This is a genomic window from Pseudomonas frederiksbergensis (genome assembly GCF_003732665.1).
Classification (GTDB): Bacteria; Pseudomonadota; Gammaproteobacteria; order Pseudomonadales; family Pseudomonadaceae; genus Aquipseudomonas; species Aquipseudomonas frederiksbergensis_G.
Genome location: NZ_MOBP01000013.1, coordinates 113,207 through 170,877 on the forward strand (window position 1 = coordinate 113,207; position 57,671 = coordinate 170,877).

Below are 57,671 nucleotides of genomic sequence, written 5' to 3' on the forward strand. Positions count from 1 at the left end.
ATAGCCTGGCCCGTTGCCTGTTCACCAACCTTGGCCGGCCGTTGTCTCGGGAATATCTCTATGGACGCTTCTGGAGCCATGAAGAGATGGTGTCTTCACGGCCACTGGACACTCATATTTATCGACTGCGAAACAAGCTGGGGCTGACGGCGGATCGGGGTTGGCAGTTGTTGACGATTTACGGGTATGGGTATCGGTTGGAGAGTGTGGGGTCCACCTCCGAGTAAAGCGCCGCACTCCTGTAGGAGCTGCCGAAGGCTGCGATCTTTTGATTTTCTAGAAGCCATAAAAAAGGCCAACGCATGTGCGTTGGCCTTTTTCATTATGGCGTTACCGTTGGATCAGAAGTCCAGGTTGGAAACCGCCAGAGCATTGCTTTCGATGAAGTCACGGCGGGGTTCGACCGCATCACCCATCAGGGTGTTGAAGATCTGGTCCGCGCCAATGGCGTCTTCGATGGTCACTTTGAGCATCCGGCGCTGAGCTGGGTCCATGGTGGTCTCCCACAGCTGATCCGGGTTCATCTCGCCCAGACCTTTGTATCGCTGGATGGTGTGACGCTTGGTGCTTTCAGCCATCAGCCATTCAAGGGCTTCCTTGAATTCGGTGACCGGCTTCTTGCGCTCGCCGCGCTGGATGTACGCGCCGTCGTCGAGCAAGGTGCTCAGTTGAGCGCCCAGGGAAACAACGGTTTTGTAATCGTTGCTGCCGAAGAAGTCGCGGTTGAACGTGATGTAGTTCGACAGGCCGTGGGAGATCAGTTCGACCTCTGGCAGCCAGACGTTACGTTCACGGTCTTCACGCAGGCTGGCTTTGTAGACCAGGCCCGATTTCTCGACGGTACGCAGACGCACTTCGAACTGCGCCATCCAGTCCTGCATCGCTGCGTGATCGGACAGTTGCTCCATGCTGACCGCTGGCAGGTAGATGAAGTGCTCGGTCAGTTCCTGTGGGTACAGGCGCGACAGACGCTTGAGCGTCTTCATCACCAGGCGGAAGTCATTCACCAGACGCTCAAGGGCTTCACCGGAGATACCCGGCGCTTCTTCGTTCAGGTGCAGGCTCGCGTCTTCCAGGGCCGACTGCGTCATGTACTCTTCCATGGCGTCGTCGTCTTTGATGTATTGCTCTTGCTTGCCTTTCTTGACCTTGTACAGCGGCGGCTGGGCGATGTAGATGTAGCCGCGCTCGATCAGCTCCGGCAACTGACGGAAGAAGAAGGTCAGCAGCAGTGTGCGGATGTGCGAACCGTCGACGTCAGCATCGGTCATGATGATGATGTTGTGGTAGCGCAGCTTGTCGATGTTGTACTCGTCGCGGCCGATGCCGCAGCCCAGGGCGGTGATCAAGGTGCCCACTTCTTGCGAAGAGATCATCTTGTCGAAACGCGCTTTCTCGACGTTCAGGATCTTGCCCTTGAGCGGCAGGATGGCCTGGGTGCGACGGTTACGTCCCTGCTTGGCGGAACCGCCAGCAGAGTCACCTTCCACCAGGTACAGTTCGGACAGGGCAGGGTCTTTTTCCTGGCAGTCAGCCAGTTTGCCCGGCAAGCCGGCGATATCCAGCGCGCCTTTACGACGGGTCATCTCACGGGCTTTACGCGCCGCTTCACGAGCACGGGCAGCGTCGATCATCTTGCCGACGACCAGTTTTGCTTCGTTCGGGTTTTCCAGCAGGAAGTCGGAGAAGTACTTGCCCATTTCCTGTTCGACTGCGGTCTTCACTTCGGAAGAAACCAGCTTGTCTTTAGTCTGGGAGCTGAACTTCGGATCCGGTACTTTCACCGAAATGATCGCGGTCAGGCCTTCACGGGCATCATCACCGGTGGTGGCGACTTTGTGCTTCTTCGCCAGGCCTTCCGCTTCGATGTAGGTGTTGAGGTTACGCGTCAGTGCGGAACGGAAACCCACCAGGTGAGTACCGCCATCGCGCTGTGGAATGTTGTTGGTGAAGCACAACAGGTTCTCGTTGAAGCTGTCGTTCCACTGCAGGGCGATTTCCACGCCGATGCCGTCTTCACGCTGGATGTTGAAGTGGAACACCTGGTTGACCGGGGTCTTGTTGGTGTTCAGGTATTCAACGAATGCACGCAGGCCGCCTTCGTACTTGAACAGTTCTTCCTTACCGCTGCGCTCGTCCTTGAGGACGATGCCGACACCGGAGTTGAGGAAGGACAGTTCACGAATCCGCTTGGCCAGGATGTCCCAGCTGAAGTGGATGTTCTTGAAGGTCAGGTCGGAGGGCTTGAAGTGAATCTGGGTGCCGGTAGTTTCGCTCTCGCCGACGATTTTCATCGGCTCTTTCGGAACACCGTGGATGTAGGTCTGTTCCCAGATCTTGCCACTGCGGCGAACGGTCAGGACCAATTCTTCCGACAGGGCGTTCACCACCGACACGCCTACACCGTGCAGACCGCCGGATACTTTGTAGGAGTTGTCGTCGAACTTACCGCCGGCGTGCAGCACGGTCATGATGACCTCGGCTGCGGAAACGCCTTCTTCTTTATGCACGTCTACCGGGATGCCACGGCCGTTGTCGCGAACGGTGATGGATTCATCCGGGTGAATAATGATGCTGATGTCGTCACAGTGGCCAGCGAGCGCTTCATCGATGGAGTTGTCGACTACCTCGAAGACCATGTGGTGCAGACCGCTACCATCGTCGGTGTCACCAATGTACATACCGGGACGTTTGCGTACGGCATCCAGGCCTTTCAGCACTTTAATGCTCGTTGAGTCGTAGGTATTCGTATTTTCTTCGCTCAATGCCTTCACTCCCGATGGTCGTGGGTCTGGGTGATACGGCCCTGTTCCACGTGGAACAGAGCGACTGGCGTTTCCGTCTGCCAGCCTTCCCTCAATAATTCGTGATCTACACAGGTGATAAACACCTGGCAGCGTAAGTCTTCCAGCAAGCGGCAAAGCGCACGGCGGTGTTGCTCGTCCAGTTCGGACGGCAGGTCATCCACCAGATAAATACACTGGCCGCGTCGGGCCTGGCTAACCAAGTGCCCCTGGGCAATCCGCAATGCACAGACCACCAACTTCTGCTGACCCCGGGACAAGATGTCCGCGGCGTTATGTGCGCCCAATCGAAGACGCAAATCAGCGCGTTGTGGTCCGGCCTGGGTATGACCCATTTGCTGATCCCGTTGAAGGGACCCGGCGAGCACTGCACTCAGCTCACGGTCCTTATCCCAACCTCGGTAATAGCTGAGCGTTAAGCCCTCGAGCTCAACCAGCTCGCTCAAGGTCTGTTCAAAGACTGGTTTCAAAGCTTTGATGTAAGCGCGGCGGTATTCATCAATTTCTGTGCTGGCCTGGCACAGTTCCCTGTCCCAAACCGCCTGCGAAACGGCGTCAAGTGTACCATGCCGCAGCCAAGAGTTTCTCTGGCGCAGGGCCTTCTGCAAGCGCTGCCAGGTGGACATGAAACGCGGTTCCACGTGGAACACACCCCAGTCGAGAAACTGCCTCCGAATCTTCGGCGCCCCCTCCAACAGCCGGAAGCTGTCGGGGTTGATGAGCTGTAATGGCAGGATTTCCGCCAGTTGCGCCGCGCTGCGGGCGTTCTGACCGTCGATGCGGATCTGGAATTCACCTTGGCGGTCCCGAGATATCCCCAACGCGCTGTGCCCGCCCTCGGCCAATTCCACCTGACCAAACACCGTGCACGCCAATTGCTCGTACTGAATCACGGGTAAAAGACGGCTGCTACGAAACGAACGGGCAAGCCCCAGCAGATGAATGGCTTCCAGAACACTGGTTTTGCCGCTGCCGTTGGCGCCGTAAAGAATGTTGATTCGGGGAGAGGGGGAGAAGGTCACCGGGTGCAGATTGCGCACCGCGGTGACCGAGACGCGACTTAAGGACATCTAGCTTCTGCTGGGCATGATTACAGACGCATCGGCATGACAACATAAGCCGAGTCGTCGTTGTCGGATTCTTGCACCAGCGCACTGCTGTTGGAGTCGGACAGGATCAGGCGAACCTGCTCGGTGGTCATCACGCCCAGCACGTCGAGCAAGTAGCTCACGTTGAAGCCGATTTCCAGATTGCCGCCGTTGTACTCGACGCCGACTTCTTCTTCCGCTTCTTCCTGCTCCGGGTTGTTCGCCTGGATTTTCAACTGACCGTTGGCCAGTTGCAGACGGATACCACGGTACTTCTCGTTGGACAGAATCGCGGTACGGCTGAAGGCTTCACGCAGAGCCTGACGATCACCCAACACCAGCTTGTCGCCACCCTTCGGCAGAACACGCTCGTAATCCGGGAATTTGCCGTCGACCAGTTTCGAAGTGAAGGTGAACTCGCCAGTGGTCGCACGAATGTGGTGCTGACCCAGGACGATGCTGACCAGACCATCCGGCTCGGTCAGCAGGCGCGCCAACTCAAGGATACCCTTGCGCGGCACGATCACCTGGTGACGATCCGGCTGACCGATATCGGCCTTCATCGAGCACATGGCCAGACGGTGGCCATCGGTGGCCACGGCGCGGATGATGCCTTCGGAGACTTCCAGCAGCATGCCGTTGAGGTAATAACGCACGTCCTGCTGGGCCATGGCGAAGCTGGTGCGTTCGATCAAACGACGCAGTTTGCTTTGCTCCAGGCTGCAAGTCAGCGAACCCGGGCCTTCTTCCACCGTCGGGAAATCGTTGGCCGGCAGGGTCGACAGGGTGAAGCGGCTACGGCCAGCCTTCACCACGAGCTTCTGCTCATCGACCTTGATGTCGATCAGCGCGTCGTTCGGCAGGCTTTTGCAGATGTCCATCAGCTTGCGCGCAGGCACGGTGATAGAACCTGGATCAGCCGGCTCTTCGAGTTGCACACGACCGACCAGCTCGACTTCCAGGTCAGTACCGGTCAGCGACAGTTGCTGGCCTTCGACAACCAGCAGCACGTTGGAGAGCACCGGCAAGGTCTGTCGGCGCTCAACGACGCCTGCGACCAGTTGCAGGGGTTTCAACAGGGCTTCGCGTTGAATGGTGAAATGCATGGTCTAGTCCCTTGCCTTAATAAGCTGCGCTGGTGTTCATCAAGTGGTCAGTGTACGCAGCAGGTTCTTGTAGTCCTCGCGGATGTCCGCGTCGGATTCCTTAAGTTCGTTGATCTTGCGGCAGGCGTGCAAAACGGTCGTGTGGTCGCGGCCGCCAAACACATCGCCGATTTCCGGCAGGCTGTGGTTAGTCAACTCTTTGGAGAGGGCCATTGCAACCTGACGCGGACGTGCGACCGAACGTGAACGACGTTTGGACAGCAGGTCGGAGATCTTGATCTTGTAGTACTCGGCGACGGTGCGCTGAATGTTATCCACAGAGACCAGTTTGTCTTGCAGCGCCAACAAGTCCTTCAGGGATTCGCGGATCAACTCGATGGTGATGTCACGACCCATGAAGTGTGAGTGGGCGATCACGCGCTTCAGCGCGCCTTCCAGCTCACGGACGTTGGAGCGAATACGTTGGGCAATGAAGAACGCCGCATCGTGGGGCAGATCGACTTTGGCCTGGTCGGCCTTTTTCATCAGGATCGCCACGCGGGTTTCCAGCTCCGGCGGCTCGACGGCCACCGTCAGGCCCCAGCCGAAGCGAGACTTGAGGCGTTCTTCGAGGCCTTCGATTTCTTTCGGGTAGCGGTCACTGGTGAGAATGACCTGTTGGCCACCTTCAAGCAGGGCGTTGAAGGTGTGGAAAAACTCTTCCTGGGAACGTTCCTTGCGGGCGAAGAACTGAATGTCGTCGATCAGCAGGGCGTCCACCGAACGGTAGAAGCGCTTGAATTCATTGATGGCGTTCAGTTGCAGAGCCTTGACCATGTCGGCCACGAAACGCTCGGAATGCAGGTACACGACCTTGGCATTCGGGTTCTTCTTTAATAGATGGTTACCCACCGCGTGCATCAAGTGGGTTTTACCCAAGCCGACGCCACCATAAAGGAAGAGCGGGTTGTAACCGTGCTTGGGGTTGTCCGCCACTTGCCAGGCCGCAGCCCGGGCCAATTGGTTGGACTTACCTTCGACGAAGTTCTCGAAGGTGAAGGTGCGGTTCAGGTAGCTGGTGTGCTTGAGCGCGCCTTCAACCTGCACGGTGCGCTGTTCGGCGCGAACCGGGGCCTGTTGCGAACTGGCGCCGGCCATCGGGTCGAAGCTGTCGCGGGACGGCTCTTCACTGACTTCGGCTACTTTTTGCGTGGCCCGTTTGGTCTGGGTAGCAACCGGGGCAGGGGCCGGCGCGCTGACCGGTGCCTGGGCGGCTTGAGCCTGGGACGCGGCGGCTGCGAGCGGGGCATTGGGTGCCGCGCGGGGTGCCGAACTGCGTTTGCTGCCTATTAATAAGGAAAGCGCCGGCGCCATGCCATTGCCATGCTCATCCAGCAGTTCGAGGACGCGGCCCAGGTACTTTTCGTTGACCCAGTCGAGAACAAAACGATTCGGTGCGTAGACACGCAACTCGTCGCCTTCGGCTTCGACCTGTAGTGGACGGATCCAAGTGTTGAATTGTTGGGCAGGCAGCTCATCGCGCAAAAGCTCCACGCACTGCTGCCAAAGTTCCACTGACACGGATATCCCCTAAGTTGAAAGCCGGTGAGGCAAAAACAAGCGGCCATTGTAGCGGCCAGACGCCCACTTATCCACATGCAGGTTGCGCACAGGCCATGAATTATCAATGCGTTAACCACTGAAAAGGCGACCAACGGTATGTGCATAAGCTCTGTGGATAACCCCCCATGAGGGCACTGGACAAGTGGGGGGCAAACTCGGTGGATAACTGGCCTGTGGATAACTGGCCATTCCACACACAGCTTATCCGACAGCGCAGCACAGGCTGACCACCGTTTTCCACCGTAGTTGTCATTCTCTGTACATCACGGGTTAGAAGGGCTTAAGGCAGTTATCCACAGCAGATGGCGTCCCTAGCTTTTATAAGCTTTACAAAAAAGCTTTAAATAATTCCCTTCTTTATTTCTATATCTAGCGAACAGGGTCCAAGCGCGAAAACCCCTGGAGATCTATTTATAAGGAAACGTTGGTTGGAAATTGACCTAGAGGCTTGCTTTCTCTAGAATCCCCGGTCTCTTAAAACGGGGGCCATTCCGGCCCGTTGTGGACGAACCAGGTAACACGACAATGAAACGTACTTTCCAACCAAGCACTATCAAACGCGCTCGTACCCACGGTTTCCGTGCTCGCATGGCTACCAAGAACGGTCGTGCCGTCCTGTCGCGTCGTCGCGCCAAAGGTCGTGCGCGTCTGGCAGTTTGATAATCCGGCACTGGAGGTGAGTCAGGACTTCAGTCGGGAAAAGCGTTTGCTTACCCCCCGGCATTTCAAGGCAGTCTTTGACTCCCCTACCGGCAAGGTTCCGGGGAAAAATCTCCTGCTCCTTGCGCGCAACAACGATCTTGATCACCCCCGTCTCGGGCTGGTTATCGGGAAAAAGAGCGTAAAGCTCTCCGTCGAGCGCAATCGCCTCAAACGTCTGATGCGCGAATCGTTCCGTCTGCACCAGGATTCACTGGTCGGCTGGGACATTGTTATCGTCGCGCGCAAAGGTTTGGGGGACGTAGAAAACCCCGAATTGATTCAGCATTTCGGCAAACTCTGGAAGCGTCTGGCACGCAGCACGCCAGTACCAGCAGTCAAAACCGAAACTGTAGGGGTAGACAGTCCCGATGCGTAAACTGGCACTCGTTCCGATCCAGTTTTATCGCTATGCCATTAGTCCCCTGATGGCCAGTCACTGTCGTTTCTACCCCAGTTGTTCCTGCTACGCGTATGAAGCCATAGAAAATCATGGCCTTCTGCGCGGTGGCTGGCTGGCCTTTCGTCGTTTAGGTCGCTGTCATCCGTGGAATCCCGGTGGTTATGACCCGGTTCCACCTATCCCTACCTCCCGTTCTTCTTCGATGGCCGAGTAATCATGGATATCAAACGCACGATCCTGATCGTCGCCCTGGCAATCGTGTCCTACGTTATGGTCCTTAAATGGAACCAGGACTATGGCCAGGCTGCCCTGCCGACTCAGAATGTTGCTTCCAGTACTACCGCACCGGGCCTACCGGACACGGCGACTGGCAATAATGCTTCTGTCAGTGACGACATTCCACGCGCCGCAAGCGATACCAGTGCCACTGCACCTGCTGAAACACCAGTAGCTGTAAGCAAAGACCTCATCCAGATCAAAACGGATGTGCTCAACCTGGCAATCGACCCACAGGGTGGTGATGTTGCTCAGTTGACGTTGCCGCTGTATCCACGTCGCCAGGACCACCCGGAAATTCCATTCCAGTTGTTCGATAATGGCAACGAGCGGACGTATCTGGCCCAGAGCGGTTTGATCGGCACCGACGGTCCGGACGCAAGTCCAACCGGTCGCCCGGTTTACGCCTCGGAGAAGAAGATCTACCAGTTGGCTGACGGTCAGGACCAATTGGTCGTGGACCTGAAGTTCAGCAAGGACGGCGTCAACTACATCAAGCGTTTCACCGTGAAACGTGGCCTGTATGACGTAACCGTTTCCTACCTGATCGACAACGAAAGCGCCAAGCCTTGGTCCGGCGCGATGTTCGCGCAACTCAAGCGTGACGCCAGTTCCGATCCGTCTTCCAGCACCGCCACCGGCACCGCGACTTACTTGGGCGCAGCGCTGTGGACAAGTAACGAGCCGTACAAGAAAGTGTCGATGAAGGACATGGACAAGGCTCAGCTGAAAGAAACCGTTAACGGTGGTTGGGTTGCCTGGTTGCAACACTACTTCGTGACCGCGTGGATTCCGGCGAAGGGCGAAAACAATGTCGTCCAGACCCGTAAAGACAGCAAAGGCAACTACATCATCGGTTACACCGCTCCGGCAGTGACCGTTGCGCCAGGTGCCAAAGGTGAAGTCAGCGCTGTTCTGTACGCCGGCCCGAAAAGCCAGGCTGTGCTGAAAGAGTTGTCCCCAGGTCTGGAACTGACCGTCGACTACGGCATTCTGTGGTTCATTGCCCAGCCAATCTTCTGGCTGCTGCAACATATCCACGCCATCGTCGGTAACTGGGGCTGGTCGATCATCTTCCTGACCATGCTGATCAAAGGGCTTTTCTTCCCTCTGTCGGCAGCCAGCTACAAATCCATGGCGCGCATGCGTGCAGTGGCACCGAAACTGGCGCTGCTGAAAGAACAACATGGCGACGACCGGCAGAAAATGTCCCAAGCCATGATGGAGCTGTACAAGAAAGAGAAGATCAATCCACTGGGCGGTTGCTTGCCAATCCTGGTGCAGATGCCGGTTTTCCTTTCGTTGTACTGGGTTCTTCTGGAAAGCGTGGAAATGCGCCAAGCGCCGTTCATGCTGTGGATTACTGACCTGTCGATCAAGGATCCGTTCTTCATTCTGCCGATCATCATGGGTGCAACCATGTTTATCCAGCAGCGGTTGAACCCGACACCTCCGGATCCGATGCAGGCCAAGGTGATGAAGCTGATGCCAATCATCTTCACCTTCTTCTTCCTGTGGTTCCCGGCGGGTCTGGTGCTGTACTGGGTGGTCAACAACTGCCTGTCCATCAGCCAACAGTGGTACATCACTCGTAAGATCGAAGCTGCTACCAAAAAAGCCGCTGCGTAACTTACTCTGTGGATAACCACTCAAAACGCCCCCTAGTGGGGCGTTTTGCTATCTGTCACTTTTGTCTGGATACCGGTTTATGAGCGTTCCTCGTGAAACCATCGCCGCCGTCGCCACCGCTCAAGGTCGCGGCGGTGTGGGCATCGTCCGTATTTCCGGGCCGCTGGCGAGTGTGGCGGCCAAAGCCATCAGCGGTCGCGAACTGAAACCGCGTTACGCCCATTACGGCCCGTTCCTGAGTGAAACCGAAGAGGTACTGGACGAAGGCATCGCCTTGTATTTCCCCGGTCCGAACTCGTTCACCGGCGAAGATGTGCTGGAACTCCAGGGCCACGGCGGCCCGATCGTGCTGGATATGCTGCTCAAGCGCTGTCTGGAATTGGGTTGCCGCCTGGCCCGGCCGGGTGAATTCAGCGAACGCGCCTTCCTCAACGACAAACTCGACCTGGCCCAGGCCGAGGCGATTGCCGATTTGATCGAGGCCAGTTCTGCACAGGCTGCGCGAAATGCCCTGCGTTCCTTGCAAGGAGCATTTTCCCAGCGTGTGCATAACCTCACCGAACAATTGATCGGTTTGCGCATCTACGTTGAGGCGGCCATCGACTTCCCGGAAGAAGAAATCGACTTCCTCGCCGATGGCCACGTACTGAGCATGCTCGACAAGGTCCGTGACGAATTATCCACAGTGCTTCGCGAAGCCGGGCAGGGTGCCTTGCTGCGGGACGGGATGAATGTGGTGATTGCCGGTCGACCAAATGCCGGCAAATCCAGCTTGTTGAATGCCTTGGCTGGCCGCGAAGCAGCGATCGTTACCGAAATTGCCGGCACCACCCGGGATATTCTTCGCGAACATATCCACATCGACGGCATGCCGTTGCACGTGGTCGACACTGCTGGCCTGCGCGATACCGATGACCAGGTGGAAAAAATCGGCGTCGAGCGTGCGTTGAAAGCCATCGGCGAAGCGGATCGGGTGTTGCTGGTGGTCGATGCCACCGCGCCAGAGGCCCTGGACCCGTTTGCCCTGTGGCCGGAATTCCTGGAAACCCGGCCAGATCCGGCCAAAGTCACGCTGATCCGTAACAAGGCTGACCTGACGGGCGAACCGATTGCCCTGGAAGTCAGCGCCGATGGCCATGTCACCATCAGCCTGAGTGCCAAAGCTGCTGGCGAAGGTCTTGAATTGCTGCGTGAACACCTCAAGACCTGCATGGGCTACGAGCAGACCTCGGAGAGCAGCTTCAGCGCACGCCGGCGTCACCTGGAAGCCCTGCGACATGCCAGTGCATCCCTCGAGCACGGCCGCGCTCAGTTGACCCTGGCGGGTGCCGGCGAGTTGTTGGCAGAAGATCTGCGACAAGCCCAGCACTCTTTGGGCGAAATCACCGGTGCTTTCAGCTCCGATGACCTGTTGGGCCGGATTTTTTCCAGCTTCTGCATCGGTAAATAGTCCCTCCATTGTTCACAGACAGGCCATTCGCGCCTGTCTGCTCCCTCCTTATTCTGAAAACTTCCCCGAGTGCCGAGCAGATTCTTTCTGCTTGAACGGATTTCTCCTGCCCGGGAATCGTCCTTTCGACCCTTTTCTGTGGATTAAGCCCTGTGAATAACTGCCACTAAGGGCAGTTGATAACAGGGCCTGAAAACTGAAGATAAACCCATCTGTGGATAACCACCCCTTTCATCCACAGGCTTACACCGGTTATCCAAGGGCCTCCTTGGCACATGACCACAGGGTTTTGAACCTCTGTACATATTGAATATAAAGGCTTGTAGAGATCTATCCACAGAAATGGTGCTCAGTAGAAATAAACATAAAAACAAAGATTTAATAAATTTCTCTTTTTTTAATTTCTATAACCCCGACTTCTCCACAGCTGGTTAAATTTTGTGCAAAGGGTTCTTTAGGAAGGGCGAAGTCCCTATACTTGCCGACCAGGTCCAAAAACCTGAGATCAACCTATTCCGGATTACCTAACTGAAGCAGGCACGAGGTGCGTGGTGGATTTCCCTTCCCGTTTTGAAGTGATCGTCATCGGCGGCGGTCATGCCGGTACCGAGGCAGCACTGGCGTCAGCACGTATGGGGGCAAAAACCCTGTTGCTGACGCACAACGTGGAAACCCTCGGTGCCATGAGTTGCAACCCTGCCATTGGCGGGATCGGCAAAAGCCACCTGGTCAAGGAAATCGACGCCCTCGGCGGTGCGATGGCCATGGCTACCGATAAGGGTGGTATTCAGTTTCGCGTGTTGAACAACCGCAAAGGCCCGGCCGTGCGAGCGACTCGCGCTCAAGCCGACCGGGTTTTGTACAAGGCCGCTGTCCGCGAAGCCCTGGAAAACCAGCCGAACCTGTGGATATTTCAACAAGCCGCCGATGACCTGATCGTCGAACAGGAAACGGTGCGCGGTGTTGTCACGCAAATGGGTCTGCGTTTCCTCGCCGATTCCGTGGTGTTGACCACTGGCACGTTCCTCGGTGGACTTATCCACATCGGCATGCAGAATTATTCCGGCGGTCGCGCCGGTGATCCGCCATCGATTGCCCTGGCTCGCCGCTTGCGTGAATTGCCATTGCGCGTTGGTCGCTTGAAAACCGGTACACCGCCGCGTATCGACGGTCGTTCCGTGGATTTTTCGGTGATGACCGAGCAGGCAGGCGATACGCCGATCCCGGTCATGTCGTTCATGGGTTCCAAAGAGCAACACCCGAAACAGGTGAGCTGCTGGATTACCCACACCAACGCCCGCACCCACGAAATCATTGCCGCGAACCTCGACCGTTCGCCGATGTATTCAGATGCCGGGCTGATCGAAGGCATTGGCCCGCGTTATTGCCCGTCGATTGAAGACAAGATTCACCGCTTTGCCGACAAGGAAAGCCATCAGGTCTTCATCGAACCGGAAGGCTTGACCACCCACGAGCTTTACCCGAACGGGATATCCACAAGCTTGCCGTTCGACGTGCAGTTGCAGATCGTGCAATCGATCCGCGGCATGGAAAACGCGCACATCGTTCGCCCGGGCTACGCCATCGAATACGACTACTTCGACCCGCGTGACCTGAAGTACAGCCTGGAAACCAAAGTGATTGCCGGTCTGTTCTTCGCCGGGCAAATCAACGGCACCACCGGTTACGAAGAAGCCGGCGCCCAGGGTTTGCTGGCCGGGGCCAACGCCGCGTTGCGTGCACAGGGCAAAGACGCCTGGTGTCCGCGTCGCGACGAGGCGTATATCGGGGTGTTGGTCGATGACCTGATTACCCTGGGGACCCAGGAACCGTATCGGATGTTTACGTCCCGGGCCGAATACCGCCTGATCCTGCGCGAAGACAACGCCGACCTGCGCCTGACCGAAAAAGGTCGTGAGCTCGGTCTGGTGGATGACGCCCGTTGGGCGGCGTTCTGCAAGAAACGCGAAAGCATCGATCTGGAAGAGCAGCGCCTGAAAAGTACCTGGGTTCGCCCGGGCACCGAGCAGGGCGATGCGATCTCCGAAAAGTTCGGCACGCCACTGACCCACGAATACAACTTGCTCAACCTCTTGAGCCGTCCGGAAATCGACTACGCTGGTCTGATCGCCGTGACTGGCGGTGGTGCAGAAGATCCACAGGTCGCCGAGCAGGTCGAAATCAAGACCAAATACGCCGGCTACATCGATCGTCAGCAGGATGAAATCGTGCGTCTGCGGGCCAGCGAAGATACCAAGCTGCCTGTGGATATCGATTACACGAACATCTCCGGTCTCTCGAAAGAGATCCAGAGCAAGCTCGGTGCGACCCGTCCGGAAACCCTGGGCCAGGCGTCGCGTATCCCGGGCGTGACCCCGGCAGCCATTTCGCTGTTGATGATTCATTTGAAAAAACGCGGCGCGGGCCGTCAGTTGGAGCAAAGCGCTTGAGTTCGTTGGTCACCTCGCAACATGCAGAAGAGTTATCCACAGGTGCTCGCCAACTTGGTGTGACCCTGACAGAAACCCAGCACGCGTTGCTGCTGGGTTATCTGGCCCTGTTGATCAAATGGAACAAGGCCTACAACCTGACCGCCGTGCGCGATCCGGACGAAATGGTGTCCCGTCATTTGCTCGACAGCCTGAGCGTGATGTCGTTTGTGGAAAACGGTCGTTGGCTGGACGTGGGCAGCGGCGGCGGCATGCCGGGAATTCCGTTGGCCATCCTGTTTCCAGAGTTCCAAGTGACCTGCCTGGACAGCAACGGCAAGAAAACCCGCTTCCTGACTCAGGTCAAACTCGAACTCAAACTGGATAACCTGCAAGTTATCCACAGCCGCGTTGAAAGTTTCCAGCCAGAGCAGCCGTTCAACGGGATCATCTCCCGGGCGTTCAGCAGCATGGAAAATTTCAGCAACTGGACGCGCCACCTCGGCGACCGCGATACACGTTGGCTGGCAATGAAGGGCGTTCATCCCGCCGATGAGCTGGTAGCATTGCCGGCAGACTTCCACCTCGATAGCGAACACGCCCTGGCCGTACCCGGTTGCCAAGGCCAACGCCATCTGCTGATACTGCGCCGCACGGCATGATTGGGAACACAAGCAAGAATGGCTAAGGTATTCGCGATAGCGAACCAAAAGGGTGGTGTGGGCAAGACCACCACCTGCATCAACCTCGCAGCTTCCCTGGTCGCTACCAAGCGCCGGGTGCTGTTGATCGATCTCGATCCACAGGGCAACGCCACCATGGGTAGCGGTGTGGATAAACACGGCCTGGAAAACTCGGTCTACGACCTGTTGATCGGCGAATGCGACCTGGCCCAGGCCATGCACTTCTCCGAGCACGGTGGTTACCAGTTGTTGCCGGCCAACCGCGATCTGACGGCGGCCGAAGTGGTGCTGCTGGAAATGCAGATGAAGGAAAGTCGTCTGCGCAGCGCGTTGGCGCCGATCCGTGAAAACTACGATTACATTTTGATCGACTGCCCGCCGTCGCTGTCGATGCTGACCCTGAACGCATTGGTTGCCGCTGATGGGGTGATTATCCCCATGCAGTGCGAGTATTTTGCGCTCGAAGGTCTAAGTGACCTTGTGGATAACATCAAGCGCATCGCCGAACTGCTGAACCCGAACCTGAAAGTCGAAGGCCTGTTGCGGACCATGTACGACCCGCGCCTGAGCCTGATGAACGATGTTTCGGCCCAGCTCAAGGAACACTTCGGCGAGCAGCTCTACGACACCGTGATTCCGCGCAACATCCGCCTGGCCGAAGCGCCAAGCTATGGCATGCCGGCGCTGGCCTACGACAAAGCATCCCGTGGCGCCATCGCCTATCTGGCATTGGCGGGCGAGCTGGTTCGCCGTCAACGCAAAAACTCACGCACCGCCGCCGCTCAGGCAACTTAAGGAATCCCCATGGCCGTCAAGAAACGAGGTCTCGGACGTGGACTGGATGCACTGCTGAGTGGTCCGACTGTCAGCTCGCTCGAAGAGCAAGCGGTACAAGCCGATCAGCGTGAGCTGCAACACCTGCCCCTGGACCTGATCCAGCGTGGCAAGTATCAGCCGCGTCGCGACATGGACCCCCAGGCGCTGGAAGAACTGGCGCAGTCGATCAAGGCCCAGGGCGTGATGCAGCCGATCGTGGTGCGCCCGATTGGCAACGGTCGTTTCGAAATCATCGCCGGCGAACGTCGCTGGCGTGCCAGCCAGCAGGCTGGCCAGGAAACCATCCCGGCGATGGTTCGCGATGTTCCGGATGAAACCGCCATCGCTATGGCGCTGATCGAGAACATCCAGCGCGAAGACCTCAATCCAATCGAAGAAGCGGTTGCCCTGCAGCGTTTGCAGCAGGAATTCCAGCTGACCCAGCAACAAGTGGCCGAAGCGGTGGGTAAGTCCCGGGTAACCGTGGCGAACCTGCTACGCTTGATCGCGTTGCCGGAAGTCATCAAAACCATGCTGTCCCACGGCGACCTGGAAATGGGTCACGCACGTGCTTTACTGGGTTTGCCGGAGAATCAGCAGGTTGAAGGGGCGCGACATGTTGTCGCACGTGGGCTGACCGTGCGCCAAACTGAGGCACTGGTTCGCCAGTGGTTGAGTGGCAAACCGGAGCCTGTGGAAGCCGCGAAACCCGACCCGGACATCGCTCGACTCGAGCAGCGCCTGGCCGAGCGCCTAGGCTCTGCGGTGCAGATCCGCCACGGAAAGAAGGGCAAAGGGCAGTTGGTGATTGGCTACAACTCTCTCGACGAGCTTCAAGGCGTGCTTGCACACATCCGCTGAAACATTTCCTCATGTAGCGCGCAGTCGGAAATCACTACCTGACAGTTGAATAGGGGCTGAACCGCCCCTATACTCTGCGCGCATTTTGTCGGCACAAATTATGCCAAGTTATTGAATTCTGGCAGCCGACCATTGGGGAGTAAAAGTGATGGAAACACGCACGCCAAACCGCTTGCCGTTCCATCGCCTGGCAGTTTTTCCGGTGTTAATGGCTCAATTTATCGTTTTGCTCATTGCCGCTTTGGCGCTGTGGCAATGGTACGGAGTCGTTGCCGGGTACTCAGGACTTTGCGGAGGCCTGATAGCCTTGTTACCCAATGTTTATTTCGCTCACAGGGCATTTCGGTTTTCCGGCGCCCGAGCAGCTCAAGCCATCGTCCGGTCTTTTTATGCTGGCGAGGCGGGCAAATTAATTCTGACGGCAGTGCTCTTTGCATTGACGTTTGCAGGTGTGAAGCCATTGGCGCCGCTAGCTGTATTCGGCGTCTTCGTGTTGACCCAACTGGTCAGCTGGTTCGCGCCCCTGCTGATGAGAACAAGACTTTCGAGACCTTAGGGCGTTTGAGGCAACCATGGCAGAGACAACCGCTTCGGGCTATATCCAGCACCACTTGCAGAACCTGACTTTTGGTCAGCATCCTACCGGCGGCTGGGGCTTTGCCCACACCGCAGCAGAAGCCAAAGAAATGGGCTTCTGGGCTTTCCACGTCGATACACTCGGCTGGTCGGTCGCGTTGGGTCTGATCTTCGTTCTGATTTTCCGCATGGCGGCGAAGAAGGCGACTTCCGGTCAACCAGGTGCTTTGCAGAACTTCGTTGAAGTATTGGTCGAATTCGTCGATGGCAGCGTGAAAGACAGCTTCCATGGCCGTAGCCCGGTGATTGCACCGCTGGCACTGACCATCTTCGTCTGGGTCTTCCTGATGAACGCCGTCGACCTGATCCCGGTCGACTGGATTCCTCATTTGGCCATCCTGATCACTGGCGATGCGCACATTCCATTCCGTGCCGTATCGACCACTGACCCGAACGCTACCCTGGGCATGGCCCTGTCGGTGTTCGCATTGATCATTTTCTACAGCATCAAGGTCAAGGGCATCGGCGGCTTCATCGGCGAACTGACCCTGCACCCGTTCGGCAGCAAGAACATCTTCGTTCAAGCCCTGCTGATCCCGGTGAACTTCCTGCTGGAGTTCGTGACGCTGATCGCCAAGCCGATCTCCCTGGCTCTGCGTCTGTTCGGCAACATGTACGCCGGCGAGCTGGTCTTCATTCTGATTGCTGTGATGTTCGGCAGCGGTCTGCTCTGGCTTAGCGGCCTGGGCGTAGTTCTGCAGTGGGCGTGGGCTGTGTTCCACATCCTGATCATCACCCTGCAGGCGTTTATCTTCATGATGCTGACCATCGTTTACCTGTCGATGGCGCACGAAGAGAACCATTAAGACCAGTCTCGACTAGTCTGATGTCCCACCCGGTCAAACGGGTGGGTGCCCGAACAGGGCTTATGAAACGATTTGTTTTACCGCTTTAAAATCTAAAAAACCTAAACCATACGACGTAAAAGTCGGGAGGAAAGATGGAAACTGTAGTTGGTCTAACCGCTATCGCTGTTGCACTGTTGATCGGCCTGGGCGCACTGGGTACCGCAATTGGTTTCGGCCTGTTGGGCGGCAAGTTCCTGGAAGGCGCAGCGCGTCAGCCAGAAATGGTTCCAATGCTGCAAGTCAAAATGTTCATCGTTGCCGGTCTGCTCGACGCCGTAACCATGATCGGTGTTGGTATCGCTCTGTTCTTCACCTTCGCGAACCCATTCGTTGGTCAACTCGCTGGCTAATCACTCGAACCTTCGAGTGATTGGTTTGATGTGCAACGAACGAGCGAGGTGTTGGCGTGAACATTAATGCAACCCTGATTGGCCAGTCCGTTGCGTTCTTCATTTTTGTACTGTTTTGCATGAAGTTCGTGTGGCCTCCGGTCATCGCGGCTTTGCACGAACGTCAGAAGAAGATCGCGGATGGACTGGACGCTGCCGCCCGAGCAGCTCGCGACCTGGAGCTGGCCCAAGATAAAGCGGGTCAGCAACTGCGCGAAGCAAAAGCTCAGGCAGCCGAAATCATTGAGCAAGCCAAGAAACGCGGTAACCAGATTGTTGAAGAGGCCGTTGAAAAGGCCCGTATCGACGCTGACCGTGTGAAGGTCCAGGCTCAGGCCGAGATCGAGCAGGAACTGAACAGTGTCAAAGACGCGCTGCGTGCCCAACTGGGTGCACTGGCTGTCGGCGGCGCCGAGAAGATCCTGGGTGCCACAATCGATCAAAACGCGCACGCGGAGCTGGTAAACAAACTGGCTGCTGAAATTTAAGCGAGGGCGATCATGGCAGAATTGACCACGTTGGCCCGACCTTACGCTAAGGCAGCCTTCGAGCACGCCCAGGCCCACCAGCAACTGGCCTCTTGGTCAGCCATGCTCGGCCTGGCTGCAGCAGTGTCGCAAGACGACACCATGCAGCGCGTGCTCAAGGCCCCGCGACTGACGAGCGCAGACAAGGCCGCCACGTTTATTGACGTGTGCGGCGACAAGTTTGATGTGAAGGCACAGAATTTCATTCACGTCGTTGCCGAAAACGACCGTCTCCCGCTTTTGCCGGAGATATCCGCTCTGTTCGACCTGTACAAGGCCGAACAAGAGAAGTCGGTAGACGTTGAAGTGACCAGTGCTTTTGCATTGAACCAAGAACAGCAAGACAAACTCGCCAAGGTTCTCAGTGCACGACTCAACCGGGAAGTGCGCCTGCAAGTCGAGGAAGACAAATCCCTTATTGGGGGCATTGTCATCCGCGCCGGCGACCTGGTTATCGATGGCTCGGTTCGCGGAAAACTCGCAAGCCTTGCCGAAGCATTGAAATCTTGAGTTTGAAGGGGCAGCAGAGCAATGCAGCAACTCAATCCTTCCGAAATAAGTGAAATTATCAAGGGCCGCATCGACAAGCTCGATGTGACCTCCCAAGCCCGTAACGAAGGCACAGTCGTCAGCGTATCTGACGGTATCGTGCGGATTCACGGTCTGGCCGACGTTATGTACGGCGAGATGATCGAGTTTCCGGGCGGCGTCTTCGGCATGGCCCTCAACCTTGAGCAAGACTCTGTAGGCGCCGTTGTTTTGGGCTCCTACCAGTCTCTGGCTGAAGGCATGAGCGCCAAGTGCACTGGCCGCATCCTCGAAGTTCCGGTTGGTAAGGAACTGCTGGGTCGCGTAGTCGACGCACTGGGTAACCCAGTTGACGGCAAAGGTCCGCTGAACAACACCGAGACCGATGCGGTCGAGAAAGTTGCTCCAGGCGTGATCTGGCGTAAGTCGGTAGACCAGCCTGTACAGACTGGCTACAAGGCTGTCGATGCCATGATCCCTGTCGGCCGTGGCCAGCGTGAGCTGATCATCGGTGACCGTCAGATCGGTAAAACCGCTCTGGCGATCGACGCGATCATCAACCAGAAAAACAGCGGCATTTTCTGCGTCTACGTAGCAATCGGTCAGAAACAATCGACCATCGCCAACGTTGTTCGCAAGCTGGAAGAAAACGGCGCACTGGCTAACACCATCGTCGTGGCCGCGAGCGCTTCGGAATCTGCAGCACTGCAATTCCTGGCACCGTACTCCGGTTGCACCATGGGTGAATTCTTCCGCGACCGCGGTGAAGACGCGCTGATCGTTTATGACGATCTGTCCAAGCAAGCAGTGGCTTACCGCCAGATTTCCCTGCTGCTGCGCCGTCCACCAGGCCGTGAAGCTTACCCAGGCGACGTGTTCTATCTCCACTCCCGTCTGCTGGAGCGCGCATCCCGCGTTTCGGAAGAATACGTAGAGAAGTTCACCAACGGCGCAGTGACCGGCAAAACCGGTTCCCTGACCGCACTGCCGATCATTGAAACCCAGGCTGGCGACGTTTCCGCGTTCGTTCCGACCAACGTGATTTCCATCACCGACGGTCAGATCTTCCTGGAATCGGCCATGTTCAACTCCGGGATCCGTCCTGCTGTGAACGCCGGTGTTTCGGTATCCCGTGTGGGTGGTGCCGCTCAGACCAAGATCATCAAGAAGCTCTCCGGTGGTATCCGTACCGCTCTGGCTCAGTACCGTGAACTGGCGGCATTCGCCCAGTTCGCTTCTGACCTGGACGAAGCGACCCGTAAGCAACTTGAGCATGGTCAGCGCGTTACCGAGCTGATGAAGCAGAAGCAATACGCACCAATGTCGATCGCTGACATGGCGCTGTCGCTGTATGCCGCTGAGCGTGGGTTCCTGACTGACGTTGAAATCGCCAAGATCGGCAGCTTCGAACAAGCGCTGATTGCTTTCTTCAACCGCGATCACGCCGATTTGATGGCGAAGATCAACGTGAAGGGTGACTTCAATGACGAAATCGACGCTGGCATGAAAGCCGGTATCGAGAAGTTCAAGGCCACCCAAACCTGGTAAGCCGCAGCGGGAGCCGCAAGGCTCCCGCTTGCTAACCTGATAGGTGTTACATGGCAGGCGCAAAAGAGATTCGCAGTAAGATTGCGAGCATCAAAAGCACGCAAAAGATTACCAGCGCCATGGAAAAAGTGGCGGTCAGTAAAATGCGCAAGGCACAAATGCGCATGGCTGCTAGCCGTCCTTACGCGGAGCGCATCCGCCAGGTTATTGGTCATTTGGCCAACGCTAACCCGGAATATCGCCACCCGTTCATGCTCGACCGTGAAATCAAGCGCGTCGGTTATGTCGTGGTGAGCAGTGACCGTGGTCTGTGTGGTGGCTTGAACACCAACCTGTTCAAGGCCCTGGTCAAGGACATGGCGGTAAACCGTGAAAACGGCGTCGAGATCGATCTGTGTGTTGTTGGTAGCAAGGGTGCGGCTTTCTTCCGCAACTTCGGCGGTAACGTCGTAGCCGCTATCAGCCACCTGGGTGAAGAGCCGTCGATCAATGACCTGATCGGCAGCGTCAAGGTGATGCTGGATGCTTACCTGGACGGCCGTATCGACCGTCTGAGCGTTGTGTCCAACAAGTTCATCAACACCATGACGCAACAGCCTACCGTGGAGCAGTTGATTCCATTGGTGGCAACCCCGGATCAAGAACTCAAGCACCACTGGGACTATCTCTACGAACCGGACGCCAAAGAGCTGCTTGACGGCTTGATGGTTCGCTACGTGGAGTCGCAGGTCTACCAGGCGGTGGTCGAGAACAACGCGGCTGAACAAGCTGCGCGGATGATCGCGATGAAGAACGCTACCGACAACGCCGGTGATTTGATCAGCGATTTGCAGCTGGTCTACAACAAGGCGCGTCAGGCTGCGATCACCCAAGAGATCTCGGAAATCGTCGGCGGCGCTGCCGCGGTTTAACGGTTCAAATATTCAGAGGATCCAGCTATGAGTAGCGGACGTATCGTTCAAATCATCGGCGCCGTTATCGACGTGGAATTTCCACGCGACAGCGTACCGAGCATCTACAACGCTTTGAAAGTACAAAGCGATGCCGGCACCACTCTGGAAGTTCAGCAGCAGCTGGGCGACGGCGTGGTTCGTACCATTGCGATGGGTTCCACCGAGGGCTTGAAGCGCGGTCTGGAAGTCACCGACTCTGGCGCTGCCATCTCCGTACCAGTCGGTAAAGCGACCCTGGGCCGGATCATGGACGTCCTCGGTAACCCGATCGACGAAGCTGGCCCGATCGACACCGAAGAGCGCTGGGGCATTCACCGTCCTGCGCCAACCTTCGCTGAACAAGCGGGCGGCAACGACCTGCTGGAAACCGGCATCAAGGTTATCGACCTGGTTTGCCCGTTCGCCAAGGGCGGTAAAGTCGGTCTGTTCGGTGGTGCCGGTGTAGGCAAAACCGTAAACATGATGGAACTGATCCGTAACATCGCCATCGAGCACAGCGGTTATTCCGTGTTCGCCGGTGTGGGTGAGCGTACTCGTGAGGGTAACGACTTCTACCACGAGATGAAGGATTCCAACGTTCTGGACAAAGTGGCACTGGTTTACGGTCAGATGAACGAGCCGCCGGGTAACCGTCTGCGCGTAGCACTGACCGGCCTGACCATGGCCGAGAAGTTCCGTGACGAAGGTAACGACGTTCTGCTGTTCGTCGACAACATCTATCGTTACACCCTGGCCGGTACTGAAGTATCCGCACTGCTGGGCCGTATGCCTTCTGCAGTAGGTTACCAGCCTACCCTGGCCGAAGAGATGGGTACTCTGCAAGAGCGTATCACCTCGACCAAAAACGGTTCGATCACCTCGATCCAAGCGGTATACGTACCTGCGGATGACTTGACTGACCCGTCGCCAGCGACCACTTTCGCCCACTTGGACGCCACCGTCGTTCTGTCCCGTGACATCGCTTCCCTGGGTATCTACCCAGCGGTCGATCCACTCGACTCGACTTCGCGTCAGCTGGACCCGAACGTGATCGGCCAGGACCACTACGACACCGCTCGCGGTGTACAGTATGTTCTGCAGCGTTACAAAGAACTGAAGGACATCATTGCGATCCTGGGTATGGACGAGCTGTCGGAAGCCGACAAGCAGTTGGTAAACCGTGCTCGTAAGATCCAGCGCTTCTTGTCGCAGCCGTTCTTCGTGGCTGAAGTCTTCACCGGTGCTTCGGGTAAATACGTTTCCCTGAAAGACACCATTGCTGGCTTCAAAGGCATCCTCAACGGTGACTACGACCACCTGCCAGAACAAGCGTTCTACATGGTCGGCGGCATCGAAGAAGCGATCGAGAAAGCCAAGAAACTGTAATCCCGGCGCCCGGCAACGGGCGCTAATTTAGGTTGAGGCAATCAGATGGCTATGACAGTCCATTGCGATATCGTCAGCGCGGAAGGGGAAATCTTTTCCGGCCTGGTCGAGATGGTGATTGCGCACGGTGCACTGGGTGATCTTGGTATCGCCCTGGGTCACGCGCCGCTGATCACTAATCTGAAACCAGGTCCTATCCGCCTGATCAAGCAGGGCGGGGAAGAGGAGGTGTTTTACATCTCCGGTGGTTTCCTCGAGGTTCAGCCGAACATGGTGAAGGTTCTTGCCGACACCGTGCAACGTGCTGCCGACCTGGATGAAGCCTCCGCTCAGGAAGCCGTTAAGGCTGCCGAGAAGGCCTTGCATGAACGCGGCGCGGAATTCGATTACGGTTCTGCTGCTGCACGTCTGGCCGAGGCTGCAGCTCAGCTGCGCACCGTCCAGCAGATCCGCAAGAAGTTCGGCCACTAATCAGGCCGCCGCTTGTTGTGCGATTGATTAAAAAGGGTAGCCTCGGCTACCCTTTTTTCTTTTCCGATGTTCATAAACCGGTCGCAGTTGCTGACCACCCAGGATTGGTAGCCAGTCATGTCTCTTGAAATCGTTATCCTCGCTGCCGGCCAAGGCACTCGCATGCGTTCGGCGCTGCCCAAGGTTCTGCACCCGATTGCTGGTAACTCGATGCTGGGCCATGTTATCCACAGCGCCCGACAACTTGATCCACAGCGCATCCATGTGGTGATCGGCCATGGTGCCGACGCCGTGCGCGAACGCCTGGCGGCCGATGACCTGAATTTTGTCCTGCAGGACAAGCAATTGGGCACCGGCCACGCAGTGGCTCAAGCCGTACCTTTCATCACATCCGACTCTGTGTTGATTCTCTACGGTGACGTGCCGCTGATCGAAGTCGAGACCCTGCAACGCCTGCTCAAGCAAGTGGCGCCGCAGCAGTTGGGTTTGCTCACCGTTGAGCTGGATGACCCGACTGGTTACGGCCGCATCGTGCGTAACGCCGACGGCGAGGTCACGGCCATCGTCGAGCAGAAAGACGCCAGCGAAGCCGAACGCGCGATCACCGAAGGCAACACCGGGATTCTGGCGGTGCCGTTTGCACGCCTGGGCGACTGGATGAGCCGGCTCTCCAACAACAACGCCCAGGGCGAGTACTACCTGACCGACGTGATTGCGATGGCGGTCAGCGATGGTCTGGTGGTGGCCACCGAGCAGCCCCATGACGCGATGGAAGTGCAGGGAGCCAACGATCGCAAGCAACTCTCGGAGCTTGAGCGGCACTATCAATTGCGCGCCGGTCGGCGTTTGATGGCCCAGGGCGTGACCCTGCGTGATCCGGCCCGTTTCGATGTGCGCGGTGAGGTGACCGTCGGTCGCGATGTGCTGATCGACATTAACGTGATCCTCGAAGGCAAAGTCGTTATCGAAGACGACGTGGTGATCGGCCCGAACTGCGTGATCAAGGACAGCACCTTGCGCAAAGGCGTGGTGATCAAGGCCAACAGCCACATCGAAGGCGCGATTCTGGGCGAAGGCAGTGATGCCGGCCCGTTTGCCCGTTTGCGTCCGGGCACCGTGCTTGAGGCGCGTGCCCATGTGGGTAACTTTGTCGAACTGAAAAACGCGCACCTGGGCGAAGGCGCCAAGGCCGGTCACCTGACTTACCTGGGCGATGCCGAAATCGGCGCGCGGACCAACATTGGTGCCGGCACCATCACCTGCAACTATGACGGCGCGAACAAGTGGAAAACCGTGTTGGGTGAAGATGTGTTCATCGGTTCCAACAACTCGCTGGTGGCACCTGTGGATATCTCTTCCGGTGCAACCACGGCGGCCGGTTCGACCATTACTCAGAATGTGGATAACGCGCAATTGGCGGTAGGCCGGGCGCGGCAGAAGAACATCGACGGCTGGAAGCGGCCGGAGAAGATCAAGAAGAGCTGAGTTATCCACAGCTCATCAGATCAAGAGATCGCAGCCTGTGGCAGCGCCTATCGGGGAATGTAACTCCGGGTAGGAACTGGCGCAGGCTGCGATCTTTTTTATGGGTTATCCACAGGTGTTTTTGCATCAGGGCTGCCGGGCGGTGATTGCCAGTCGGCCCCCAGTGGTGTCACTGGCAATGAGCGCGAGGCTATTTTGTAGAGCATGCGCAGGCCCAGGTCCGAGCCCTGGGACAGTCGCGTCAGGCGCATAATCCACGCCACCTCGGCGTGCGACACCTTGACCGTCCTGGCGGGATTTTTATAGACGTGACGCAAGGTCAGCAACGCCAGGCCAATGGTCCACAGATTGAATCGCCGAATGCCCGAATGCCTGGCCGGGATGAGCAGGGCGTATTGCAGTGCCCGCTGCAAGTGGGAGTGGGCGGTGCCAATCAGTTCCGCAAGGGCCTGTGCATAGTTCGGGTCGTCTTGCCCGGCGTTTAGCTGAGCGAGTTGGACGCCATGTTTGGCGAGCAGGTCCCGCGGTAGCCAGCAAACACCGCGCAGTCGGTCGTCCCATTGATCCTTGACGATATTGGTCAACTGCAAACCGGTACTGAAGGAAACGGCCAGCCGATGCAGGTTCTCTCGCTGGGCTAACAGGGTGGGGTCAAAATCAATGAAAAGCTCCGTGAGCAACTTTCCCACGACGCCGGCGACGCAATAGCAGTAATGATCCAGCTCCTGGTGGGTGCCCAGCCCCTGCAAGCCGGCCTTCTCCTGGAACTGGCTCATTCCCCGGGTCATCGTGCTCAGGCACTGCAGGATGACCTCTCGCTGAGAGGGTTTGAGGGTGCGATGGACGGCCAGCACCTGCGGCAGGTGCCGAACCAGGTCGCGTTCAGCTTGAAGGGTCTGATCCGTCAACCAAAGGCTCAAGTCGTCACTGAAATCCTGAGCATCTGCGCGGCCAGATACAGCATCGAGGTAAGCGTTTTCGTAATAGCGTTTTTGACTGGCAGTAAGCCCCGGCTCATCTTCGATGGTGTCGGCTATCCGACAGAGCAAGTAGGCGTTGGTGACGGCTGGATAAAGCTCGGCAGGCAGTTGGGGGATGGTCAAGGCAAAGGTGCGCGACACTTGAGCGAGGATTAGATCCTGATAGCGGACAGGGTCGATGTGGAGACTGGAGTGTTCTTGTGACTTCCATTGTTCGAGCTTACAGCCGGGGTCGTTGAGGATGGTTTTGAACCAGGTAGTAAAAGCGTCGGGCTCGGCGTCGATCCATTGCAACAACTCCGATGTTTCAATCCATCGCCAGTGTGAGGCTTCGTCGGGGTTTACCTGGGGATCTCCGTCAAACCGGCCAATGTAAATATGATCGAATTCGTGCTCGATCAAATTGCCCGGGACCTGTGCCTTGTAAATAAGCGTCGTGACCTTCTCCAGCGGACAATCGAAGCCCATCTCTTCTTCGAGCCGACGGTGGGCAGCTTGCGCGGTACTTTCGCCGGGACGCGGGTGGCCACAACATGAATTGGTCCACAAGCCTGCCGAATGGTATTTGGTCTGCGCACGTTGTTGCAGCAGCAAGCGCTCGTGACGATCAAAGATGAAGAGAGAAAATGCGCGGTGCAGCAGCCCTTCACGGTGGACCGGTAACTTGAGTCCGGTGCCGATTTGCTGATCATTGTGATCCACCAGTATCAGTGATTCTTCCATGCTTCAAACCACCTCAGTCGCTGATACCCGTGCCCGGCTCAATGTGCAGTAGCGTGCCAGAGCCAGCATCGGAAAGTACAACCCATAGCCGTGATACTTCATATAAAGCACTCGAGGTACGCCGGTGCCGGTGGCATGGGGGTCAGTCCAGGTTCCGTCTTTTTTTTGCGACCGGAGCAAGTAGTCAATGCCTTTTGCCGTGACGGGATGCCCCACGGCACCGGCCGCCATTAACCCCAACAAGGCCCATGCCGTTTGCGAGGGGGTGCTAGCCGAAGGGCGGTGACGTGGGTATTCCAGGGAGTAGCCATGGGTATCTTCGCCCCAGCCCCCGTCCTCGTTTTGCTTCAGGATCAACCAGTGGCGAGCCTTTTGAACGGCTTCGCAAAAGGGGTCGTAACCCGTGGCGGCAAGCCCTTCCAGGGCGGACCAGGTGCCATAGATGAAGTTGATGCCCCAGCGACCATACCAACTGCCATCTGTTTCTTGCTCTGCCAACAGGTAACGCAGTGCATCGCCAGTAGCGCCCTCTGAGACCGGCGTTGCGCCCAATTGCCCGAGCATGGCCAGGCAACGGGCGCTGACATCGGCAGTGGGGTGATCAATCATCATGCCGTGTTCGGCGAAGGGAATGCTGTTGAGGTAATACTGGGTGTTGTCAGCCTCATAGGCGCCCCATCCCCCCTGACGACCTTGCATTCCCTGCACCCATTCCTGCGCCCTGGCAATCGACTCGCCGTAGTGAGCGCCGGGATGGACCTGCATTGCCCTGTGCATGACGGTCGCGACCAGAGCGGTGTCGTCGACATCGGGATGATTGGGCAACGCGTATTGAAAAGCCCAACCGCCAGGGCGCAGGTGAGGCCTGGCCACCGCCCAGCCTCCATACACATCGAGTATCTGCCGTTGTTTGAGCCAGTCGAGGCCGCGCAGCGCCGCCTCCAACCCTTGCGGATGACCGGATTCCAGCAATGCCCGGCAGACCCATGCCGTGTCCCAAATGGGCGACACGCAAGGTTGGCAGTAAGCCTGGCGCTCTGACACCACCAGCAGTTTTTCGCAGGCGCTGCGCGCTGTTTGCATCGCGAAATGGTCACGGGGATAACCCAGGGCCTGAAGCACGACCAAGCTGATCGCGATGGTTGGCAATGCCGCGCCGTAGCCATCTTCGCCATTGAGCTGTCCGGTGACGTACGCCTCCGCTGTCTCCAGCGCTTTTTTGCGTCGACCTTTGGGACGCCACGGATCGATGCGGTGCAAAAAACGATCAATCGCGGAAAAACAGGCAAACCAGGCCCGGTTTTGGTGGGGCGCCGCGGGCAAGGGTGTGGTTTCGTCTGCCGGGTGGATAAACAGTTCGGTGATGCCGACGTCCAGGGGGTTATGCGCCGTGGGCCGCAAGACCTGCAACACGGAAAAAGCCACCGTGAACAGGCGAGGAATGCAAAAAATCTTCGACAGATGAAACGGAAACCAGCGTGGCAGCAAAATCACTTCCACGGGAATCAGGGGCAATACACGCCATGGAATGACGTTGTACAAGGCCAGCCAGATGCGGGTTACCACGTTGCAGTTCGCGGCCCCGCCGTGCTGGCGAATAAGCGTGCAAGCACGTTGCAAGTGCGGCTCGTCCTGCGCATCGCCGAGCAGTTTGAGCGCAAAGTAGGTTTTGACACTGACGTTGAGGTTAAAACTGCCCCCTTGCAGTAACGGCCATCCGCCTTGTGGCTGTTGCTGCGCTCGCAGATAACGCGCGAGCCTGTCCTGCAAGGATTGCTGAAGCGGTTCTCCGAGAAAATGCATCAGCAACACATATTCGGCGGTCATCCCTGCATCGGCTTCGAATTCGAATACCCAATGGCCGTCGGGTTGCTGTTTATCCAGCAGGGCGCTCAAGGCGTTGTTCAGTCCGTGCTTAACGCGAGTGTTCATTGAGGGAAGGCTCTGTGTCATGGCGGTGCCCATGTCTACAGAGATTAAAAACGTCATTGCCCGGGCGTTGTAACTGTCAGAAATAACAGTTGCGATGAGTGGTCATCATAAAAGTCACCCCTCGATGCCCCAAAGCCCCCCTTGACGAAGTTTCGCCGATAGGGTTTGATTGCTTTCGTTATCTTTCGAATCGAAACTTACCAGCTCATGTCGAAGCGCAATACACCACAACGCCGCCACAACATCCTCGCCTTGCTCAATGAGCAGGGTGAAGTCAGTGTGGATGAGTTGGCCAAACGTTTTGAAACCTCGGAAGTTACGATTCGCAAGGACTTGGCGGCCCTTGAGAGCAATGGCCTGCTGCTGCGCCGTTACGGTGGCGCGATCACCATGCCTCAGGAACTGGTCGCTGACCTCGGCCAGCCGGTTTCCAAATACAAGCAAGCCATTGCCCGCGCCGCCGTCTCGCGGATTCGAGAGCACGCACGGATCATCATCGACAGCGGCAGCACCACCGCCGCCATGATCCCGGAACTGGGCCAGCAGCCCGGCCTGGTGGTGATGACCAATTCCTTGAACGTGGCCAGTGCCTTGAGCGATTTGGAGCACGAACCGGTGCTGTTGATGACCGGCGGCACGTGGGACCCTCATTCAGAGTCCTTCCAGGGGCAGGTCGCCGAGCAGGTACTACGCTCTTACGACTTCGACCAGTTGTTCATCGGTGCCGATGGCATCGATCTGATCCGCGGCACCACGACCTTCAACGAACTGCTGGGGTTGAGCCGCGTGATGGCTGAAGTCGCCCGGGAAGTCGTCGTCATGGTCGAGGCCGACAAGATCGGCCGCAAGATTCCCAACCTGGAACTGCCCTGGAGCAGCGTCCATACCCTTATTACCGATGATCGCCTGCCGCTGGAGGCACGGGATCAGATTCAGGCTCGCGGTATCAATTTGATCCTCGCGGCTGTCAGTCAGGAGAAATAGCATGTGTGGAATTGTCGGCGCCGTCGCAGAACGTAACATCACCGCCATCCTGCTCGAAGGGCTGAAGCGCCTGGAATACCGTGGCTATGACAGCGCCGGTGTGGCGGTTTTCACCAATGACGGGATCCTCGATCGCGTCCGCCGTCCGGGCAAAGTCAGCGAGCTGGATCAAGCCCTGGCCGCCACGCCGCTGATCGGTCGCCTGGGCATCGCCCATACCCGTTGGGCCACCCACGGCGCGCCTTGTGAACGCAATGCCCACCCGCATTTCTCCGGGCAGAACCTGGCTGTCGTGCACAACGGCATCATCGAAAACCACGAAGCCCTGCGCGAACAGTTGAAGGCCCAGGGTTACGTGTTCACCTCGGACACCGACACCGAAGTCATTGCCCACCTGCTGGCACATAAACTCAAGGACCTGCACGACCTGACCGTGGCCCTCAAAGCCACCGTTAAAGAGTTGCACGGTGCCTATGGCTTGGCGGTTATTAGCGCCGATCAACCGGATCGACTGGTCGCGGCCCGCAGCGGCAGCCCGCTGGTGATTGGCCTGGGTCTGGGGGAAAACTTCCTCGCCTCCGACCAGTTGGCCCTGCGCCAGGTCACCGACCGCTTCATGTACCTGGAAGAAGGCGATATCGCCGAGATTCGCCGCGACAGCGTGCAAATCTGGGACATCGACGGCAAAGCCGTTGAACGCGAAGCGGTGCAGTACGGCGACAACGCCGAATCCGCCGAAAAGGGCGAGTACCGTCACTTCATGCTCAAGGAAATCCACGAGCAACCCACGGTGGTGCAACGCACCCTGGAAGGGCGTCTGAGCCAGCAACAAGTCCTGGTGCAAGCCTTCGGTCCCGAGGCGCCCGAGCTGTTCGCCAAGGTGCGCAATGTGCAGATCGTTGCCTGCGGCACCAGCTACCACGCCGGTATGGTTGCCCGTTACTGGCTCGAAGAACTGGCCGGCATCCCGTGCCAGGTCGAAGTCGCCAGCGAATTCCGCTACCGCAAAGTCGTGGTGCAACCCGACACCCTGTTTGTCACCATCTCCCAGTCCGGCGAAACCGCCGACACCCTGGCCGCCCTGCGCAACGCCAAGGAACTGGGTTTCCTCGCCAGCCTGGCGATCTGCAACGTTGGCATCAGCTCCCTGGTGCGTGAATCCGACCTGACCCTGCTGACCCAGGCCGGTCGTGAAATCGGCGTGGCCTCGACCAAAGCCTTCACCACCCAATTGGTGGGCCTGCTGCTGCTGACTCTGTCCCTCGGCCAAGTGCGCGGTACGTTGGCCCCGGGCGTCGAAGCGACGCTGGTCGAAGAACTGCGTCGCCTGCCGACCCGTCTGGGCGAAGCCCTGGCGATGGACAGCACCGTGGAAAAAATCGCCGAGCTGTTCGCCGACAAGAACCACACTTTGTTCCTCGGTCGCGGCGCGCAGTACCCAGTGGCAATGGAAGGCGCTCTGAAACTCAAAGAGATCTCCTACATCCACGCCGAAGCCTACCCGGCCGGCGAGCTGAAACACGGCCCGTTGGCGCTTGTGGATAACGACATGCCGGTGGTCACCGTGGCGCCGAACAACGAACTGCTGGAGAAGTTGAAATCCAACCTTCAGGAAGTCCGCGCCCGTGGCGGCGAGCTGATCGTCTTCGCCGACGAAAAGGCTGGCATGAGCAATGGCGAAGGCACCCACGTCGTCCAGATGCCGCACATCCACGACATCCTGTCGCCGATCCTCTACACCATCCCGCTGCAACTGCTGTCGTACTACGTGGCGGTATTGAAAGGCACCGACGTCGACCAGCCGCGCAACCTGGCGAAGTCGGTGACTGTGGAATAAGTTATCCACAGCAGGCGTAAACAAAAAGACCGCAGCTCAGGCTGCGGTCTTTTTTTGTCCGGGATTCGGGCTAGTTCACGTCCACCAATACCGAACCAAATGAAAGAAGATCGGCGCCGCAAAGCACACCGAATCCAGTCGATCCAGCATCCCGCCATGACCTTCGATCATGTGCCCCCAGTCCTTCACGCCACGATCGCGCTTGATCGCCGACATCACGATGCCGCCGGCAAAGCCCAGCAGGTTGATCAGCAGCGCGATCAGGAATGACTGCCATGGGTTGAACGGTGTGGTCCACCACAACGCCGCGCCAATCAGCGACGACAGCAGCACGCCACCGACGAAGCCTTCGACGGTTTTCGAGGGCGACAGGTTGGGGGCGATTTTGTGTTTGCCGAACAGCTTGCCGCACACGTACTGCAACACGTCCGAGAGTTGCACCACGATCACCAGATAGGCGATCAGCAGCAGGTTGCGGCCTTCATAGCCGACGATATCCAGGGTCAGCAGGGCGGGTACGAACGATACGCAGAACACCGCAATCATCAGGCCCCACTGCACTTTCGACGCCCGTTCGAGGAAGTGCGTGCTGTCGCCACCGAGGGACGCGAGGATTGGCAGCAGCAGGAACACGTACACCGGGATAAAGATCGAAAATAGCCCATACCAATCGAAATAGATCAGCAGGTATTGCAGCGGCAGCGCCAGGTAAAACGCCGCCACCAGCGCCGGGTAGTCGCTGCGCCGGGTGGGCGTAAGCGTGAGGAATTCCCGTAGCGCGTAGAAAGACACCGCGTAGAACAGCAGGATCACCGCGCCGGTGCCGAGCCAGAAAGCGATGCCGATCACCACCACCATCACCCACCAGGCATTGATGCGGGCATTGAGGTTATCCACAACCGGGTTCGGCGAACCACGGGTGCGCAGTTTGAGAATCAGGCCAATCAGCGAAGCCAGAACCAGGATCAGGCCGATCCCGCCGAACAGCATCAGGGTTTGTCGATCCATGTCAGGAATGCTCCGGGGCGAGGGCCAGCAGCGCCTCGCGGCTGCGTGTCAGGAAGTGTTCTTTGCTCTCGTCGTCTTCCAATTGCAGCGGTGCGCCGAAACTGGTGGTGCACAGCAACGGCAGCGGCAGCACCCGACCTTTGGGCATGACCCGGTTGAGGTTAGCGATCCACACCGGAATCACTTGGGCCTGTGGGTAACTTTTTGCCAAGTGGTAGAGACCGCTTTTGAATGGCAGCAGTCCGTCTTCAAGATTGCGCGTGCCCTCGGGGAAGATGATCAGGGAATCGCCTCTCTCCAAAGCATCGAGCATCGGCTGCAAGGGGTTATCCACAGGGTCCTTGCGTTCACGGTCGATCAGCACGCCATTGAACACGCGGCTGATGATGTAGCGGCGCACGGCACTTTTATTCCAGTAGTCGCTGCCGGCCACCGGGCGCGTGAGTTTGCGCAGGGCCGGCGGCAGCGAAGCCCAAAGCAGCACGAAATCGCCGTGGCTGCTGTGGTTGGCGAAATAAATGCGCTGCACCGGTTCCGGCGCGCAACCCATCCACAGGCTACGGGCGCCGGTGACGGTGCGGGCCATGGAGGTAATGAGCGTGGCGACCACAGGTTCGAACATAAACGATTTCCTTATCCGGCGAGGGGAAGCCAAGGGCTGGCCAGGATGACGACAAAGGTGGGCAGCACCTGGGCAGCGACCAGGACAGCCTGTTTGCGCAACAGGTTAAGCGCTCCGCGCTGACGCTCGCTCCAGGGCCGGCCGGCGCGGTTGGCCGGTTGCAGGCCGAGGCTTTGCAGGGCTTGATCGAGATCGACAGTGCGGTGCGGCACGGCGTCAGCGTCTTGGGCGACGGCGTCAAACAAGTCCGCGTCGAACGCGACGCGCAGGGCCCAGTATTTTTGCAGCAGACCCAGGACGATCAACCAACCGCTAAGCAGCAGGCCCAGCGCCACCGGGGTGATCAACAGCAGTTGCAGCAAACCGAACACTACACCCAGCAAGGTCATCCCTGTGGATAACTGATCGAGGGCGCGGCCCCGGCGCAACAGGCTGGCGACCACGTGCAATTCCATATCAACCGGCATAGGCATGCTCCAGGGCTTGGCGATGGGCCGGGTGCAACACCACGTGCGGGCGTGCGGCTTTGATCATCGCCACGGCGGCATCGACCGTGTTCGCTCGGCCGCTGCGCAGCAACCACGCCGCCACCGCCGTGGCGCTGCGCGAATAACCCAGCGCACAGCAGACCAACAGCGGACCTTGCTGGCGCAGTTGCTCAATCGCCAGGGCTGCGGCGAGACATTGTTCGGTGCTCGGCGCGGTCAGGTCCAGGACCGGAATGCTTTGATAGGCGCGACCCCGTGGGTTGAGCGGCAGCTCGGCGCAAAGATCGACCACCGCTTTGAACGGCGCCAACTGATCAGCACCCGGCAGTCGGCCGAGCCAAACGTTATCCACAACCTGATCAGGCTGTGGATGCTTGCGAGTCCACAGCCGTGAATTGATCCACGCCGCCGCCGCGTAAGGCGCAAACAACCAGCGTGCGGCCGGGCTCAAACGGCCGTCGGCGCGTTTCTGAAACCCGGCGGCGTCGAGGGCTGCGTAATTCAGCGCCACCAACAGCAACGCCACGGCGGGCCAGATCAGCCACAACCCTCCACCGCCCAAACCGAACGCCGCAATGGCGAGGACCGCCGCGCCAAGTCCATAGCGCAGGGCCAGGCGCCAGCGTTTCGGATCCTTGGCCAAGCGCAAACTGCCCAAGGGGCTGGGACGATCCACTGGCCACAGCCACACACACAGCCAACCGGCGAGGGCGCCTGTGGGTAAGTCGATAAAGTGATGTTGATAAGTGGTCAGCACCGAAATCCCGATCAAGGCAAACCAGCCATGCACCAACCAGCGCCACACGCCTTGGGAGTGCCGTTGGTACATGACCCACAAAATCACCAGCAGCGCGATGTGCAGCGACGGCGCCTGGTTGAACGGCTTGTCGAACCCGGCCAGCACCGCGAACAGCCAGCCGAATACGCCGTCAAGCTCGGGCCGTTCAAAGGTGAAGCGCAGCGGCCACAGCAGGAAGCAACTGACCGAGATCACTTGCGCGCTCAACAGGCGCAAGGCGTGGCGTTTGAGTTCGTGGCGGCTGTTGGGCAGCAGCAGGGAAAAGCCGTACAGCAGGTCAATCGTCCAGTAGGGGACGATGGTCCACGCCCAGAATGGCATGGCACTTTCCCAACCGAACACGAACGTGCCGACATCGCTGCGCTGATTGGTCACCCAGGTGGCAAAGCCGTAGCTGGCGAAAAACAGCGGCGCGAGCACCAGCAGCCAGAGCACCGCCGGTTTTAGCAGCCCTGCTTCTCTAGGCGTGCCCTGCATCATTGCACCCGTTGCGCGAGGGATACGGTGAAGATCCCCCATTCATCCACACGCTGGGTGATCTTGCGGAAACCCGCTGCTTCCACCAGTTGATCCATTTCCGCCTGGCTGCGCCGACGCATCACCCAGGCCTGGCCCTGGCGGTGACTGGTGAGGGCGCGGGCAATCAGTTCCAGTTGCGGGTGCCACGGCTGGCCGGTGTAGACCAGATAACCACCGGGCTCCACCGCTTCGGCCAGACCGGCCAGCGAACCGCCGACCATCGTGTTGTCGGCGAACAATTCGTACAGCCCGGACACCACTGCCAGGGTTGGTTTTGGGTCCAGCGCGGCGAGGTCGGCGCGGTCAAACGCGTCACCCTTCACGAATTGCGCGATGTCGCCCAGGCCTTTATCGCGGATCAATGCGCCACCGTCGCGCACGTTGATGTCGCTGTAGTCGCGCAGCAGGATCGATTCCGGCAACGGGCTCACGCCCTGCAACGCTTCGAGAATGTAGCGGCCATGACCGGCGGCGATGTCGACGATGCGCACCGGGCGACCTTCGTCGCGCAGCTTGGTCATGGTCAGGCGCAGCAGTTCTTCGACGTTGAGTTTGCGCTGGCGAATGCCGCGCCAGCCGATGGAGTTCAGGTAATTCTGGTCAATCATCCGCCCGAGCCCGCCCTTGCCGGTGGGCTGGTTGCGGTACACGTAGTCGAGGGTGCTGCCGGAGTCGAAACCGGTGTCGAAGCCGAGTTTCACGCCCTCGGACAGTTTGCTGCCCAAACGCATGCTGGCGCGGGTCATGCGCCAGTACAGGTCACGCAGCGAGTTGTGTGGCAGCGGCGCGGCGAGGGATTCGGATTCGGCGCAGGTCAGGCCGATCTTGTCGGCGTCGAGCAGCGAGGCGCGGTCCAGCGGGTAGTCGAAGTTTTGCAGGATAAAACGCTTGGCGCTGGCCACGGCCACGGCGCGATCACGTTCGCCGAGGGTGTCGTGGAAGAAGCCCGGAAGGATGTGTTTCTCTTTTTTCAGGCTGCCCAGGCGTTCGAAAAACTGTTCCTGAGGTTTGCGGTGCACCACAAAGTCCGAGCCGGAAATCAGCAACTGGGTCGGCACCTGGATTGCCTGGGCATCGGCCACCACGCGGTCGGCGGCTTCGTACAAGCCGAGCAACACATTTACCGAAATCGCCTTGGTGATCAGCGGATCGCTGTCGTAGGATGCCACGCGTTCCGGGTCGTGGCTGAGGAACCTGGCCTTGACGTAGCTGTTGACGAAAAAGTTGCCGCGAAACTTGCGCATCAACCCCAGGCCGGGGCGGGCGAACGGCACGTAGAGCTTGACCTTGAACGCTGGCGAGGCGAGCACCAGGGCGCGGATGCGCGGCGCGTAGTCATGGACCCAGGTCGAGACGATCACGGCGCCGACGCTCTGGGCGATCACCGCCATGTTTTCTTCGTCGATCTGGTGGACGGTGTTCAGGTGATCGCAGAACGTCTGCACATCGCGCACGCTGGTGGCGAAACTCGGGCTGTCGCCCCGAGCACCGGGCGACTGGCCATGGCCCCGGGCATCCCAGGCAAAGAAGTCGAAACCCGGCAGATCCAGTTCATCCACCAGGTGGGCGATGCGCCCGGAGTGTTCATGGCCGCGATGAAACAGCAGCACAGCCTTGCGCGACTCGCCCGGATGGGCGGCGGTGGCCGGCCAGTGACGGTAGAACAGCTCGACGCCGTCGTGGGTGGTGAAGGTCTGATTCTGGGTTTCGCGCATTGCATGCTCCATATGCTGGGGTAGGGCCTTAGGCCGAGGGTGCGTTTTCCTGCACTTCTTTGAGGCCCTGACGGACCCGGTTGACCAAGGTGTAAGCCAGCAGGACGGCGATCACCCCAAACACAACGTTAATCCACACCGCGCTGATCCAGCCAATGGCGATGCCGGTGGCCAAAACACCGAGTACAAATGCACGATCACTTTTGCCCATCGGCCCGTCATACCGGCGCGATGCACCGACCATCGGCCCAAGCACGCCACTGTACTCGCTGAACAGCGCCAGCAGCGTGACCAACAGCACAATCAACACGCTCACGTCGGGAATCAGCGCAAACGGCAGGATCAGCGCACAGTCGGCGACGATATCGCACAGTTCATTGAGGTAGGCGCCCAGGCGCGATTGCTGGCCGAATTCCCGGGCGAGCATGCCGTCGATGGCGTTCAGCGCCATGCGCAGGATCATCCACAGCGGAATCAATACAAACACCCAAAGATGCTGGGCGAAACAGGCAATCGCAACGCCCACCACCAGCGAAATCACCCCGGCCAGCACGGTGATTTGGTTGGCGGTGGTGCCGTTATCGAACAATCGCTGCACCAACGGACGCAACAGGTTCTGGAACGCCGGTTTAAGCTGGTAAATGGAGGGCATCGGGGGGATGGTCTCGGCAATTGAACGGGTGAACGTTCAGGGTTATACGTCACAATAATCAGAATGCCAGTAAAACCCATCTTCCAGCGAAATCCAGGTCCGATCGGACATTGTTGGCTCGCGATTGTTGTGCTCAGGAGTTCACCGATGGACCGCTTTCAGGAAATGCAGGTGTTCGCCGCCGTCGCCCAGGACCAAGGCTTCTCGGCGGCGGCGCGCCGTTTGGGAATGTCGGCGGCCAGCGTCACCCGCGCAGTGGCGGCGCTGGAGCAACGCATCGGCACGCCGTTGCTGACGCGCACCACCCGCAGCGTGCATCTGAGCGAGGCGGGCCAGCGTTACCTGGAGGACTGCCGCAGAATCCTCGTCGAGGTGCAGGAAGCCGAGGATTCCGCCGCCGGCAGCCACACCCAGCCCCGTGGGCAATTGACGGTCACGGCGCCGGTCTTGTTCGGTGAGCTGTTTGTCACGCCGTTGATGGTCAATTACCTCAATCAGTTCCCTGACGTCACGATCAACGGCTTGCTGGTGGATCGCGTGGTGAGCATGGTCGAGGAGGGCATCGATGTCGCTGTGCGCATCGGCGAGTTGCCCGACAGCAACCAGCACGCGATTCGGGTCGGCGAGGTGCGACGGGTGATCTGCGCATCGCCGGGCTATCTCGACACCCATGGCCGGCCCCGGCACCCGCAAGATTTGACCGGCGCGCCGGTGGTGGCCACGTCCTCCATCGGGCAACTCAGGAGTTGGCCGTTCCTGGATAAAGGCCAGCCCCTCAGCGTGCGTCCGGAGCCACGGCTGGTGGTCACCGCCAATCAGGCAGCGATCACTGCGGCAAGTCTGGGGTTGGGCCTGACGCGGGTGCTTTCCTATCAAGTGGCGAGCAAAGTCGCGAGCGGTGAGCTGGAAATCGTGTTGGCGGAGTTCGAGTTGCCGCCGCTGCCGATCCACATCGTGTACCAGGGCGGGCGCAAGGCCCCGGCGCGGATTCGCAGTTTTGTGGATTTTGCGGTGCAGGCGCTGCGTGATCACCCGGCCTTAAGGTAAGGCGCAAAACCTGTAGGAGCGAAGCTTGCTCGCGAAAGCGATTGATCATTCAACATCGCTGTTGGCTGACCTACCGCATTCGCGAGCAAGCTTTGCTCCTACAGGGGAAAGCGTGTTGGTTTATTGCGCTGAGTGAAACAATGGATTGCATCTGCTGGTAATTCTGTTGTTTTGGCAATAGGTAGATGATGCGTGCCATCGGTGCTGATCATTTCCTGATCGGCGCCACCACCCAGCGGAGCCGCTCATGCACGCCATCAAACTCTACAACTTTCCCCGCTCCGGCCATGCTCACCGTGCCGAGTTGATGCTGTCCCTGCTGCAACTGCCGACCGAGCTGATCCTCGTCGATCTGGCCAACGGCGCGCACAAGCAGCCGGAGTTCTTGGCACTCAACCCCTTTGGCCAGGTGCCGGTGCTGGATGATCAAGGCGTGGTGCTGGCCGATTCCAACGCGATCCTGATGTACCTGGCGCAGAAATATGGCAATGGCCGCTGGTTGCCGACCGACCCGGTCGGTGCCGCCAAGGTGCAGCGCTGGTTGTCGGTGGCGGCGGGGCAAATTGCCTTTGGCCCGGCCCGGGCGCGGCTGATTACGGTGTTTGGCGCGTCTTATAACGCTGAGGAAGTGATCGCTCGCTCCCACGACCTGCTCAAAGTGATGGATCAGGAACTGGCCCACTCCGAGTACTTGGTGGGCAATGAGCCGACCATCGCCGACGTTGCGGCCTACAGCTACATCGCCCATGCGCCGGAAGGCAACGTGTCCCTGGCCGATTACGCCAACGTGCGTGCCTGGCTGGCGCGGATCGAAGCCTTGCCCGGGTTTGTCGGCATGCCGCGCACCGCCGTCGGCCTGCAACAAAGCGCCTGACACTCTTGAGCTGTTCACACTGCGCCCGGGCGCAGGGGAGAAGCCGTTATGGAACATTCACCGTGGCACGCTGGCGAGAAACAGTTGCAGGAGCATGTGGGTGTTGCCGAGCGAATGGAAACCCTGGGCCGCCGGGTGATTCGCAGCGAAATGCCGGACCAGCATCGCCAGTTCTATCAGCAACTGCCGTTCATGCTGTACGGCGCGGTCGATGCCGATGGTCATCCCTGGGCGAGCATTCTCGAAGGGCCACCGGGCTTCGCGCACTCTCCTGACCCTGCCGGGTTGCAGTTCGAACGCTTGCCGGCCGCTGACGACCCGGCGCAATTGCACGCCGGGGACGCCATTGGGTTGCTGGGCATCGAGTTGCACACCCGGCGCCGCAACCGGCTCAACGGCCGGGTGGGCGCCATGACGGCCAACGGCTTCGGCGTCTCGGTGGAACAGTCGTACGGTAACTGCCCGCAATACATTCAATTGCGGCAGTTTCGGTCGGTGCCGCTGGCGGACCCATCGACCCGCATCGCGCAACACCTCGACGGGCTGGATGACGCCGCCCGGGCGATGATCGCCCAGGCCGATACCTTGTTCGTTGCCAGCTATGTGGACGTCGATGACCGTCGTTCGGTGGACGTTTCCCATCGTGGCGGCCAGCCCGGTTTTGTTCGTGTCGAGGGCAATCGCCTGACTATCCCGGACTTTGCCGGCAATCTGTTTTTCAACACCCTGGGCAACCTGCTGGTCAATCCCAGGGCCGGGTTGCTGTTTATCGATTTCAATTCTGGCGACCTGCTGCACCTCAGCGGTCGTGCTGAAGTCATCCTCGACGGCCCGCAAATCGAGGCCTTCCAGGGTGCCGAGCGCTTGTGGACGCTGGAGGTGGAACGTGTCGTGCGACGCCCGGCGGCGTTGGCCCTGCGCTGGCGTTTCGATGGGATGTCGCCCAACAGTTTGATGACCGGCACTTGGGAGCAAGCCGCCGCGCGTCTGCAAGCCCAGGCCTTGGGCGATGCCTGGCGGCCGCTGCGGGTGGCGCGCATCGAAGCGGAGAGCCAGAACATCCGCTCGATCTATCTGGAGCCCGCCGACGGTGCCGGGTTGCCGGTGTTCCAGGCCGGGCAGCATTTACCGCTGCGCTTCAAGATTGGCGATGACGTGCATATCCGCACCTACAGCCTGTCGAGTGCGCCGTCCGATGATTTTTTCCGCATCAGCGTGAAGCGCGACGGCTTGGTGTCTTCCCACCTGCATGAACAAATCCGCGTCGGCGATGTGCTGGAAGCCCGGGCGCCCCAAGGGCACTTCACCGTGGCGCCCCATGAGCGTCGGCCATTAGTGTTGTTGGCCGCTGGGGTCGGCATTACGCCGCTGCTGTCGATGGTGCGCGAGGTGGTTTATCAGGGCTGGCGCACCCGACGCATCCGGCCGACCTGGCTCTTCCAGAGTTCGCGCAGCTTGGCGGATCAACCGTTCCGCGCCGAACTGGATCGTTTACTGGAAGGCGCCGGCGACACGGTGCGTGTGGTGCGCCTGCTCAGCCAACCGGAAGCCGAGGCGCGGGAGGGCGAGGATTTTGACCTCACTGGACGCATCGATATGGCGTTGCTGCACGGCATGCTGGAGGTCGAGGATTTCGACGAAGTGGATTTTGTCCTGTGCGGACCGGGCGCCTTTACCCAAGGCATGTACGACAGCCTGCGGGAACTGGATATCCACGATTCAAGGATTCACGCCGAGACCTTTGGCCCCTCGACCTTGCGTCGGCGGTTGGACCCGGATGCCATCGTCATCGAACAACCGCCAGCCGCGACGACGTCGGTGCCGGTGGTGTTCCAGCGTTCGGCCAAAGAGGCGCGCTGGCAACCGGACGGTGGCAGCTTGCTGGAGTTGGCGGAAAGTCGTGGCTTGCGCCCGGAATTCAGTTGCCGTGGTGGGTCGTGCGGGACCTGCAAGACCCGGTTGATCAGCGGCCAGGTGAATTATCCACAGCCTCCCGCCGAGGTGCCGGATGAGGGGCAGGTGCTGATTTGTTGTGCGATTCCGGCCAGGAGTTTGGAGCCGTTGGTATTGGATTTGTAATCAGCGTTTTTGCGTCAACCAGTGCGGGGCTTGAGAAACCGCGTATTAAGGGTAATTTGCATGTCGCCTCTGTGTCTCCACCAGCATTGGCTGAAGATTGCGCAGAGTGCGTTCGGTCATTTGCTCGCTGGCTTCACGCCAGTTGATCCAGTGCCAATCCGCGACGTCACGGGCAGCCGGGAATTGGCCGCTGCTTTCGAGACGGGCCACCAGGTCCGCCAGGCTTTGCGGCTCGGCCAGATCGAAGTAGGCCATGAACTCCCCGCCGATTTCGCGGAAGACTGGAATATCGCTGCCCATCGCCGGTAAGCCGCGCTGCATGGCTTCCACCAATGGGAGGCCAAAGCCTTCGACCCAGGACGGAAACACCAGTGAACTGGCGTGGGAGTAGGCGTATTCGAGGCTGGTGTCGCTCAAGTCGTTGAACATGAACAGCCGTTTGTTCAGCTGTGGATGGTTGCGCACCCGGCTGAGCAGTGCATCGCACTTCCAGCCGATGTGCCCGGCGATGCACAAGCGGGCATTTGAACCTGATGCCCAAGCGAGATCGAAGGCGTCAAGCAGGAAGGCGTGGTTCTTGCGCGGTTCGATGGTGCTGACCATCAGGAACACCGGATCCGCCGTTTCGAACATTCGACTCAGGCGCGGCTCGACAATGGCGTTGGCTTCACGCAGGTCCAGTTCGGAGCCAAGGTGAAAATAGTCGAACCACAGTTCATTGGCTTTGCCGGGCCCCACCCGGCGCTGCAATTCCTTACGAACCTGGTCGCACACCGTGGCGGAAATGGCCACGTAACCGTCGGCGGTCCGGCTGATCCAGTCGAACCACTCTTTGAAAACCTGCACCGGTCGCGCGTCGTAAAACTGCGGGTGAGTCAGCGGAATCAAGTCGTAGATCACCGACACGATACCGACGCCATCGCGCTTGAGTTGTTCGGCCCACGGGAAGAAGTCGGGGTGCCAGGAAGAATCCAGCAGCACCAGTTGATCCCCCGGCTGATGCTGCAGCGGCGCGCAGCGCTTGGGCAGTTGATACTGGTTGACCCGGTCGATCAGCCGCAGCGGCACGCTGAAACAGGCCAGTGCTGTCAGGCGGTAAGCCACGTACAGCAGGCGTCGTGCAAATTTTGAGGTGCAGCGTTTGTCGAGACGCTGGTGCAGTTGCCAGAAGTGATGGGCGACGTGTTCCAACCGGCCGGCGAACGTCATCATCCAATCGAAAAACGGTATGTTCAAAGCACCAAGCTTGAGCACCCGATAGAGTTTGCCCTTGAGCATCACAACCGGAATGCACTCCACGCCGTTCATGCTTTTGGGCAGTTGATTGACGACGTTGCGCACCACACGCTGAATACCCGAATTGACCTTGGGGTGCTGGAATACGTGGGTGCACTCTACCAATAGACGGATCATAGCGAGCATTCCGGAGCAGTCGAACCGGTGCGCATGGTCATGCGGCAGTCTTTGATATGTTGTTCTGCGAGTCCAGTCAGACCCTTTACGAACAGACGCTTTTTCAAACAGCGGCCCCTTGGTTATACATTTCGTCCATCCCCCTACAGGCTTTGCGGAGATGTCTGACGGACCGGTTGGATTCAGGTGCGTAAGACAGGCGAAATGATTTGTTGTAGTTGTTTGGTAGCCAATTTGTGCCAATTGCTCGGCAATTTCAACAGGTCCAACCGTGACCGGTCAGTTCTCATTCAGCGTAGCTTGATTTTTCTCGCTGGGCGGTTCACGAATCCTCAACGGATGTGTTTAGAATGCACCTCGTCACGATTACTCAAGGTTCGGCCGGGTTGTTTTGAAACCTCCCGAAGCTGACCATTAAAACAAGAACGTAGACGGGCAAGAAGACGATGGGCGAGGGCCGGTAAAACCGACTTGATCCGTCGCTTTGCCGTCATAGAGTGAGGCTGCCGGGATGGCAGTTTCATCGTGGAATGCCATGAATTTCATTCTTTACTCGGACGTCAACGACAGCTCCATCAGCCAGAGTCTGGGCCGTCCCGAATACAGCTACTACTTCGTGCTCAAGGCGTATCGCCCGGTGCTCGAAAGCCTTGGGCGGGTGCATGTGGTGTCTTGCGTCGCAGAGGTCGATCCCCTCTATCGACAATTGCTCGCCGCTGGCGAAGACAGCCTGTTCCTGTCCTTCACGCCACCACAGAAAACCCCGAATGACCTGGACTGCCCGACGATCTGCGTGGTGGCCTGGGAGTTCGATTCGATTCCGGACGAAGAGTGGGACAACGACCCGCGCCAGGACTGGACGCAGATGCTTGCACGCCAGGGGCGGGTGATCACGCTCTCCAGTCACACCGCCCGGGCGATTCGCCGGGCAATGGGTGCAGACTTCCCGGTGTTGGTATTGCCGACACCCTTATGGGAAAACTTCGCAGCCATACGCAGTCACCACACCAGCGCGCCGGTCAACCCGGGTTCAACCTTGGCGATCAAAGGTTGCATCTTTGATAGCCGCACTCTCGGGCTGTCTGCCGATGCACTTCTTCCGCAGCCGCCGACCGCCGAGGAACTGGCGGCACTGGAGGCCCTGCGGCCGCCACCGCTGACGCTCAAGCGCCGCTTTGTCATCGCCCGCCATTTTCTGCGGCTGTGGGCGCTGGACTTGGGCAAGATGCAGCCGGAGCCTGTGCATCGCACGTACTTTCTCAAGCAGTGGTATTGGGAGGGGATTCGCGATCTGTTTTCGGACCCGATTCATGAACGATTGGCCAATGCCTTGCCAGCGATCGCTGGCCCGCAGCCGATTGTGGTGCCCGATCCCGTTCCGCTGGATCTGCCCGACACCAGTGGCCAGGTCGAAATCGGGGTGGATGGCGTGGTCTACGTCAGCGTGTTCAACCCTCGCGACGGTCGAAAAAACTGGCATCAACTGATCACCGCGTTCTGCTGGGCATTCCGTGAAACCGACGATGCCACATTGGTGCTGAAGATTACCCAAAGCGACCTGTCGTCCTATTACACCGAGCTGATGACCTTGCTCGCGCAGTTATCGCCATTCGCCTGTCGGGTGGTGGTGATGCACGGCTATCTGGACGATCCGCAATACGCCCGGCTCTACGAAGCCGCCAGTTTCTACGTCAATGCATCACGCTGCGAGGGCCTGTGCCTGCCGCTGATGGAGTTCATGGCCAGCGGCAAACCGGTGATCGCCCCGGACCACACCGCGATGGAGGACTACATCGATGAGGACGTGGCGTTTGTGGTCAAGTCCAGCGAAGAACTGACCATCTGGCCCCAGGACACTCGCATCATTTACCGCACCCTGCGCTATCGCCCGGACTGGGGGTCGCTGAAAACCGCCTACGAAAACAGCTACCGGATGGCCAAGGAACAACCCCAGGATTACCAGCGCATGTCCCGGGCCGCGATCGAGCGCATGCACGATTACTGCGGGTTCACCCCGGTGCAGCAGCGCCTGGCGGATTTCTTCGGGCTAGCGCCACAGGCTGCGATGCCGGCGACCGAGATGGATAACGCCTCATGCTGATCATCATTCATTCGGAAACCAACCAGCACACCATCACCCAGAACCTTGGCCGTTCGGAGTACAGCTATTACTTCGTGCTCAAGGAATACCGGCCCGTGCTGGAACGATTGGGGCAGGTCATCGAAGTCAGCGATCCGCAAGCCGAAGTCGATGCCCTGTATTTCGACTGCTTGGCTCGTGGCGAAGACTGCGTATTCCTGTCGTTCTCACCGCCCCATCGCACGCCGGTGCACCTGGCCTGTCCGACCCTGGCGGTGTTCGCCTGGGAGTTCAGCACCATTCCCAACGAACCGTTCGCCGGCGAGCCGCGCAATGACTGGCGCACCGTGTTGCGGGCTTCAGGCGCGGCCATCACGCACTCCAGCTATACGGTCAACGCCGTGCGCGAGGCGATGGGCGCGGATTATCCGATCGTCGCCGTGCCCGCGCCGGTGTGGGACCGTTTTGCTGCCCGTGGCGCGCAGTTGCAGCGCCAGCCACTGGCCAATCAGGTGACGTTGAAGATCAAGGGCTTGGTGGCGGACAGTCGCCAACTCGATCTGCAAGCGTTTGGCCCGGCGCATTTGCGCACGGGGGAGGGCATCGATTTCGAAGCGCCGGCCAGTGAGCATGAATTGGTCCTCGACGGCGTGATCTACACCTCGGTGTTCAACCCCAGCGACGGGCGCAAGAACTGGGAAGACATGCTCAGTGCCTTCTGCGTGACGTTCCGCGACGCGCCGGACGCGACCCTGGTGCTAAAACTGACCCACCACGATGCCGAAGAAGCCCTGGCCGACATCCTTCATCACTTGTACAAAAATCAGTCCTACCGCTGCCGGATCGTGCTGATCTATGGCTACCTGGCGGATGCGGATTACGAGCGTCTGGTCGAAGCCACCAGCTATGTGGTCAACACCGCGTATGGCGAAGGCCAGTGCCTACCGCTGATGGAGTTCATGTCCTGCGGCAAACCGGCGGTAGCGCCGCGCACCACGGCGATGCTCGATTACCTGAATGCCGACAACGCCTTCATCATCGACACCACCGACGAGCTGACAGCCTGGCCCCACGACCCGCGTCGGGCGTTCCGCACGTTGCGCTACATCACCAATTGGGCTTCGTTGTGCACGGCGTACCGGGCCAGCTATGAGGTGGCCAAGGGTGATCCCGAGCGTTATTCGAGGATGTCCGCCCACGCGGTGGCCAGCCTCAAGAACTTCTGCAGCCAGGCCACCGCCGAACAACGGCTGAAGGTGTTTTTTGCCGACCTGATCGAAACCCGCGCTGTATCTGCCTTGGAAACCCCCGAGACATGACCAGCAAACGGATCATGGACATCGAGCTGTTGCGCGGCATTGCGGTGCTCGGCGTGTTGTTTCATCACCTGACGGGCAGCCTGTTCACCGACCCGGTGCCGTTGCTGGAAAAAATCCATGGCTGGGGCCAACCCTGGTGGGGCGTCGATCTGTTTTTCGCCATCTCTGGTTTCGTCATCGCCCGCAGCCTGATCCCCGCCTTGCAGGGTTGCAGCACGCGTCAGGAATACTGGCAGCAGACGCGCAACTTCTGGCTGCGCCGGGCCTTTCGCTTGTTGCCGTCGGCGTGGCTGTGGCTGGCACTGATGCTGCTGGCCTGTGTGTTGATCAACCGCTCCGGGGCGTTCGGCAGCTTGCACGCCAACCTTCAGGCAACCCTGGCCGGGGTCGCGCAGTTTGCCAACTTCCGCTTCGCCGACAGCTTCTATCGCTACGAGTACGGCACCAGTTTTGTGTACTGGAGCTTGTCGCTGGAGGAGCAGTTCTACCTGTTGTTCCCGCTGCTGATCCTGATCTGTCGCAAGCACCTGGTCTGGGCCTTGCTGGCGCTGGTCGCGGTGCAGTTGTTTACCCTGCGCACGCCGCTGCTGATGGTGGTGCGCACCGACGCCCTGGCCCTCGGTATCCTCTTGGCGATGTGGAGTGCGCGGCCAGGTTATATGCGCTGGGAGCCGACCTTCCTGCGCCGACCCTGGGCTGGCGTGTCGGTGCTGCTGGTCGTGGCGCTGGCGATGAGTGTGATTGCCACCGATCGCTTCACCTTCACCAACTACCGCATCGGTGCGATTGCCGTGCTCAGCGCGGTGCTGGTCTGGGTCGCGTCCTACAACCGTGACTACTTGATGCCGCGGGGTCTGCTGAAAAATCTGATGGTGTGGATTGGCAGTCGCTCTTACGGGATTTACCTGATCCACATTCCCGCCTATGCACTGGTGCGTGAAGTGATCTTCCGTTTGCAGGGCGCCGGTCTGCCGAGCCCGGCGGGCCATCCGATTCTGACCATCCTTATCGCCGGCGGGCTGATCGCCCTGTTGAGCGAGCTCAATTACCGCTTCGTCGAAATGCCCATGCGCAATCGCGGCGCCGCGTTGGTGCAACGCCTGGGCACGTCCCGAACCGCCGTCTCATCTCCTGGAGCCACCTCATGCTGAGCCTTTTGAAGAAACTCACGGCGGGCACACCCGCGCCCGCGCAGCCTGTAGCAGCGGTGGTGGATAAGGTCGACCCGTACATGCTCGGCCTGCACGATGCGATGCTCAGCGGCTGGTTCAATCAGGAAACCGGCGAGCTGTTCACCGGTTTCCCGGTGACCGCCGAGGACACCTTGCTCGACGTCGGCTGCGGTGATGGCGGCAACGTGCATTTCTGCGGGATGCGCGGGGCGAAGATCATCATTGCCGACATCGATGCGGCCAAGGTTGAGGCGACTCGCCAGCGTCTGGGCGACACCCCGGCCCGGGACGTTGAATGCCACGTCACCGACTGCAATCCGCTGCCGATTGCCGATGCCACCGCCACCCGCGTGGTCTCCACCGAAGTCATCGAGCACGTCGACGACCCGGCGCAATTCCTTGCCGAGCTGGTGCGAGTCGGCAAACCGGGGGCGCTGTACCTGCTCAGCGTGCCGCACCCCAGCTCCGAAGACCTGCAAAAAGACATCGCCGCGCCGGAGTACTTCCAGAAGCCCAACCACATTCGCATCATCAGCGAAGAGCAGTTCAAGGCCATGGTCAGCGACGCCGGCCTGGAAGTCCTGAGCCACAGCCAGTACGGGTTCTACTGGTCGATGTGGATGCTGTTGTTCTGGGAAGCCAAGGTCGATTTCAGCCAGCCTGATCACCCATTGCTCAATCATTGGGCCGATACCTGGCAAGCGATCCTCGATTCGCCACGGGGCGCGCAGATCAAGCAGGCGCTGGATGCAGTGGTGGCGAAGAGTCAGGTGATCATCGCCCGCAAGCCCTAATGAAGATCAACTGTGGGAGCGGGCTTGCTCGCGAATGCGCAGTGTCAGCCACATAAATGTTGAATGGCACACCGCTTTCGCGAGCAAGCCCGCTCCCACAGGGGTTTTGTGTACCCTGTCGGCCTGTGTTTGTAGGGATCAGGGATTTCATGCCGTTTTTCGTTCGTCTCTCGGTTCTGCTGACTGCGCTGTTGTTGCTCAACGGCTGCGAACAGCCCAACGCTCTGCCACTCGATCAACAACTCTACATCTGGCAACGCCAATGGACCCCGGCCCACGAAGCCGCGTTGCGGGACAGCCGCACCGATTTCTCGACCTTGCGGGTGCTGGCGTTGCAGGCGTTTCCCCAGGAAGGCTGGCGTCGGGCGCGGGTTGACGCGGGGTTGCTCAAGCAGGATGGGCGGCCGCTGATTGCGGTGATTCGCCTGGACGGCCAGCTCAAGGCGCTGGATCAGGACGAGGTCATTGCGCAGACCCAGCAAGTGCTCGGCGATTGGCAAGCCCAAGGCCTGACCCTGGCCGGGGTGGAAATCGACCACGATGCCGGCAACGCCCGGCTGCCAGCCTATCGGGCTTTTCTCACGCAACTGCGCGCCGCGCTGCCGGCGTCTTTACCCCTGAGCATCACCGCGCTTCCGGCCTGGCTCGACAGCCCCGAGTTGCCAGGGTTGTTGGCGACCGTCGACAGCAGCGTCTTGCAGGTGCACGCGGTCAGTGATCCACGGCGAGGCTTGTTCGATCCGGACCAGGCCAGGCAATGGGCCAAGGCCTGGAGTCGGATCACGAGCAAACCCTTCTACCTGGCACTGCCGGCCTATGGCGTGGCGTTGTTGCCGGACGCCGATGGCGCGCCGGTGGTGGAAAGCGAAGTGCCCCTCGAGCGCGGTGGCAAACGTCGGGAATTGCTGGCCGATCCACAGCAATTGAGCGCGCTCGGCAACGAGTTGCGCAAGCATCCGCCGGCCCATCTGGCGGGGCTGATCTGGTTCCGCCTGCCGCTGGCCGGTGACCGCCGAGCCTGGAGCCTGACCACCCTGGGCGCCGTGGCCCGCGGTGATGTCCTCGACAGTCGCCTGCACCTGCAACTCTCCGAACAAAATGGCCTCTATGACATTGCCATCACCAATCAGGGCAATCTCGACAGCGCCTGGCCCGAGCGCCTGACGCTGGCGGTGCAAGGCTGTGACGGCGCCGATGCCCTGGCCGGTTATGCGTTGCAACAAAGCCCGGATCTGCTTACCTTCACCCGCCTGCGCGACGGCCGAATGCCGGCCGGCGGACAGCGCGCCATCGGTTGGGCACGTTGCACACATATTGATCAAGGAGGTTCGCATGTTGACCCGTAACTGGCCCCGCCATCTGCTTTGCCTGAGCCTCAGCTTGCCGCTGGGTTCGGCGCTGGCCTGCGGGCCGGACTTTCCCATGCGCCTGCTGGATAACCGTGGCCAGTCACTGTCGGAGCTGCCGGAAGGCAACTTCGCCTTCGAGATCAATCGTCTTGGGCATGCCATCGCCGGGCTGAAAAATGTCACCGCCGCCACCAACAACCCGGATTACGGTTACGGCGATGCGCCGAGCTACACCGATCAACGAGACCAGGCTGAACAGGCCGGTTTGACCCCGGAGCAGCAAGCGCTGGTGAAGCAACTGCGTACGTTGACAGACGCCCATGAGGTGGAAAGCCAAGGCGCGAGTTTGCCGATGGATGTGCGCCTGTACCTGGCGGGCGCCGTGGCCTTCAATGCCGGCGAGCATGGGTTGGCCGCCGAGTACTTCCAGAAAGTGCTGGCGCTGCCGGCCGATCAACGTGCATTGCGCAGCACGTGGGCGGCTTACTCTTTGGGCCGGGCGCTGTTCGCCATGAGCGACGAGGCGGGCGCCGGGCCTGATCTGTTGGCGCAATCGCAAAAGGCGTTCGAGCAGACCCGTCAGTTGAGCATCGATGGTTTCAGCGATCCGCTGGAACTGGGGGTTGCCAGCCTCGGCGAAGAAGCCCGAGTGGTGCTCACGGCGGGCGACTGGAACCGCGCCATCGAACTCTATGCCACACAAAATATCCACGGTTCGGCGGTGGGGTACTCCTCGCTCAAGCAATTGATGGGCGAACTCAGTGCTTTGCCTGACGATCAACTGGCCGAATTGCTCAAAGGCAAAACCGTGCAGCAATTGGTTACAGCCTCATTGGTCAGTCGGGTTGGCTGGTCATTTGGTGATCAACCGCCGAGCGAGAAGAAACTGATCCAATTGCTGCAAAACAGCACTCGCGGCAGCCTCGACAATGCTGATCGACTGGCGGCGATGAATTATCAGCAGGGCGATTACGTCAGCGCCAAAGCCTTTGTCGAGCACGCGGGGGACGGCGGCCTGGCCTGGTGGGTGCGGGCCAAACTGGCGCTGCGCGAGGGTGATAAAACCGCTGCCGCTGCGGCCTATGCGAAAGCCGCCCAGGCATTCCCGCAGGATGAGTCTTGGGGCGGACGACGCACCGCGGACTGGGATTTTGAAAGCGTCCAGCCCAAGTGCCGGGTCGAAGGTGAAAGCGCGATTCTCGCGCTGGAGCGCGGGGATTACCTGCAAGCCTTCGATCAGCTTTATCGCAGCAAAGGTGTGTATTGGCTCGACGCCGCTACGGTCGCCGAGCGGGTGCTGACCGTCGATGAGCTCAAGCATTACGTCGACACCCAAGTGCCGGCACCGCCGCCGCTGACCCAGCAGGAACGGGACAACTATGTGCCGTTGCCGGTGGCGGCGAGTTTGCGCAATTTGCTCGGGCGGCGGTTGTTGCGGGAAGAGCGTTACGACGAGGCGCCGGGGTATTTCGATAACGTCGACTTACAGAACAAGGCCAAGAACTATACGCACTTCCGTCATGAGGCCGACGCGGCGTGGTGGCCCACCACCCGCGCCGCTGCGTTGTTCAATGCCGCGAGCTTCGCTCGGCTCTGGGGGATGGAGATCCTGGGCTATGAGATGGCCCCGGATTACGCCACGTTCGGCGGTAACTACAGCTTGGAAACCCCCGAGCTGAAAGTCGGCCCCTTGGTGGCGGAAGGGGAGGTACAGCGCCAGCAGGCCAGCGCGGCGAAACCGAACGAGCGCTACCACTACCGGTTTGTCGCCACGGCATTGGCCAGCCGCGCCGCCGATAACCTGCCGCGCACCAGCCAGGCTTTTGCGGCGGTGCTGTGTACGGCATCGAGCTGGAATTCCAGCCTCGAAGAGCAAAGCGCGCTTTACCAGCGTTACGTCGACGAAGGCCCTTACGTGTACTGGGCCGGGGATTTTGGCCATCAGTGCCACTCCCCGGACTTCCAGAACGCCAGCAAACGCTATGTGACCCAAGTGGTGGATGCCGCACGTTCAACGCTACGGCCGTATAAGAAACCGGTGCAGTTTGGCAGTGTCGTGGTGGTCGTGGCGGCGGCGCTGTGGTTGATCAATCGTCGTCGCCGCCGCAATGCGCAGTAAGGCTTACGCCTGCTGCACGAAGGTCAGCCGCAGGGCGAAACCGATCAACAGGCTGCCGAACAGCCATTGCTGCACCCGTTGGGCCGATGGACTGCGTTGCAGCCAACGGCCCAGCGCGGCGCCGGCCAGTGCGTAAGCGCTGTCGAACAGCAAACCGACGCCCACCAGTATCACGCCAAGCACGGCGAACTGAGCCAGCACCGGCCCGGCCTGGGGATTGATGAACTGCGGCAGCAACACCGAGCAGAACAACAAGGCCTTGGGGTTGAGCAGGTTGGTCAGCAAGCCGCGCTGGATCGACGCGCGCCAGCGCGGTTTCCCGGCGATTTCGCCTTCGCCATTCAGGTTCGGCAGCATCGTGGTGCGCAGGCACTGAATGCCGATCCATAACAGGTACGCGGCCCCGGCCAGGCGCACCACCTCGAAGGTCCAGGGCGCAGCCTTGAACAACGCCGCCAGCCCCAGCGCCGCCAACGCCACATGACAACCCCGGGCAATCCCCAGGCCTACCGCCGTGGCCAGCGCCGCACCTTTGCCCTGGCGAGCACCGGTTTGCAGCAGCAGAATCATGTCCGGGCCGGGCAACAGAAAGACCACCGCCAATGCCATGAAAAACAGCCACAGTCCTGCCATGTCGCACCCCATTCGTTGTCGATTTGGTAGGGCCAGTCTAGAGCGGGAGGGCAGGGCAGGTGCTTGCGTAGTTTGCTTTTAATACGGCATGGATTGGCATAACCTGCCACGTAACGTCGCACTCACCATCAGGATCTGCCACACCATGAAACTGGATGCCTATGACCGCAAGATCCTCGCCGCCCTGCAACGGGACGGGCGCCTGAGCAATGTGCAATTGGCCGAAGAGATCGGTTTGTCGGCATCACCGTGTTTGCGCCGGTTGCGGATGCTCGAAGAGGCCGGGGTGATTCGCGGCTATCAGGCCAATCTTGATCGCGACGAAGTCGGGCTGGGGTTGACGGTGTTTGTCGGGGTCAAGGTTGAACGCCACAACGATGAACAGGCCGAAGCGTTTCGCCTGGCGGTGACGGCGTTGCCCGAGGTGATTTCGGCGTTCCTGGTGTCCGGGGAATCGGATTTCCTGCTGCAAGTGGTGGTGCCGGATCTGCGCGCCTACGACCGGTTTCTCACCGGGCGCTTGCTGAAGTTGCCGGGGGTGAGTGACATTCGCAGCAACTTTGCGATTCACACAGTGAAGACGCCGGGGGCGTTGCCTCTGGAACATTTGCCGCTTTAGACCGAGTCGGTCCCTTCGCGAGCAAGCCCGCTCCCACAGTTGAAATGCATTCCCATGTGGGAGCGGGCTTGCTCGCGAAGACGGCCGAACTGACGACATCAATCTATCCGGCTACCCACTACATCTGCGTCGCCATCCCCTCCACATTCATCGCCGCCTGGCGCAATGCCTCGGAGCGGGTCGGGTGCGGATGGCAGGTCAGGGCAATGTCCTCGGCAGACGCGCTGAACTCCATGGCCACGCAATATTCGCCGATCATTTCACTGACGCTCGGCCCGACCAGATGCACGCCAAGTATTTCGTCGGTGCGCTCATCGGCCAGCACTTTGGCGAAGCCTTCGGTCTCGTGATTGATCTTCGCCCGGCTGTTGGCGGTGAATGGGAATTTGCCGACCTTGTAGGCACGACCTTCGTTCTTGAGCTGTTCCTCGGTCTTGCCGACGCTGGCCAGTTCCGGTTTGGTGTAGATCACGTTGGGAATCAGGTCGTAATTGACCTCGCCCGCCTTGCCGACAATCTGCTCGACGCAGGCCATGGCTTCGTCTTCGGCCTTGTGGGCGAGCATCGGCCCGGACGTGACGTCGCCGATCACCCAGATCCCGGCGGCTTCGGTGCGATGCCCCTTGTTGGCGAGCATGCCGCGTTTGTCAGTGGCGAGGCCAACGTTCTCCAAACCCAGGCCTTGGGTGTAAGGCCGGCGGCCGATGGCCACCAAAACATAATCGGCTTCCAGCAACTCAGCGGTGCCCCCGGCGGCGGGTTCGACGCTGAGTTGCACGCCGTTGGCCGAGGCGGTGGCGCTGGTGACTTTTGAGCTCAACTTGAAGCTGATGCCTTGCTTGGTCAGCGAGCGTTGCAGGGTTTTACCGGCCTCGCCATCGACGCCGGGACAGATCCGGTCCAGAAACTCGACCACCGTCACCTGGGCGCCCAAACGCCGCCAGACCGAGCCCAGCTCCAGGCCGATCACCCCCGCGCCAATCACCACGAGATGCTTCGGCACTTCGGCCAGGGACAGCGCGCCGGTGGAGTCGAGGATGCGTTGGTTATCGATGTCGACGCCGGGCAGGGGAGTGGGCTCGGAGCCGGTGGCGATGATGATGTCCTTGGCGCTCAGCTCGGTCTTGGCGCCCTGGCTATCGGTGACGGTGACCTTGCCCGGCCCGTCGATGTGGCCCCAGCCTTTGATCCAGTCGACTTTGTTTTTGCGAAAGAGAAACTCGATGCCCTTGGTCAGCCCGGCAACGCTTTCATCCTTCTGCTTCATCATCTGCGCGAGGTTGAGGGTCGGTTTGACCTCAATCCCCAGGTTGGCGAATTCCGCGCCCATGGCCGCATCGTAAAGTTCGGAAGCGTGCAGCAACGCCTTGGACGGCATGCAGCCGACGTTCAGACAGGTGCCGCCGAGGGTGGCGCGACCTTCGACGCAAGCGGCTTTCAAACCGAGCTGGCCGGCGCGGATCGCTGCGTTATAACCGCCCGGGCCTCCGCCCAGAATCACGACGTCATAAGTGCTCATGCTGTTACTCCTGGAAAGAAAAGACCGGATCGATAAACGTAGCTGGCGGAAAAAATTACGAGCGTAATATGTGCGTTTCCGGGCATTTCGGTCAAGGCTTCAGCTAAGCGACAGGTTGCGCACCTTTAGATACAGCTATTTAGAACGGAAATTTCACCACTTTCGTTATAAGGTAACGAGATGTGACGGGGTTTGACGTCAGCAACGATAAACACTGGGGTGGTATGCAAGTCGATCTTGATGTCGATGCAACGCAAGTAGCCGGGTTGCCGCGCTTTCAGCAGGCGCTCTTTCACGGGCGGCGATTGCGCCTGTACGCCATTGGCCTGAGTGCCTTGGCGGCGGCGGGGCTGGTGCTGGCGTTCTTCGTCGCGTTGTTTGCACCGCAATCGCTGTGGGGCGCGCTGCTGGTCAACCAGAGTGCCGGGTTGCTGGTGCTGGTCGCCGGTGTGCAATCGGCGTGGTGGGTGACGCAATGGCGCGCCCGGGCGATGAATCCAGTCGTGTCGGTGCCGGTGGTTGTCGACGAAGAAACAGTCGAACCGACGGGTTGGTACGAACGTTTGCTGGACCGGATCGGTCAGCGCTGGGTGCATCTGCTGGGGCAGATCGGTGCACCGACGTTATGGCTGGTTGGCTGGACCGTTCTGACGTTGTACTGCATCGGCCAGGTCTGGAACCTCGCCCTGGCGCCCGCAGCCCTGGGATTATCGGCGAGTGTCGGCGCCGCGCTGTCGTTATTGCTGGCCTTCGGGTTGCTGGTGCTGGAGCGGCAACTGGCCCAGGAAAACCTCGCCGAATGGCCCGAAGCCGGGGCGTTGGCGCAACTGAGCCGCGTGGCGATCATTTGCCTGGTGTTGAGCGCGCTGTGCTTGTTGTTCGGCAACGACACTTCAGTCTGGCCGGTGCGTCTGGCGGTGCTGATCGGTTTGTTGCCGGGGCTGGTGGCCGCGGAATTATTGCTGCGTGCCGTGTTGTCGCTGTTCAGTCCGCAACGGGAACAACTGGAACCCTCGCTGCTGGCCCGCAGCTTTGTCGCCGACATGCTGCGCTGGCCGCCCCAACCGTTGCTGGCCTTGCAGCACGAATTGCACAACCGGTTCGGCATCGACCTGCGGCAAATCTGGGCCTTCACTTACATGCGCCGGGCGTTTTTACCGGTGTTGGCAGTGGTGGCGATGGTCGGTTGGGCGCTCACGGGTATTCATGAAATTGCCCTGCAAGGGCGTGGCATCTACGAACGTTTCGGCAAACCGGTGGAGGTGTTCGGCCCCGGTTTGCACGCCGGTTTGCCCTGGCCGTTGGGTAGGGTGTTGAGCGTCGAGAATGGTGTGGTCCACGAGTTGGCCACCAGCGTCGGTGAAGCATCGGCCCCGGTGGTGGCAGAACCCGCCGAAGGCCCGGCCCCGGCGATTGCCAATCGGCTGTGGGACGCCAGCCATGTGAACGATAAATCCCAGGTTATCGCCAGCAGCCGTGCGGACAAGCAGAGCTTCCAGATCGTCAACATGGACGTGCGTTTCGTCTATCGCATCGGCCTCAGTGACAAGGATGCGTTGGCCGCGACCTATAACAGTGCCGATGTGCCGACGCTGATTCGCAGCACCGCCAGCCGGATTCTGGTGCACGATTTCGCTTCGCGAACCCTCGACGGTTTGCTGGGCGAAGACAGGGTAGGGCTGGGGGACGAGATCGGTCGCGCCGTACAAACGGACCTGCAAAAACTCGACAGCGGCGTGGAAATCCTCGCCACCGTGGTCGAGGCGATTCATCCGCCGGCCGGTGCCGCCAATGCGTATCACGCTGTGCAAGCAGCGCAGATTGGTGCGCAGGCGTTGATCTCCCGTGAACGCGGCGCCGCAGCGGAGGCGACCAATCAGGCGCAGTTGCAGGCCAGCATTGCCCGGGACCAAGCCACCGCCAACGCCCGGGAAATCAACGCCACAGCCCAGGCGGCCGACCTGCGCTTCAGCGCCGAGCGCAAAGCCTACGCCAGCGCCGGCCAGGCCTTTGTGCTGGAGCAATATTTCAGTCAACTGACCCAGGGCCTGGCCAATGCCAAGCTATTGGTTCTCGATCATCGCCTGGGCGGCAGCAGCAATGCGCCGACCATTGACCTGCGTACGTTCACGCTGCCGGCTGACCCTGCGTCGCCGCGTAACACCGCTCAGCCAGGAGCCACCTATTGAGCCAGTCCCACACTCACGATCACGATTACCACACTGGCCACGATCACGGCCATGGCGGGCATTACCACGGTCATCATCACCATCACCACGGCGATCCCCAGGAAGCCGGGCCGTTCCCATGGCGACGCATGGGCTGGGCGGCGTTGCTGGTGGCGTTCGCCATCGCCGCCGCAAGCCTGGTGCAGGTGCGTTCGGGGGAGGCCACGGTGATTACCCGTTTCGGCAATCCGTCCCGGGTGTTGCTGGAACCGGGCCTGGGCTGGCGCTGGCCGGCGCCGTTCGAAGCGGCGATTCCGGTGGACCTGCGGTTGCGCACCACCTCGAGCGGTTTGCAGGACGTCGGCACCCGGGACGGTTTGCGCATCATTGTTCAGGCCTACGTGGCGTGGCAGGTGCAGGGTGACCCGGACAACGTTCAGCGTTTTATGCGCGCGGTGCAGAACCAGCCGGATGAAGCGGCGCGGCAGATTCGCACCTTCGTCGGCTCGGCGCTGGAAACCACGGCGAGCAGTTTTGACCTGGCCAACCTGGTCAACACCGATGCCAATAAGGTGCACATTGCCGATTTCGAAGCGCAGCTGCGTCAGCAGATTGATCAGCAGTTGCTAACCACTTATGGCGTGCGCGTGCTGCAAGTCGGCGTGGAACGCCTGACCCTGCCCTCGGTGACCCTCACCGCTACGGTCGATCGCATGCGCGCCGAGCGTGAAACAATTGCTACCGAAAGCACCGCCATCGGCAAACGTGAAGCGGCGCAAATCCGTTCCGCCGCTGAGCGTGATGCGCGCATCGTGCAGGCCGATGCCACGGTGAAAGCCGCCGACATCGAAGCGCAATCCCGAGTCGAAGCGGCGCAGATTTACGGCCGCGCCTACGCGGGATCGCCGCAGCTCTACAACTTGCTGCGCTCCCTCGACACCTTGGGCACGATTGTTTCACCGGGCACCAAACTGATTCTGCGCACCGACGCCGCGCCATTCCGGGTGTTGGTAGACGGTCCGCCAAGCCTCGAAAACAAGTCCGGATCGCAGCCATGAATTTGGTTCCACGTGGAACAAATGAGTTAAGCAGCCCCTGGATTCAGGCCGGGCGCTTGGCTTTTCTGGCGCTTTACGCGGTCACGGTGCTGGCCGCTTTGGCCTGGGCGTTCTCCAATGTGCGGCAGATTGATCCGCAAAATCGTGCCGTGGTGTTGCACTTTGGTGCGCTGGATCGCATTCAGAATGCCGGTCTGTTGTTGGCCTGGCCGCGTCCATTCGAGCAGGTGATTTTGTTGCCGGCAGCAGACCGGGTGATCGAACGCCGGGTGGAAAATCTGCTGCGCAGCGACGTGGCGTTACAGGCTGATCGGGTCGCGACCTTCGCCACGCCACTGAGCGATGCACTGGCAGGCTCCGGTTATTTGCTGACCGGTGATGCTGGCGTGGTGCAACTGGATGTACGGGTGTTTTACAAAGTCACCGATCCGTACGCTTTCGTCCTGCAAGGCGAACATGTGCTGCCGGCGCTGGATCGACTGGTCACCCGCAGCGCCGTTGCGCTCACCGCCGCCCGCGACTTGGACACGATCCTGGTGGCGCGTCCCGAGCTGATCGGCGCCGATAACAAAG

General features: G+C 59.5%; 50 protein-coding genes (2 of these 50 running past the window's edge). 35 read left to right on the plus strand and 15 right to left on the minus strand.

All coding sequences use genetic code 11. The annotated features are described in order from the left end of the window. Nucleotides 1-227, plus strand: the 3' end of a protein-coding gene (locus BK665_RS20945) for a response regulator transcription factor (protein WP_123408549.1). 493 nt of this gene lie to the left of the window's left edge; 227 of the gene's 720 nt are visible here — the last part of the coding sequence; the start codon falls outside the window, past its left edge; its stop codon occupies nt 225-227. 114 nt (nt 228-341) lie between these two features. Here the strand turns inward: BK665_RS20945 and gyrB are convergent, their stop codons facing one another. Genes gyrB through dnaA form a run of 4 tightly spaced genes read right to left on the minus strand, consistent with a single transcriptional unit; the run spans nt 342 to nt 6,558 of the window. Beyond that, on the minus strand, nt 342-2,765 hold the full coding sequence (gene gyrB / locus BK665_RS20950) for a DNA topoisomerase (ATP-hydrolyzing) subunit B (RefSeq protein ID WP_123408550.1): 2,424 nt from the start codon (nt 2,763-2,765) through the stop codon (nt 342-344). Between the two features lie 5 nt (nt 2,766-2,770). Further along, nucleotides 2,771-3,874 carry a DNA replication/repair protein RecF gene (gene recF / locus BK665_RS20955; protein WP_123408551.1) on the minus strand — a complete coding sequence of 368 codons (1,104 nt, stop codon included), beginning with the start codon at nt 3,872-3,874 and terminating at the stop codon, nt 2,771-2,773. Nucleotides 3,875-3,894: 20 nt separating this feature from the next. Continuing rightward, nucleotides 3,895-4,998: a DNA polymerase III subunit beta gene (dnaN, locus tag BK665_RS20960; protein ID WP_054048133.1), complete on the minus strand. Its 1,104-nt coding sequence runs from the start codon at nt 4,996-4,998 to the stop codon at nt 3,895-3,897. Between the two features lie 39 nt (nt 4,999-5,037). After that, nucleotides 5,038-6,558 carry a chromosomal replication initiator protein DnaA gene (dnaA, locus tag BK665_RS20965; RefSeq protein ID WP_123408552.1) on the minus strand — a complete coding sequence of 507 codons (1,521 nt, stop codon included), beginning with the start codon at nt 6,556-6,558 and terminating at the stop codon, nt 5,038-5,040. 567 nt (nt 6,559-7,125) lie between these two features. On the opposite strand from dnaA, the gene rpmH reads away from it, so the two are divergent. From rpmH to glmU, 19 genes are all read left to right on the plus strand, one after another. After that, the gene (gene rpmH, locus BK665_RS20970) at nt 7,126-7,260 is read left to right on the plus strand and encodes a 50S ribosomal protein L34 (protein WP_003213577.1); all 135 of its coding nucleotides are present in this window, start codon (nt 7,126-7,128) and stop codon (nt 7,258-7,260) included. 16 nt (nt 7,261-7,276) lie between these two features. Continuing rightward, nucleotides 7,277-7,678, plus strand: coding sequence for a ribonuclease P protein component (gene rnpA / locus BK665_RS20975; RefSeq protein ID WP_027926203.1), 402 nt, complete (start codon nt 7,277-7,279; stop codon nt 7,676-7,678). Next, complete coding sequence (yidD, locus tag BK665_RS20980; RefSeq protein WP_080761984.1) at nt 7,671-7,916, plus strand: membrane protein insertion efficiency factor YidD; 246 nt, start codon at nt 7,671-7,673, stop codon at nt 7,914-7,916. Before rnpA ends, yidD begins: the two co-directional genes overlap by 8 nt. Before the next feature lie 2 nt (nt 7,917-7,918). Next, nucleotides 7,919-9,607, plus strand: coding sequence for a membrane protein insertase YidC (gene yidC, locus BK665_RS20985; RefSeq protein WP_123408553.1), 1,689 nt, complete (start codon nt 7,919-7,921; stop codon nt 9,605-9,607). 79 nt (nt 9,608-9,686) lie between these two features. Continuing rightward, on the plus strand, nt 9,687-11,057 hold the full coding sequence (gene mnmE, locus BK665_RS20990) for a tRNA uridine-5-carboxymethylaminomethyl(34) synthesis GTPase MnmE (protein ID WP_123408554.1): 1,371 nt from the start codon (nt 9,687-9,689) through the stop codon (nt 11,055-11,057). 551 nt (nt 11,058-11,608) lie between these two features. Beyond that, complete coding sequence (gene mnmG, locus BK665_RS21000) at nt 11,609-13,507, plus strand: tRNA uridine-5-carboxymethylaminomethyl(34) synthesis enzyme MnmG (RefSeq protein WP_123408555.1); 1,899 nt, start codon at nt 11,609-11,611, stop codon at nt 13,505-13,507. Then, nucleotides 13,504-14,148 carry a 16S rRNA (guanine(527)-N(7))-methyltransferase RsmG gene (gene rsmG / locus BK665_RS21005; protein ID WP_123408556.1) on the plus strand — a complete coding sequence of 215 codons (645 nt, stop codon included), beginning with the start codon at nt 13,504-13,506 and terminating at the stop codon, nt 14,146-14,148. Before mnmG ends, rsmG begins: the two co-directional genes overlap by 4 nt. A gap of 18 nt (nt 14,149-14,166) precedes the next feature. After that, entirely contained in the window at nt 14,167-14,964 is a 798-nt protein-coding gene (locus BK665_RS21010) for a ParA family protein (protein WP_054048151.1), read from the plus strand. Between the two features lie 9 nt (nt 14,965-14,973). Then, entirely contained in the window at nt 14,974-15,846 is an 873-nt protein-coding gene (locus BK665_RS21015) for a ParB/RepB/Spo0J family partition protein (RefSeq protein ID WP_123408557.1), read from the plus strand. Between the two features lie 148 nt (nt 15,847-15,994). Then, complete coding sequence (locus BK665_RS21020) at nt 15,995-16,402, plus strand: F0F1 ATP synthase subunit I (protein ID WP_054048155.1); 408 nt, start codon at nt 15,995-15,997, stop codon at nt 16,400-16,402. Nucleotides 16,403-16,418: 16 nt separating this feature from the next. Next, nucleotides 16,419-17,288 carry a F0F1 ATP synthase subunit A gene (gene atpB / locus BK665_RS21025; protein ID WP_123408558.1) on the plus strand — a complete coding sequence of 290 codons (870 nt, stop codon included), beginning with the start codon at nt 16,419-16,421 and terminating at the stop codon, nt 17,286-17,288. Between the two features lie 134 nt (nt 17,289-17,422). Beyond that, complete coding sequence (gene atpE / locus BK665_RS21030) at nt 17,423-17,680, plus strand: F0F1 ATP synthase subunit C (protein ID WP_002555987.1); 258 nt, start codon at nt 17,423-17,425, stop codon at nt 17,678-17,680. A gap of 56 nt (nt 17,681-17,736) precedes the next feature. Next, nucleotides 17,737-18,207, plus strand: a complete 471-nt coding sequence (locus BK665_RS21035) for a F0F1 ATP synthase subunit B (protein WP_008027535.1) — start codon at nt 17,737-17,739, stop codon at nt 18,205-18,207. Between the two features lie 12 nt (nt 18,208-18,219). Continuing rightward, entirely contained in the window at nt 18,220-18,756 is a 537-nt protein-coding gene (locus BK665_RS21040; protein WP_123408559.1) for a F0F1 ATP synthase subunit delta, read from the plus strand. A 21-nt stretch (nt 18,757-18,777) separates the two neighbouring features. Beyond that, the gene (gene atpA / locus BK665_RS21045; protein WP_008155713.1) at nt 18,778-20,322 is read left to right on the plus strand and encodes a F0F1 ATP synthase subunit alpha; all 1,545 of its coding nucleotides are present in this window, start codon (nt 18,778-18,780) and stop codon (nt 20,320-20,322) included. Nucleotides 20,323-20,372: 50 nt separating this feature from the next. After that, entirely contained in the window at nt 20,373-21,233 is an 861-nt protein-coding gene (gene atpG, locus BK665_RS21050; RefSeq protein WP_123408560.1) for a F0F1 ATP synthase subunit gamma, read from the plus strand. A 27-nt stretch (nt 21,234-21,260) separates the two neighbouring features. Continuing rightward, nucleotides 21,261-22,640: a F0F1 ATP synthase subunit beta gene (gene atpD, locus BK665_RS21055; RefSeq protein ID WP_123408561.1), complete on the plus strand. Its 1,380-nt coding sequence runs from the start codon at nt 21,261-21,263 to the stop codon at nt 22,638-22,640. Between the two features lie 45 nt (nt 22,641-22,685). Further along, entirely contained in the window at nt 22,686-23,111 is a 426-nt protein-coding gene (locus tag BK665_RS21060; RefSeq protein ID WP_123408562.1) for a F0F1 ATP synthase subunit epsilon, read from the plus strand. Between the two features lie 117 nt (nt 23,112-23,228). Next, on the plus strand, nt 23,229-24,596 hold the full coding sequence (gene glmU / locus BK665_RS21065; RefSeq protein WP_123408563.1) for a bifunctional UDP-N-acetylglucosamine diphosphorylase/glucosamine-1-phosphate N-acetyltransferase GlmU: 1,368 nt from the start codon (nt 23,229-23,231) through the stop codon (nt 24,594-24,596). 98 nt (nt 24,597-24,694) lie between these two features. On the opposite strand, the gene idi is transcribed toward glmU, so the two are convergent. Together idi and shc are read right to left on the minus strand one after the other, a co-directional pair. Then, nucleotides 24,695-26,299, minus strand: a complete 1,605-nt coding sequence (gene idi, locus BK665_RS21070) for an isopentenyl-diphosphate Delta-isomerase (protein ID WP_259699643.1) — start codon at nt 26,297-26,299, stop codon at nt 24,695-24,697. Nucleotides 26,300-26,302: 3 nt separating this feature from the next. Further along, nucleotides 26,303-28,288, minus strand: coding sequence for a squalene--hopene cyclase (gene shc / locus BK665_RS21080; protein WP_221179269.1), 1,986 nt, complete (start codon nt 28,286-28,288; stop codon nt 26,303-26,305). Nucleotides 28,289-28,438: 150 nt separating this feature from the next. Here shc and BK665_RS21085 point away from each other — a divergent pair, with 150 nt between their 5' ends. Beyond that, on the plus strand, nt 28,439-29,215 hold the full coding sequence (locus BK665_RS21085; RefSeq protein WP_123408564.1) for a DeoR/GlpR family DNA-binding transcription regulator: 777 nt from the start codon (nt 28,439-28,441) through the stop codon (nt 29,213-29,215). A 1-nt stretch (nt 29,216) separates the two neighbouring features. Further along, on the plus strand, nt 29,217-31,052 hold the full coding sequence (gene glmS, locus BK665_RS21090) for a glutamine--fructose-6-phosphate transaminase (isomerizing) (protein WP_123408565.1): 1,836 nt from the start codon (nt 29,217-29,219) through the stop codon (nt 31,050-31,052). 75 nt (nt 31,053-31,127) lie between these two features. On the opposite strand, the gene BK665_RS21095 is transcribed toward glmS, so the two are convergent. The 6 genes from BK665_RS21095 to BK665_RS21120 are packed head-to-tail and all read right to left on the minus strand — an operon-like array spanning nt 31,128 to nt 36,855. Continuing rightward, complete coding sequence (locus BK665_RS21095; protein ID WP_123408566.1) at nt 31,128-32,060, minus strand: phosphatidate cytidylyltransferase; 933 nt, start codon at nt 32,058-32,060, stop codon at nt 31,128-31,130. A gap of 1 nt (nt 32,061) precedes the next feature. Beyond that, on the minus strand, nt 32,062-32,682 hold the full coding sequence (locus tag BK665_RS21100; protein WP_123408567.1) for a lysophospholipid acyltransferase family protein: 621 nt from the start codon (nt 32,680-32,682) through the stop codon (nt 32,062-32,064). Nucleotides 32,683-32,693: 11 nt separating this feature from the next. Continuing rightward, complete coding sequence (locus BK665_RS21105) at nt 32,694-33,149, minus strand: hypothetical protein (protein ID WP_123408568.1); 456 nt, start codon at nt 33,147-33,149, stop codon at nt 32,694-32,696. Next, on the minus strand, nt 33,139-34,449 hold the full coding sequence (locus BK665_RS21110; RefSeq protein WP_123408569.1) for a phosphatase PAP2/dual specificity phosphatase family protein: 1,311 nt from the start codon (nt 34,447-34,449) through the stop codon (nt 33,139-33,141). Before BK665_RS21110 ends, BK665_RS21105 begins: the two co-directional genes overlap by 11 nt. Then, nucleotides 34,446-36,203 carry a bifunctional alpha/beta hydrolase/class I SAM-dependent methyltransferase gene (locus tag BK665_RS21115; RefSeq protein ID WP_123408570.1) on the minus strand — a complete coding sequence of 586 codons (1,758 nt, stop codon included), beginning with the start codon at nt 36,201-36,203 and terminating at the stop codon, nt 34,446-34,448. Before BK665_RS21115 ends, BK665_RS21110 begins: the two co-directional genes overlap by 4 nt. A 28-nt stretch (nt 36,204-36,231) precedes the next feature. Beyond that, entirely contained in the window at nt 36,232-36,855 is a 624-nt protein-coding gene (locus BK665_RS21120) for a CDP-alcohol phosphatidyltransferase family protein (RefSeq protein ID WP_123408571.1), read from the minus strand. Between the two features lie 147 nt (nt 36,856-37,002). Between BK665_RS21120 and BK665_RS21125 the strand changes: the two genes are divergently transcribed. The 3 genes from BK665_RS21125 to BK665_RS21135 all read left to right on the plus strand — a co-directional run bounded on the left by BK665_RS21125 (nt 37,003) and on the right by BK665_RS21135 (nt 40,855). After that, nucleotides 37,003-37,902, plus strand: a complete 900-nt coding sequence (locus BK665_RS21125) for a LysR family transcriptional regulator (RefSeq protein WP_123408572.1) — start codon at nt 37,003-37,005, stop codon at nt 37,900-37,902. Nucleotides 37,903-38,149: 247 nt separating this feature from the next. Further along, entirely contained in the window at nt 38,150-38,776 is a 627-nt protein-coding gene (locus BK665_RS21130; protein ID WP_123408573.1) for a glutathione S-transferase family protein, read from the plus strand. Nucleotides 38,777-38,824: 48 nt separating this feature from the next. Next, nucleotides 38,825-40,855 carry a pyridoxamine 5'-phosphate oxidase family protein gene (locus tag BK665_RS21135; RefSeq protein WP_123408574.1) on the plus strand — a complete coding sequence of 677 codons (2,031 nt, stop codon included), beginning with the start codon at nt 38,825-38,827 and terminating at the stop codon, nt 40,853-40,855. 45 nt (nt 40,856-40,900) lie between these two features. Here BK665_RS21135 and BK665_RS21140 read toward each other — a convergent pair whose 3' ends face one another. Beyond that, on the minus strand, nt 40,901-42,268 hold the full coding sequence (locus BK665_RS21140; RefSeq protein ID WP_123408575.1) for a glycosyltransferase family 4 protein: 1,368 nt from the start codon (nt 42,266-42,268) through the stop codon (nt 40,901-40,903). A 535-nt stretch (nt 42,269-42,803) separates the two neighbouring features. Here BK665_RS21140 and BK665_RS21145 point away from each other — a divergent pair. The 6 genes from BK665_RS21145 (at nt 42,804) to BK665_RS21170 (ending at nt 51,101) form a co-directional block, all read left to right on the plus strand. Next, complete coding sequence (locus BK665_RS21145; protein WP_259699644.1) at nt 42,804-44,369, plus strand: glycosyltransferase; 1,566 nt, start codon at nt 42,804-42,806, stop codon at nt 44,367-44,369. Further along, the gene (locus tag BK665_RS21150; protein WP_123408577.1) at nt 44,363-45,667 is read left to right on the plus strand and encodes a glycosyltransferase; all 1,305 of its coding nucleotides are present in this window, start codon (nt 44,363-44,365) and stop codon (nt 45,665-45,667) included. The genes BK665_RS21145 and BK665_RS21150 overlap by 7 nt, the downstream gene beginning before the upstream one ends. Continuing rightward, nucleotides 45,664-46,818, plus strand: a complete 1,155-nt coding sequence (locus BK665_RS21155) for an acyltransferase family protein (RefSeq protein ID WP_123408578.1) — start codon at nt 45,664-45,666, stop codon at nt 46,816-46,818. The genes BK665_RS21150 and BK665_RS21155 overlap by 4 nt, the downstream gene beginning before the upstream one ends. Next, entirely contained in the window at nt 46,812-47,633 is an 822-nt protein-coding gene (locus tag BK665_RS21160) for a class I SAM-dependent methyltransferase (protein WP_123408579.1), read from the plus strand. The genes BK665_RS21155 and BK665_RS21160 overlap by 7 nt, the downstream gene beginning before the upstream one ends. A gap of 149 nt (nt 47,634-47,782) precedes the next feature. Then, nucleotides 47,783-48,979: a DUF3142 domain-containing protein gene (locus BK665_RS21165; RefSeq protein WP_123408580.1), complete on the plus strand. Its 1,197-nt coding sequence runs from the start codon at nt 47,783-47,785 to the stop codon at nt 48,977-48,979. Next, nucleotides 48,966-51,101 (plus strand): hypothetical protein, encoded by a 2,136-nt coding sequence (locus BK665_RS21170; RefSeq protein ID WP_123408581.1) that lies wholly within the window; start codon nt 48,966-48,968, stop codon nt 51,099-51,101. The genes BK665_RS21165 and BK665_RS21170 overlap by 14 nt, the downstream gene beginning before the upstream one ends. A gap of 3 nt (nt 51,102-51,104) precedes the next feature. Here BK665_RS21170 and BK665_RS21175 read toward each other — a convergent pair whose 3' ends face one another. Beyond that, complete coding sequence (locus BK665_RS21175; RefSeq protein WP_123408582.1) at nt 51,105-51,734, minus strand: LysE family translocator; 630 nt, start codon at nt 51,732-51,734, stop codon at nt 51,105-51,107. A gap of 145 nt (nt 51,735-51,879) precedes the next feature. Between BK665_RS21175 and BK665_RS21180 the strand changes: the two genes are divergently transcribed. Beyond that, nucleotides 51,880-52,353, plus strand: a complete 474-nt coding sequence (locus BK665_RS21180; protein ID WP_123408583.1) for an Lrp/AsnC family transcriptional regulator — start codon at nt 51,880-51,882, stop codon at nt 52,351-52,353. A gap of 118 nt (nt 52,354-52,471) precedes the next feature. Here the strand turns inward: BK665_RS21180 and lpdA are convergent, their stop codons facing one another. After that, nucleotides 52,472-53,872 carry a dihydrolipoyl dehydrogenase gene (lpdA, locus tag BK665_RS21185; protein WP_123408584.1) on the minus strand — a complete coding sequence of 467 codons (1,401 nt, stop codon included), beginning with the start codon at nt 53,870-53,872 and terminating at the stop codon, nt 52,472-52,474. Nucleotides 53,873-54,096: 224 nt separating this feature from the next. On the opposite strand from lpdA, the gene hflK (BK665_RS21190) reads away from it, so the two are divergent. The 3 genes in view from hflK (BK665_RS21190) to hflK (BK665_RS21200) are tightly spaced (each overlapping or abutting the next) and all read left to right on the plus strand, a layout consistent with a single transcriptional unit that may run on beyond the window. Beyond that, nucleotides 54,097-56,061 (plus strand): protease modulator HflK, encoded by a 1,965-nt coding sequence (hflK, locus tag BK665_RS21190; RefSeq protein ID WP_123408687.1) that lies wholly within the window; start codon nt 54,097-54,099, stop codon nt 56,059-56,061. Beyond that, nucleotides 56,058-57,098 (plus strand): protease modulator HflC, encoded by a 1,041-nt coding sequence (gene hflC, locus BK665_RS21195; RefSeq protein WP_123408585.1) that lies wholly within the window; start codon nt 56,058-56,060, stop codon nt 57,096-57,098. Before hflK (BK665_RS21190) ends, hflC begins: the two co-directional genes overlap by 4 nt. Beyond that, on the plus strand, nt 57,095-57,671 hold the 5' portion of the coding sequence (hflK, locus tag BK665_RS21200) for a protease modulator HflK (RefSeq protein WP_123408586.1). The gene runs 482 nt beyond the window's last position; the window shows 577 of its 1,059 coding nt (coding positions 1-577); its start codon is at nt 57,095-57,097; its stop codon lies beyond the right edge, outside the window. Before hflC ends, hflK (BK665_RS21200) begins: the two co-directional genes overlap by 4 nt.

Bases quoted from the DNA above. Each gene is read 5' to 3' on its own strand.
- lpdA (WP_123408584.1), bottom strand. From the start codon at position 53,872: ATGAGCACTTATGACGTCGTGATTCTGGGCGGAGGCCCGGGCGGTTAT.
- mnmE (WP_123408554.1), top strand. From the start codon at position 9,687: ATGAGCGTTCCTCGTGAAACCATCGCCGCCGTCGCCACCGCTCAAGGT.
- BK665_RS21020 (WP_054048155.1), top strand. From the start codon at position 15,995: ATGGAAACACGCACGCCAAACCGCTTGCCGTTCCATCGCCTGGCAGTT.
- BK665_RS21145 (WP_259699644.1), top strand. From the start codon at position 42,804: ATGAATTTCATTCTTTACTCGGACGTCAACGACAGCTCCATCAGCCAG.
- BK665_RS21105 (WP_123408568.1), bottom strand. From the start codon at position 33,149: ATGCCGGTTGATATGGAATTGCACGTGGTCGCCAGCCTGTTGCGCCGG.
- BK665_RS21060 (WP_123408562.1), top strand. From the start codon at position 22,686: ATGGCTATGACAGTCCATTGCGATATCGTCAGCGCGGAAGGGGAAATC.
- BK665_RS21165 (WP_123408580.1), top strand. From the start codon at position 47,783: ATGCCGTTTTTCGTTCGTCTCTCGGTTCTGCTGACTGCGCTGTTGTTG.
- rpmH (WP_003213577.1), top strand. From the start codon at position 7,126: ATGAAACGTACTTTCCAACCAAGCACTATCAAACGCGCTCGTACCCAC.
- BK665_RS21130 (WP_123408573.1), top strand. From the start codon at position 38,150: ATGCACGCCATCAAACTCTACAACTTTCCCCGCTCCGGCCATGCTCAC.
- BK665_RS21140 (WP_123408575.1), bottom strand. From the start codon at position 42,268: ATGATCCGTCTATTGGTAGAGTGCACCCACGTATTCCAGCACCCCAAG.
- dnaN (WP_054048133.1), bottom strand. From the start codon at position 4,998: ATGCATTTCACCATTCAACGCGAAGCCCTGTTGAAACCCCTGCAACTG.
- BK665_RS21180 (WP_123408583.1), top strand. From the start codon at position 51,880: ATGAAACTGGATGCCTATGACCGCAAGATCCTCGCCGCCCTGCAACGG.
- yidC (WP_123408553.1), top strand. From the start codon at position 7,919: ATGGATATCAAACGCACGATCCTGATCGTCGCCCTGGCAATCGTGTCC.
- glmS (WP_123408565.1), top strand. From the start codon at position 29,217: ATGTGTGGAATTGTCGGCGCCGTCGCAGAACGTAACATCACCGCCATC.
- BK665_RS21040 (WP_123408559.1), top strand. From the start codon at position 18,220: ATGGCAGAATTGACCACGTTGGCCCGACCTTACGCTAAGGCAGCCTTC.
- BK665_RS21015 (WP_123408557.1), top strand. From the start codon at position 14,974: ATGGCCGTCAAGAAACGAGGTCTCGGACGTGGACTGGATGCACTGCTG.
- shc (WP_221179269.1), bottom strand. From the start codon at position 28,288: ATGACGTTTTTAATCTCTGTAGACATGGGCACCGCCATGACACAGAGC.
- BK665_RS21125 (WP_123408572.1), top strand. From the start codon at position 37,003: ATGGACCGCTTTCAGGAAATGCAGGTGTTCGCCGCCGTCGCCCAGGAC.
- BK665_RS21135 (WP_123408574.1), top strand. From the start codon at position 38,825: ATGGAACATTCACCGTGGCACGCTGGCGAGAAACAGTTGCAGGAGCAT.
- BK665_RS21085 (WP_123408564.1), top strand. From the start codon at position 28,439: ATGTCGAAGCGCAATACACCACAACGCCGCCACAACATCCTCGCCTTG.
- BK665_RS21120 (WP_123408571.1), bottom strand. From the start codon at position 36,855: ATGCCCTCCATTTACCAGCTTAAACCGGCGTTCCAGAACCTGTTGCGT.
- yidD (WP_080761984.1), top strand. From the start codon at position 7,671: ATGCGTAAACTGGCACTCGTTCCGATCCAGTTTTATCGCTATGCCATT.
- BK665_RS21160 (WP_123408579.1), top strand. From the start codon at position 46,812: ATGCTGAGCCTTTTGAAGAAACTCACGGCGGGCACACCCGCGCCCGCG.
- atpG (WP_123408560.1), top strand. From the start codon at position 20,373: ATGGCAGGCGCAAAAGAGATTCGCAGTAAGATTGCGAGCATCAAAAGC.
- BK665_RS21170 (WP_123408581.1), top strand. From the start codon at position 48,966: ATGTTGACCCGTAACTGGCCCCGCCATCTGCTTTGCCTGAGCCTCAGC.
- BK665_RS21010 (WP_054048151.1), top strand. From the start codon at position 14,167: ATGGCTAAGGTATTCGCGATAGCGAACCAAAAGGGTGGTGTGGGCAAG.
- BK665_RS21155 (WP_123408578.1), top strand. From the start codon at position 45,664: ATGACCAGCAAACGGATCATGGACATCGAGCTGTTGCGCGGCATTGCG.
- hflK (WP_123408687.1), top strand. From the start codon at position 54,097: ATGCAAGTCGATCTTGATGTCGATGCAACGCAAGTAGCCGGGTTGCCG.
- atpB (WP_123408558.1), top strand. From the start codon at position 16,419: ATGGCAGAGACAACCGCTTCGGGCTATATCCAGCACCACTTGCAGAAC.
- atpA (WP_008155713.1), top strand. From the start codon at position 18,778: ATGCAGCAACTCAATCCTTCCGAAATAAGTGAAATTATCAAGGGCCGC.
- atpD (WP_123408561.1), top strand. From the start codon at position 21,261: ATGAGTAGCGGACGTATCGTTCAAATCATCGGCGCCGTTATCGACGTG.
- BK665_RS21115 (WP_123408570.1), bottom strand. From the start codon at position 36,203: ATGCGCGAAACCCAGAATCAGACCTTCACCACCCACGACGGCGTCGAG.
- BK665_RS21150 (WP_123408577.1), top strand. From the start codon at position 44,363: ATGCTGATCATCATTCATTCGGAAACCAACCAGCACACCATCACCCAG.
- glmU (WP_123408563.1), top strand. From the start codon at position 23,229: ATGTCTCTTGAAATCGTTATCCTCGCTGCCGGCCAAGGCACTCGCATG.
- atpE (WP_002555987.1), top strand. From the start codon at position 17,423: ATGGAAACTGTAGTTGGTCTAACCGCTATCGCTGTTGCACTGTTGATC.
- idi (WP_259699643.1), bottom strand. From the start codon at position 26,299: ATGGAAGAATCACTGATACTGGTGGATCACAATGATCAGCAAATCGGC.
- BK665_RS21175 (WP_123408582.1), bottom strand. From the start codon at position 51,734: ATGGCAGGACTGTGGCTGTTTTTCATGGCATTGGCGGTGGTCTTTCTG.
- BK665_RS21110 (WP_123408569.1), bottom strand. From the start codon at position 34,449: ATGATGCAGGGCACGCCTAGAGAAGCAGGGCTGCTAAAACCGGCGGTG.
- BK665_RS21100 (WP_123408567.1), bottom strand. From the start codon at position 32,682: ATGTTCGAACCTGTGGTCGCCACGCTCATTACCTCCATGGCCCGCACC.
- BK665_RS21095 (WP_123408566.1), bottom strand. From the start codon at position 32,060: ATGGATCGACAAACCCTGATGCTGTTCGGCGGGATCGGCCTGATCCTG.
- recF (WP_123408551.1), bottom strand. From the start codon at position 3,874: ATGTCCTTAAGTCGCGTCTCGGTCACCGCGGTGCGCAATCTGCACCCG.